The organism is Gottfriedia sp. NPDC058432, assembly GCF_042721555.1.
Lineage (GTDB): Bacteria > Bacillota > Bacilli > Bacillales > Bacillaceae_G > Gottfriedia.
In genome coordinates, this window is sequence record NZ_JBHXLC010000001.1 from 268,943 (window position 1) to 326,613 (window position 57,671).

The following is a 57,671-nucleotide window of genomic DNA, read 5'->3' on the forward strand; positions in this document are numbered from 1 at the left end:
GGAGCAGACGGAGCGACAGGCCCAGCAGGAGCAACAGGTCCAGCAGGAGCAACAGGAGCAGACGGAGCGACAGGCCCAGCAGGAGCAACAGGTCCAGCAGGAGCAACAGGAGCAGACGGAGCGACAGGCCCAGCGGGAGCAACAGGTCCAGCGGGGGCAACAGGAGCAGACGGAGCGACAGGCCCAGCAGGAGCAACAGGTCCAGCAGGAGCAACAGGAGCAGACGGAGCGACAGGCCCAGCAGGAGCAACAGGTCCAGCGGGAGCAACAGGTCCAGCGGGAGCAACAGGAGCAGACGGAGCGACAGGCCCAGCAGGAGCAACAGGTCCAGCGGGAGCAACAGGAGCAGACGGAGCGACAGGCCCAGCAGGAGCAACAGGTCCAGCGGGAGCAACAGGAGCAGTCGGAGCAACAGGAGCAACGGGTCCGAGTGTAACTTCAACTGGATTCTCAGCATTCATTCCAAGTGTAAATACTGCTGCTACAGCTCAATTAACTAACTGGAGTGTTGCTAGTCCACATTTCAGTTCACCAGCTTTTGATCCAACACTTGGTAATTTTACAGTACCTGCTACAGGAAGATATACTTTTGAAGCAACAATTAACTATTCTACAACTGCAACAATAACGGCTGCTATCGGAGCAGGGATCAATCCTTCTTTTGTAATACGTAGAACTGCTCCTACTACTGCTGACTTAATAAGTGGTTTAGTACCAATTTTAGATGTAAATATACTTGCAGTACTGAACTTAAGAGCAATTCTAGGAGATGGAGCTGTCACGATTACAGGTGATTTCGAATTAACTGCAGGAGATGTGATTGGCCTCTTCTATGAAGCAGACGGATTGACAGTTCAGCTTACTTTAGGTGGAAACAATACAGCTGGTATCACTTGGTCAGTTCACCGTATTTCTTAACAATCACTCTTAGAGATTAGTAGTCCAATATTAAGGTGATGACAGTCCTCATTAATTATTCAATAGTAATCTATTCGAATAAATTAATGAGGATTTTTTTATTAAACAATTAACACTGACCAAATATTTCCATCTTGAATATATTAATTATTGCATGGGTTATTTAGATACATGAATTTAAAAGAAATCATACTTGCTAATGCAGTGAGATACTAAGAAGGTGTTTAATGAATGAAAACTAGTATTATTATTTTGACCTATAATCAGCTCGAGGTATCGAAAAAATGCTTTGAAAGTCTTGCGAAGTATACAAATGAAGATGAAGTAGAAATTATTGTTATTGATAATGGTTCGACTGATAGCACAAGAGATTACTTAAAAAATAATCCTTCTTTTATTACAATCTTTAATGAAGTAAATTTGGGGTTTGCTAAAGGGTGTAATCAAGGAATTGAAGTAGCAACAGGTGATAGCTTGTTATTTTTAAATAATGACACAATCGTTACAGAAAATTGGTTAGATTCTATGCTTACCCTTTTATATAGTAATGATAAAATTGGCATGGTTGGACCTGTTAGTAATTATGTAAGTGGATTGCAGCGAATTAATGTTGATTATCAAAATGATCAAGAAATTAATGATTTTTCATTAAAATATTGTGCCAATGTGAAAGGAATGTCTAAGCAAGTATTAAGATTAGTAGGATTTTGTTTATTAGTTAGACGCGAATTAATTGATCGGTTAGTAGGATTTGATGAGAGATTTAAACTAGGTTCATTTGAGGATGATGATATTTGTTTAAGAACTATTTTAGAAGGATATGAATTGCATATTGCATTAGATTCATTTGTTCATCATTATGGCCACATGACATTTAATGGAAATAGTGATATTAACATAAATCACCTATATATTGAAAATAGAATGAAGTATATTGAGAAGTGGGGAAACAATCTAATTGATATTGGTTATCCGAAGACGGAAGTTATTGAAATGTTACCGGGTAACATAAATAATGTATTAGAAATTGGTTGCTTAGCAGGAGCTACAGGTCTAGAAATTAAAAATCTATACAAATGTGAATTATTTGGTACAGAAAGTGATTCAGAGTTATCCTCAATTGCATCACAATTTTATAAGAGGGTTGATACAATCGGTGTTGACGAAGTGCCCCACAGTTATCCTAAGGCGTTTTTTGATTTAATCATAATTGATAATATTGTAAACCATCTTGTAGATCCTTGGAGTTATGTAAAAGAAATCACTAATCTTTTAAAACCATCTGGCTCAATTATTTGTAGAGTTCCAAATGTTTCCCATGGTGAAGTTCTCTTTCAATTACTACAAGGCCAATGGAATTATATACACGCTGGGATATTGAAAAAAGAAAATATTAGATTTTTCACGCCTCAAACAATTAATACGCTATTTCCAACTGACCAATTTGAAATGACCACGAAAAAGAATGAAAATATAAATGTAGATTTAAATATTAAGTTGTTTTTTGAAGAAGTAGTTCACCTAGCTCATAGTTTTGGAATAAATCTTGAACAACTAACTTCAAATCTTGAAATATATAATATGCTCATGTTAATAAGGAAAAAATGATTAAAAGGCAGTTGAGAGATTCTCAGCTGCCTTCGTTATTTAATCGATCTGAAAAGTACTCTCTATTTGAAAGAATACTTGGGTGTGTTGGATAAAATTTATAAGCTAATTCATTGTGCTCATTTGCAAGTCGAAACTCACCTATTCGATCATAGCAAACAGCTAGCTGTAAATGTGGTAGCCAAGTAGTACATGATGGGTTGTGAAGAATCAAACGATTGTTAACCTTATTTAAGGTTGCTTCTTTATACCAATAAATAGCTGAATTGAAATTATTTTTTTCAAAAAATGTATAAGCCAATCTACAACATGTTTCTGGATGAGTATTACCATATTTAAGAGCTCTTAATAGCCAAGTAGTTTCCAAATCTCTTAAATTAAGCTCGTGATAACTATTAGCAATATAATGACAGGCAAGGATATTAAGTTCCTCAAATGGCTGATTTAATCTCAAAAATTTTAAAAAATACTTTATTGATCGATCATGTTGATGATCTGAACTTAACTCTTTTGCATAAAAAAATAAATCCATCGTAGAAAGATTAATGTGATTACTTAACATTTGTTCATATATTTCAATATTTTCTTTAGTATTTTGTGTAAAAGGAAGATCTGTAATAACGAGATTAGTAGAAAATGATTCAGAGATTTGTTCATTATTCGCATCCGGTGAATGACTATTTGAACTTAATCTTTTAAATAATCTACTAATTTTTTGTTTGCTTTTTACATTCCATCCAATCTGATAATCGACAGCTACATTATAAACTTCATTGTCTATTGAGTGTTTTAACTTAGACAATGTTAATCGATCATTTTCTAGTAAAATTTCACTATGGTTTAGTAAAAGTATAAAGTCTTTTGTTGCCAATGATTTTGAAAAATTTAATGCAGCTATTTCATCCACACCATCAAAGACATGTATTTGGTCTGTAAACTGTCTTGCTAGCTCTATCGTTCGATCGTGGGAATTCATATCAACGATGATAATTTCATCAACTATGCTACTAACTGAACTAAGACATCTTTCAATTGTGGCTTCATTATTTTGTACAACCATGCATAAACTGACTGTGATCAAGCTATCACCCTTTCTTTAATTTTGATTTTGTATAAAATGATTGATGTTATATTAATGTTGATTTTATTAAATAGTAGTTTCCAGATCATCTAATTTGGGATTGTATGTCTATTTCTTCTTAAACTAGTTAGTTTATCAATCAAAATAGAGTTTATTAAACAGATAGGATCCAGGCAGGAAAAAAACGTTAGAAGATAGTAAGGGTGAGTTATTGGTCTTTAAAATATGAGCGGAAATATTCTTGGTTGTGTAGAACGGAAGGATTATTCGGAACATAACTAGCAGCTATATCATTATATTTTCTAGCAGTAAGTTGATCGCCTAATCGACTATAGCATAGACATAACTGTAGATTAGGTAACCAAGTGTAACAAGCCTGATTTATAAAAGGACTACTTGTTGGAACATCAACAAGAGTAGCAAGTTTATACCATGAAATAGCGCGTGTAAAATCACCTTGTTGAAGATAGACAAATCCTAAACGACAGCAGTTTTCTCCACGTGGTCCATCATATGAAAAAGATCTTAGACAACTACTAATCGCTTTTTCCAATTCGTTTAGATTAAAATAGCAGTCTGCCATTTTTCCGCACGCTTGAATATTATCCTCGTACCAGCCCTTTCCTTCATCAAGAAATAATTCATACCATTCAATTGCCTTTTCAAACAGCTGATGATCTACGCATTCATTCGCATAATAGTATTTGTCACGAGGACTTAGTTCATTTCCTGAAGAAATCGCATTTTCATAAATCTTTAAATTACGATCAGAAAACTCTTTGTCTTTTTGATGAATAATTGCGGCATCCGATTGAATAATTTCGCCGTAAACCTCCAAATATTCATGAACGAATCCAATCCATTTAAAATTTCTCTCTCGTTTAACGATTCGATTGCGTACAGAACTAAAGCTAGGATTACCATTTTCATCGAAAGCTAGATGATATTTCATCCCGACAGCGTCGACCTTTTTAGTTAATGACTTTTTTAATTTAAGTAATTTTTTTGCATTTTCATCAGTGATAATATCATCTGCATCTAGCCACATAATATAATCCTTCGTTGCTTTAGAAAACGCAAAATTTCTTGCCGCAGAAAAATCATTGATCCAAGTAAAATCATAGATTGAATTTGTAAACTTTTTAGCTATTTCCTTTGTTTTGTCTGTTGAACCAGTATCAATAATGACAATTTCGTCTACTATATTAGATACAGAGGATAAACATCTGGAAAGTACAGCTTCTTCGTTTTTAACAATCATACAAAGGCTTAAAGTTATTGTTTTTTTTTTCATGAATTCCACCTCAATTTCTATGTTATTAAGGTTGTCAACAAATGGTGTCATTCATAAAGTTCAAAAAAAGATTAATGTTGAAATTCTACATTAGATATGATTAAATGGAAAAAATGAATATTGAAAATTTTTAGATGAAGAGAGTAATCTTATTTTGATTCTTGTAGAGAGTTGGGGATGGTGGAAGCCTAACAGAGCGAATAAGATGAAGCGCACTTCGGAGAAGCAGTCTGAATTGATAGTAGGACTTTGCCGGGGAAGACCTCGTTAACAAATTTTAAAGTTGGTTCAATATATTTGAACAATTAGAGTGGTACCGCGGATTATTTAAACCCGTCTCTTATGATAGAGACGGTTTTTTTATATTTTGGAGAGGATTGATCATAATGAATTATGTAAATATGTATAGTGAACAAATTGAAAAAGCTTTAAATGGATCACTAACTTTAACTGAAATTAACTCACTTATCGAAAAACCGAATTATGCAGATCAAGGTGATTTAGCATTTCCTTGTTTCCAATTAGCAAAAGCATTAAAAAAATCTCCAGTAATAATTGCAAAGGAAATAGCAGCACAGATTAACCATGATTTAATTGAAAAAGTAGAAGCAAACGGCCCATACGTAAACTGTTTTTTGAATAAAAAGCTAGTAAGTAAGCAAGTAATTGAATTAGTTCTTGGTCAGGGGAAGGAATATGGTAACCAAGTAATTGGAGAAGACAAAACGGTTGCGATCGATTGTTCCTCTCCAAATATTGCAAAGCCATTTTCGATGGGGCACTTGCGTTCAACAATGATTGGAAATTCAATTGCTAAAATAGCTGAAAAAAATGGGTATAAAGCAATAAAAATTAATCACCTTGGAGACTGGGGAACACAGTTTGGGAAATTAATTGTTGCTTATAAACTTTGGGGTAATCAAGACGAAGTAAAAGAAAATCCAATAAAAGAACTTTTAAAATTATATGTTAAATTTCATGAAGAAGTTGAAAAAGAGCCTCAACTTGAGGAAGAAGCTAGAAGCTGGTTTAAGCAATTAGAGGAAAAAAATGAAGAAGCTTTACACTTATGGAAGTGGTTCCGTGATGAGTCTCTAAAAGAATTCATGTTAGTATACGATTTATTAGGTGTTAACTTTGATAGCTTTAACGGAGAAGCATTTTACAATGATAAAATGGACCGAGTTATTGAACTTCTAGAGCAAAAAAACCTTTTAGTCGAATCTGATGGTGCAGATGTTGTTGAATTAACTGAAAAGGAATTACCACCATGCTTAATTAGAAAATCTGATGGAGCTACGCTATATGCTACAAGAGATCTAGCAGCTGCACTTTATCGTAAAGAAACATATGATTTTGATAAAGCAGTGTATGTTGTAGGTGGAGAACAAGCATTGCATTTTGAGCAAGTATTTACAGTTTTGAACAAAATGGGGTACGAATGGTCTAAAGATATGGTTCACGTACCATTCGGCTTAATCCTACAAAATGGTAAAAAAATGTCTACACGTAAAGGAAAAATTGTTCTTTTAGAAGAGGTAATTGAGGAAGCGATTAGTTTAGCTAGTCAAAATATTGCAGAAAAAAATCCTACATTAAAAAATAAAGAAGAAGTAGCAAAAATGGTTGGAGTCGGTGCAATCATTTTCCAAGATTTAAAAAATGATCGTATGAATAACATCGAATTTTCACTTGAGCAAATGCTAAAATTTGAAGGTGAGACAGGACCATATGTACAATACTCCATTGCGAGAACAAATTCAATATTAGATAAAGCTTCATCACAGGATTTAAATAAACAAGATGGGCTTGATGATTCATATAGTTGGGACATCATAAAACATATACTTGAGTTCCCAAATAAAGTAGCGCGTAGTTTTGAACAATTTGAACCATCTGTCATTGCTAAATATACAATCGATTTGGCACAAAGCTTCAATAAATATTATGGAAATACACATATTCTAACAAATGATGACCAATTAGAAAGTAGATTGGCATTAACTAAAATTGTTTCCATTGTTCTTGAAGAAGGACTAAGATTATTAGGAATTCGTGCTCCAAAAGAGATGTAATAAAAACAGGTATTGAAGAAAATTTATTCTTCAATACCTGGTTTCTTTTTTGATATAATCTGAGCTTAAACACAGTCTTTCCATTTTTTACTACATATAAATAGTTATATCATTCTGTAGGAAGTAATTAACGATTTCATAATCAAAATAACGAAGTCTAAGAAAATAATTAAAAAACCAAAAGATTTATTGAAAATGATTATCATTTCCATTTATAATGAATTTAGGGATATTTAGAGACTAAGGAGATAACGTTCAATGTCAATTTTAGATTTTATAAAAAATAGAAGAACAATAAGAGATACAAAAAAGGTTCCAATTAATATGGAAGAATTAATGGAGCTACTTGAAGCTGCATCTTATGCTCCTTTCCACAGCAAAGAAGAGCCTTGGCAATTTATTATGGTTTCCGAAGAAAAAGAAAAAGAATATTACGCTTCAAAAATTGTAGATAGCTACGAAAGAATGGAATTAACGGAAACATATACAGTAGAGAAAATTAAAAAATCAACGGAATTCTTTAAAACATATATCGTCGACACACCAATGCATTTAATCATAACGACAGACCACTCAGAAAATGAAAAGAAAAATTTAGAAGCGATTGGAGCAACCTGTGCATTTGTTCAAAATTTACAATTAGCAGCTTGGGAAAAAAATATAGGAATGGTATGGCGAACAAATCCTTATATTTTTGATAAACAATTTTATATAGAGATGGGCATTCCTGAAAATCGAAAAATTTTAGGAGCTCTTCATATCGGTTATATAAATACAATGCCAAAAGGAACAAAGAAAAGAAAACATCCAAGTGAATGGACTACTAAGTTAAGTCAAAATATTACACTTTAAAAACGAAGATAGGGCAAAATAAAAAGAGAGTACGAAAATTTTTCGTCTCTCTTTTTTAAATTAATTAAAACACTTTAGTAGTCCAGTTTTCGCCATTCCAAACGTCTGTAACTAATCCTTGATAAAATTCAGGTTCGTGACAAATAATTAAAAGGCTTCCTTTGTACTCTTTTAGTGCTCGTTTAAGTTCTTCTTTAGCATCTACATCTAAATGGTTAGTAGGCTCATCGAGAACAAGTAAGTTTGTTTCTTGATTAATTAATTTACATAAACGAACTTTCGCCTTTTCTCCACCACTTAAAACAGCAACTTTACTTTCAATATGCTTTGTCGTTAGTCCACATTTTGCAAGTGCAGAACGTACTTCATATTGAGTAAATGATGGGAATTCATCCCAAACTTCATCGATACATGTTTTATTATTATCACCTTTTACTTCTTGTTCGAAGTATCCGATGTGAAGGAATTCTCCGCGCTCAACTTCACCAGAAATTGGTTTAATATCGCCAAGTAAACTACGCATTAACGTCGTTTTACCGATACCGTTCGCCCCAACTAAGGCAATTTTTTGTCCACGTTCCATACGAAGATTTAACGGTTTAGATAGTGGTTCGTCGTATCCAATCACTAAATCTTTTGCTTCAAATATTAATTTACCTGAAGTGCGAGCTGGTTTAAAGTGGAATTCTGGTTTTGGCTTTTCACGTGCAAGTTCAATGACATCCATTTTATCAAGTTTCTTTTGGCGAGACATTGCCATGTTACGGGTAGAAACACGAGCTTTATTACGAGCAACGAAATCTTTTAGTTCAGAGATTTCTTGTTGTTGACGTTTATAAGCTGATTCTAATTGTGATTTTTTCATTTCATGAATTCCTTTGAAATTATCATAATCACCAACATAACGATTTAATTCTTGGTTTTCCATGTGGTAAATTAAGTTAATTACACTATTTAAAAACGGAATATCATGCGAAATTAAAATAAATGCATTTTCATACTCTTGTAAATAACGCTTTAACCATTCAATATGCTGCTCATCTAAATAGTTAGTAGGCTCATCGAGTAATAAGATATCTGGTTTTTCTAAAAGAAGCTTTGAAAGAAGAACCTTTGAACGTTGTCCACCAGAAAGTTCTGTTACATCTCGGTCAAGTCCGATATCTTCCAAACCTAAACCACGACCAATTTCTTCAACTTTAGCATCGATAATATAGAAATCATTATTTGTTAAAGTATCTTGAAGAACACCTACATCCTCAAGCATTTTCTCCATTTCTTCTGGAGTTGCATCAGCCATTTTTACATATAAATCATTAATTTCATTTTCCATATCAAACATATATTGGAATGCACTTTTCAATACGTCACGAATTGACATACCTGGCTGTAATACAGCATGCTGATCTAAGTAACCTACACGTACTTTTTTAGACCATTCAACCTTACCTTCATCAGGCTGTAGTTTTCCAGTAACGATATTCATGAAAGTTGATTTACCTTCACCATTTGCACCAATAAGACCGATATGCTCACCTTTTAATAGACGGAACGATACATCATTAAAAATTGCACGATCACCGAATCCATGACTTAAGTTTTTTACAGTTAAAATACTCATTTATCTACACCTTTTCTATTGTTTTCGTTTTATATAATAATGTTCTTTAAAATTGGCTATTCGACTTTTTTTATAGAAAAGCTATAAAAAAGAACGGAATTTAAGCAATCACCATCTAATTATAGTCTGCAATTGGGTATGTGTTCAATGGTAAAATTAAAATAGCAAAAAAGGGAAAAAACGGGAAAACAGGGAATAAGGAGGTAGAAGAATTATAGAAGTAAGAGATATAAGGAGGTAAATTTTTATTGAGAAAAAAATTTTTATTATTAGCCATATTTGTTTTTTTAATTAGTTGTGATCGAGAAGCAACAAGTAAACATTTAACTGCTAGTGGAAGAAATGTTGTTGAATCTTATAAAATGCTTAATTCTGAGAAAAACGTAATCAAAAGAATAGGAGAAAATCCTGACCAAATAGCACTATTTAAATTGAACTTTGGAAATGTTAGTCAGTTGAAAGAGATTAAAGTAAAAGTGAAAGTGTATGAAGATGGAAAACTAATTCAGACAATTTCAGATTCAGGCATGTATATAAGTAAAAATGATATTGGAAAACAATTTTATCTTTCATTTAAACGAAAACTTCAATTAGAAACAGAACGAACTTATGAATGGAATACAACTATTTCACAAAGCGCTAATAACAGTAGTACGATTCAAACGCTATACAAACAGCCTCAAATGACGAATATTTCAACAATTGGAACCATATTTAAGAAACAAGAAATCAAAAAGGATAAGGAAATTATTCTTGGGGCATTTGTAGATGCAGTTGACAGGATGGAAACAGTAGAAGTTTTTCCTGACATTCAAGATAATGAAAGACTATTTAAAAATAAATATGTATACTTATTATGTCTGGTAGTGAAATAGATAAAAAAGTGATAAAGGGATAAAGGGATTAGCTTTTCATTTCCTTCGTATAGATATCCCATACACAGATCCGACAAAAGAGGAGGAATTATATATGTTTGGTAAAGTTGCTGCAGATATGCTTGGTTTAAGTGATGTAGGTAGTGTGATTGAACCGAAAAATTATGACAAAGTTGATTCTGACGATTATGTAATGCATGAAGATAATGAAAAAATTTATTTTTTAATTAAATCAAAATCAGATGAGTATTGCTTTACGAATAAGGCTTTAATTCATTTAGACGGTACAAGTGCAATAAGTAAGAAGCGTACACTTCATCGTTATAATTATCACACTCATAAAATCACACATGTTTTACTTGAAACAGCTGGTACAATTGATTTAGATGTTGAAATTAAGTTCAACATAGGCGGTAGAGAGTTTTCGATTGATGTTCATAAAAAACATATTGAACAAGTAAAGGATTTATACAAAGCATTACTAATGATCGCTGAAATAAGTCATGAAAATGAAAAAGCACTTGACTATGCGAAAGAAAGCATTGAAATTGCTTCTACAACATTAGGCCGCGTAACTTCAAATGAAAATAATTTAGTGAACAGTTTTAAAGAAATTAATGAAGCTGCTTTTGAATGGTTAATGAAATCTAGAGAGCAATACAAAGTTAAAGATTTCGGATCAGTATTTGAGAAGTATATTAATAATTAATTATGTAAAGGGAAGTCTCGTAAGTCTAAGCACTTATGAGACTTTTTTTGTGTCGGTGAAACTTAGATTAGAGAAATGCGAATAAAAGGGTTCATGAGTAAGTGGAAAAGCAGAAAGATGGATTATAGTAACTCATGGGAGATTCATGAGTAAGTAAAAAAGCAAAAAGATGGATTATAGTAACTCATTAGAGGTTCATGAGTAAGTAAAAAAGCAAAAAGATGGATTATAGTAACTCATTAGAGGTTCAAAAGTAAGTGAAAAAGCAAAAAGATGGATTATAGTAACTCATGAGAGGTCCATGAGTAAGTAAAAAAGCAGAAAGATGGATTTTAGTAACTCATGAGAGGTTCATGAGTAAGTAAAAAAGTAGAAAGATTGAATAGAGTAACTCATAAAGGGTTCATGAGGTAGTAAAAAAGCAAAAAGATGAATTGTAGAACCTCATTAAGGGTTCATGCGGTAGTAAAATTTGGGGAGAAATCAAACTAAAAATCAATTATAAACACAAAAAACTCGCAAGGAACCTAATACCTTGCGAGTTTTTTAGGGAAAAGTCCTAATTAATTAAAACTTCTGCTTTTTGACGATTTAAAATAGTAGCATCGGGACATCGTTTTTTTATTTCTCGTAAAAAATTTTTTTCATCTTTAGGAAGTGAAAGTAAGGCAAATCCGTACTTGTTATATTCGATTTTTAAACGTTTGAAGGTCCATGCAGGTGATGAAACTGGATTATTCGAGAAATTAATTGTTCTGATTTCACTATATGGAATGTTAATTGTAATAAATCCAAATTTTGATTTGAATTCAGTTTCGGTTAATTCATGGTATGTGTTGAATAATGCCCAAACTAGAACAATTAATATCGGTAATAAAAAGACAAAGACTACTAAACTTATAATGATTCCCGAGCTATCAGTTTCAATAAAGCTGATGATGGGAACTGAAATAATGATGGGAATTAAGCTCAGAATTAGGACGACTAAAAGAGGATTTTTCTTCACTTTAAATTTCATGGCGACACCTTAATCCTATCCTAAAATTTGATTTAAATGGTGCTTCATATGGTCAATGTAATCAGTAAATAACCAGCTTAGTGTAACAGATTCTTCATTTTGACTATTATATTGTAATTTCCATTGGTCTTCTGAAATGTTTGAGATCACATTCATGAAACGAGAATTTAGAGCAGTCCATAAAGTAAGAATTTCTTCAATTGTATAGCTATTTTGATAATCATTTAATTCAACCCATGAATTTTGTTTATAAAGCTCCAAAACAAGTTCATCATTAGAGGACAATCGATCTATAAATCTTTTATGATTCATAGTCGCAGAATCGCATAGATGTCCAAGGATTTCTTTTTTAGACCATTTAGTAGGACTTGGTTTATAATCTGTATTCGATAAAGCTCTAATGATTTTTGGAACGGATTGGATTAGACTACTAAATTCGTTTATTAAATTATTCATCTAAATATTCCTCCTTCGTTTCTACATGTTATGAATATGTTTAAACATTTTTCTTTATGAGTCTTTAGACAAGCCATAGCTGAATAGGTTATTAGTAGGACAATCTTGGAGGTGGCTTCATGTTAATCTTTTTACTTTATGTCGGATTGTTGGTTGGAGTCTTAGCTGTTTATAAAGATGCCATTAAGCGGGATGTTAGTAATCTTGGGTTTCAAATGATCGGTTATTATGTACTAGCTTCTTTACCATTTAGGTTATTTTGGTTACCGATCCCTTTTGGATTTTTGATTTGTTTATTTTTATTATCTAAACCGATGCTTCGATATAAAAAACAAAAACAAGTTGCTAGCTTATTAGGTTTCATTGTATTTATAGTAGATGCTTTATTCTAAATGAATTTTTCATTTAGAATAAAGCTTTTTTATTTTATTTCTTTGAAATCTTTAATGCCTTTTCGGTATTAGCAAAATGTAATTTCGTTAAACTTCGTAAAGCTTCAAAACCTTTTGATTTAATTAGCTTTGCAGCGGCTTGATCAACTTTTGCCCCAGCACCTTTTGGTAAGGTCATGCCAGCTTTTTCACTTAATTGATCCATTTGTTGTAGGAAAGCATATCGGGCTAAAATAGAAGAAACTGCAACTGAGAGATGCAAACCTTCTGCTTTTGTAGCGAATTGAACTTTATCACGAATAACTTCTTTTGTTCCTTTTAAATATCCGTAGTATAAATTTGGAGGAGTAAATTGATCAATTAAGATTGCATCATATTTTTTATCTTCTAATTTTGCAATAGTATTTCGAATTGCTTGATTATGTAATAGCGCCTTTAGTTTATTCATGTTATATCCTTTTTCTTGCATAGCATTGTATTTCTCATTGTGCAGTACTAAGAGGCTGTAAGTTACGACATGAACAATTTTTTTTGCTATGCTGCATATGGCATCGTCAGTTAGTTCTTTGGAATCTTTTACGCCTAATTCTTTAAGTAATTCGAATTGACTTGGTTCTACAAAGGAAGCTACTACTGTCATCGGCCCAAAGTAATCACCTGTACCAACTTCATCACTACCTATAACTGCAAGACTTGAAAAGTTTTTTGGTAAAGTTGAATTCGTATTTGTAGAGTTTACCTTTTTAGGAGTTTGGCTAGCCGATTTACCTTGCCATTTACTTACTTCGGTATCACAATTTGAGCCTTGAAACATTACTTTACCTGATTTGTATGCAGTGATTGTACAGCCACTAGGTTTAGCCATAAATACTCCACCTTGTGGTACTTTTGATTGAAGGCTGCTTTGGTAGTGTGCTTTCATCTTTATGAGAGTATCTTCAGAAACTGTTAATACAGTGTTTGACATAAATTTCTCCTTTATAAATGGATATTTTCCTATACTTTTGTTTGTATTGAATTTCATGTTATAGTTAAGGTTAGAATGTTTATAGCTGAATGGAGGTATGAAGTTGTCCAATTCTTCATCGAAACAAAAACTAAATGTAACTATTTATGGGCAACATTATGCAATTACTGGTGACGAGTCAACAAATCATATTCGCCATGTTGCCTCAATTGTAGATGATAAAATGAAAGAAATAAATAAAAAAAATCCATTATTAGATACTAATAAATTAGCTGTATTGACAGCAATAAATATTGTAAGTGATTATGTAAAATTAAAAGAAAGAGCTGAGATGCTCGAAAAATTATTAGAAAAACAAACGAAAAGTGAGCAGAAAGAAAATGATTGATTTAATTATACTTATTATTTTTATTTTAGGAATTTTGACAGGTTGGAAAAGAGGATTTGTTAGCAGCCTTGTACGATTACTAGGTTTTTTACTTTCCATATACCTAGCTTATCATTATTATGAGCAGACCGCTACTTCGCTTAAAAAAATATTTCCAATTCATATAAGCGGAGGACAAACCGTTAATGCAGAACAGTTCGTATATGAAATTATAGCTTTTGCTTTGCTATTTATTGGGACAAGGCTAGTTATTTCATTTATTGGTTCGTTATTAAATGGAGTTTTCCAATTACCTGTTTTAAAGCAGATGAACTCTTTCTTAGGTGGTATTTTTGGTTTTATAGAAGTTTATTTATTTGCGGTTTTGGCGCTTTTTATAGCTTTAATTATACCAATTGATACGCTTCATGTTTTATTACATAAATCAAATATCGCGTATTTTATGGTTCAACATACACCATTTATATCAAATCAATTAATGGAATTATGGAACGGATTTTCTAGTTCTGAAATACTTTAACCTGAGTTTAAGTGAAAAAAATTTCTATGTTAAGTAGGTGACTTAAAATGCACAAAAAAGAGTTAATTAAATTGTTAGAACAAATTGCTACTTATTTAGAACTAAAAGGTGAGAATGCTTTTAAAATATCAGCATTTCGTAAAGCGGCAAATGCATTAGAAACTGATGAAAGAAGTCTTGAGCAAATCGACGACTTTACTGCTATAAAAGGGATCGGAAAAGGGACTTCTGCTGTAATTTTAGAATATATCGAAACTGGTAAAAGTACGGTTTTGGAAGAACTACAAGAGTCATTGCCTAAAACTTTACTTCCTTTACTCAGACTACCAGGATTAGGTGGAAAAAAAGTAGCTAAGCTTTATCAATCATTACAAATTGAGAGCATGGAGCAGTTAAAAGAAGCATGCTTAAATGGTAAGTTACAAGGGTTAGCTGGATTCGGTAAAAAGACAGAGAAAAATATTTTAGAATCAATCGAGGAATTTGGTAAGCAGCCTGAACGCTTGCCACTTGCAGATGTATTACCGATTGCTGATAAAATTGAAGCATATTTAGCAAAGATGAAGGATGTTGAAAAGTTTTCAAGAGCAGGAAGCTTACGAAGAGTACGTGAAACTGTTAAAGATTTAGACTTCATCGTTTCATCAAATAAACCTGAAAGTATTAAAGAACAATTACTTTCGATGCCAGAAATCGTTCGAATAATTGCACAAGGGGATACAAAAGTTTCTCTTGTTTTAAAAGGTGTTGAGTATGAGATTTCAGTTGACTTCCGAATTATTCAACCAAAAGAGTTTGCTACAACGCTGCATCATTTTACTGGTTCCAAGGATCATAATGTAGCTATGCGTCAATTGGCTAAAGATCGTGATGAAAAAATTAGTGAGTACGGTGTTGAGAATGTTAATACTGGTGAGGTTTTAACATTTGAAAATGAAGAAGATTTTTATGCTCACTTTAATTTACCTTGTTTTCCTCCTGAAATTAGAGAGGATGGAAAGGAAGTTTCAACTTTTACAAACAATTATCCATTAATTCGTTTAGAAGATATGGTATCTGATTTGCATATGCACTCTACTTGGAGTGATGGTGGCTATTCAATCGAAGAAATGGCAGATGCATGCCGTGCTAAGGGATATAAATATATTGTCATCACAGACCATTCACAATATTTAAAAGTTGCGAACGGTTTAACTCCTGAGCGTCTATGGAAACAAAAAGAAGAAATTCAGCGTGTAAATGAAAAATACACTGATTTTACAATTCTACATGGGGTAGAAATGGATATTTTACCTGATGGTTCGTTAGATTATGAAGATGATGTTTTACGTTCACTTGATTTTGTTATTGCGTCAATTCATTCTAGCTTTAGTCAAGATGAAGAGACAATTATGATGCGTTTAAAAAATGCAATGAGAAATCCTTATGTTAGCATGATTGGGCATCCAACAGGTCGCAAAATAGGTAGAAGAGCTGGGTACAAAGTAAATGCTGAAGAATTAATTTCTGTAGCAAAAGAAACAGGTACAATTTTAGAATTAAATGCAAATCCAAATCGATTAGATTTAAATAAAGAAATGTTAATGATGGCTGCGGAAGCTGGTGTGATGCTATCAATTAATACTGATGCACATAACATTGATATGCTAGAGCATATGACTGTTGGGGTTAGTGCTGCCAAGAAGGCTTGGTTAAAAAGAGAAAATATAGTAAATACATTTGAATTACACGAACTTTTAAGCTTGATTGAAAGGAAACGTAATCGAGTGTAAGGAGGATTACGGGGTATGCAACGTACATTAAGAGTTTTAGAGTACGATAAAATAAAAGAACAATTACTTAAACACGCTTCATCTTCACTAGGTAAGGAACGTATAAAAAACCTTTTACCAAGTACTAGTTATGATGAAGTTGTTGAACTACATGAATCAACTGACGAAGCTGTGAAAGTTATTCGACTACGAGGAAATGTACCTCTTGGTGGTTTATCAGATATAAGAATGCAAGTAAAAAGGGCAGATATTGGTGGGATGCTATCTCCTTCTGAACTAATTGCGATTTCGGGTGTTACATATGCTGGACGTCAAATGATTCGATTTATTGAAGGCTTAATTGAGAGTGAAGTAGAAATTCCATATTTAGAATCATTAAGTGAGCAAATCATTCCTTTATTAGAATTAGATAAAAATATAAAGGCTGCTATTGGTGATAATGGAGAAGTTTTAGATGACGCTAGTGTGACACTTCGAACGATTCGCGGACAAGTTCGAACAGCTGAAGCTCGAATTCGTGAAAAATTAGAGAGTCTAACTAGAGGTACAAATGCACAAAAAATGTTATCAGATTCAATCGTAACGATTCGTAATGATCGTTTCGTTATTCCAGTAAAACAAGAATATCGACATGTTTATGGTGGTATTGTTCATGATCAATCTTCTTCTGGTCAAACATTATTTATTGAGCCACAAGCTGTCGTTACATTAAACAATAGTTTACAAGAAGCAAAAGTTAAAGAAGAACAAGAAATTGAGAAAATTTTAATGGCATTAACAGGCCAAGTAGCTGAGGCTTCAGCGGATTTATTGCAAAATGTTGAAATTTTAGCTGAAATGGATTTCTTATTTGCAAAAGCTAACTATTCGCACTCAATTAAGGCAAGTAAACCAATTTTAAATAACGATCGATATTTTAAATTAAAAAAAGCACGTCATCCACTAATTCCAAGGGATGTAGTAGTAGCTAATGATATTGAATTAGGTAAGGACTTTACTACGATTGTCATTACTGGTCCAAATACAGGTGGTAAGACGGTTACTTTAAAAACGATTGGTATTTGTGTTTTAATGGCACAATCTGGTCTACAAATTCCTGCACTAGACGGTTCAGAAATCTGTGTGTTTGAGCAAATATTCGCTGATATTGGTGATGAGCAATCAATCGAACAGAGCTTAAGTACATTCTCTTCTCATATGGTGAACATTGTAGATATTTTAAAACATGTTAATCATAGTAGTCTTGTATTATTTGATGAATTAGGAGCTGGAACTGACCCTCAGGAAGGTGCAGCTTTAGCAATCTCAATCTTAGATGAAGTAAGTGAATACGGTGCAAGAGTAGTAGCGACAACGCATTATCCTGAATTAAAAGCATATAGTTACAATCGAGAGCACGTTATGAATGCTAGTGTTGAATTTGATGTAGAAACATTAAGTCCGACTTATCGACTATTAATTGGTGTTCCAGGTAGAAGTAATGCATTTGAGATTTCTAGAAGACTAGGACTTTCAAATCGTGTAATTGAAAAAGCAAGAAATCATGTAAGTGAAGAAAGTAATGAAGTTGAAAATATGATTGCATCTTTAGAAACGAGTAGAAAAGGTGCAGAAACAGAATGGAAAGAAGCAGAAGATTTCCGTAAAGAATCCGAGCGTGTTTTCAAAGACTTACAAAAGCAAATGATGGAATTTTATGAGCACCGTGATGAATTATATCGTGGAGCACAAGAAGAAGCGAAAAAGCGTGTCAAGGTAGCGCAACAAGAGGCTGAGGAAATTATTAAAGAGTTGAGAGAGCTAAAAGCTGGCCAATTAGCTTCAATTAAAGATCATGAATTAATAGAGGCAAGAACGCGCTTGGAAGGGGCAATTCCTTATGCTCCTAAGAAAACAATTCCTCAAGCTGCACCAAAGAAACAAAGAAAACTTCGTGAAGGTGACGAAGTAAAAGTAATTAGCTTTAACCAAAAAGGAACACTACTTGATAAAATTAGTGAAGGTGAATGGCAAGTTCAGCTCGGTATTATAAAGATGAAGGTTAAAGAAAAAGATATCGAATATGTAAGTTCACCTAAAGAAGTAAAAGAACGTACTGTTACAGCTGTAAAAGGTAAGGATTTTCATGTTAATCTTGAGCTGGATCTTAGAGGTGAAAGATATGAAGATGCGCTAATACGGGTTGAAAAATATATCGATGATGCATTATTAGCCGGTTATCCTCGAATTAATATCATTCATGGAAAAGGAACTGGCGCACTGAGACAAGGGGTACAGGAATACTTAAAAAAACACAGATCAGTTAAATCCTATCGATATGGAGCAGCCTCCGAGGGCGGAATAGGTGTTACTGTTGTCGATTTAAAATAAGGTAATAGGGGATCTAAGATGGAAAAGTTGGCAAAAATCTTATTTGCGGTTTGTGCAGTATTTTTAATTTGGGGAATTTTGTATGTAACAGTTATTAAATAAAGTAATTGAGGCTAGCATCATTAATGTATTTCTATTAAATTATGTAGACGTTAAAATCTTACATAATAATGAACTTAGAAGACATAACCTGAGTTAGTCTCTTTTTTGTTAGAAAGGTGAATTGGCTTGAAGAAAATCATTTTAGCATTAGTCATCTTTGTTATTGTCTTTGTTGGTTTTAATGGTTTTCAACATAAACACCATAAGAAGATAAATGATGTAAGTAAAGATATTATTGTGCAAAGAGATGTACGTTACACAAATCCTGCCCAGGTTCCACAAACCTTTGATGTATACCGATCTAAAAATTCACATGGTCCATCACCAACGTTGATATTTGTTCATGGTGGTTCTTGGAGATATGGAAGTAAAGCGTTAAATAAGCGTTGGAGTACGGTCTTTAACGAAATTGTAAAAGATGGATATACAGCAATTAGTATAGACTATACACTTTATTCAAAAGAAAATTATTCATATAACTTTCCAGTTCGTGACGTGAAAACGGCAATCGACTTTATTTACAGAAATTCTACTGAGTTAGGGATTGATCGAAATCAAATCGGGATAGCTGGTGCTTCTGCCGGTGGACACTTAGCTTTATTAACTGGTCTTCAGCCAGATATACAAAACAAAATAAAATATATAATTGCTTGGTATCCAATATCAGACTTAACGACCATGAATCAATCCCCTTCTTCAAGGAGTTCAGAAATTGTAGATAAATATATGAATAGTACTGTAGATCAAATGACAGATGAGTATAATCGAATGAGTCCAATTCAATATGTAGAAACGACAAAAGTCCCAATCTTTATCGTACATGGAACTGGAGATAAGCTTGTTCCGTTCAGTCAATCTAAGCGTTTTGCTAAAAAAAATCCAAAAATGGTTACGTTGATTGCACTTAAAAATGGAAACCATGGATTTACAAATCTTTCGGTACAAAAATCTACCAATGATACGATAAACTATTTAAAGGCAAGATTAAAAAAGTAAGGAGTATCAATGAAGCATATTAATAAAATTCAATTTTTAACAAAAGAGCATTGGAATCTATTGTTATTAGCTGATCCATCAAAAGAAATGGTAGATAAATATATTCAAAAGAGTAACATTTATGAAATACTAGACCAAAATTTACTCGTCGGTGTATTAGTATTAATGGAGAATTCAAGTGAAGAGATTGAAATTAAAAATATTGCAATTGATCCGGCCTTCCAAGGACAAGGATTTGGAAAAAATTTAATCCACTATGGAATTAATGAATCTAAAAAACTTGGTTACTCTAAAATTTCGATCTGCACAGGTAACTCAAGTACATATCAACTAGCATTATATAAAAATTGCGGATTTCAAATCAGTACTGTTTATCACAATTTCTTTATTGATCATTATGATGAAGAAATTTGGGAAAATGGCATACAGTGTAAGGATTTAATCAAGCTGGAACAATATTTATAAAAAAAGCTACCTATGAAGATTTAGGTAGCTTTTTGTTTATTCATTATACGGTTTGACATACATTACATAAGTATTACGGTCTTGATCAACTTCATTTGAAGTTTGCTCATAAATTTGATGATTTATAGTTAGATAAGTTGATTGGAGCCATGAAAGTAAATCCAATTCATCTCCGCTCTCATAGAAATGAATTTCATCAAAAGAATCGACATCTCTAATTTCAATGCCTAACGGTCTGTTTAAATGGTAAAAAGGAGTATTTTCCATATCTGATTCAATAACCTCAATTACATATCGATCTTCTTCGATATAAGAGCCTCTATTCTCGTAAACGAAACCATTTAAAATAAAGTAATCGCAATATCTTCTTGTAAAGATTTGGACCTTTGATAAAAATGGAAAATGGTAAATAGGTCGTGTAGATTCTCCATCAAGTAATCGATATTCAAGAACAAAGATGTTGTCTGTATTAAACATTGTTCAAACTCCTTTTAATAATTGTATATACATTAGTATATAACACAGTTTAGGATAGAAATGTATGTATTTATATATTGAATTAGGAGAATACAATGTCAAAAACATCAAAATTAATGAAAAAAGTGAGTATTGCCTTAACAAGTGGTATTGTAATAAGTTCATTAACCGGGTGTGGATCTGAACCAGAGTTTATTGAGACAACTGATAATTCTCAAGATTATTATGAATCAAGTCAACCGGTTTATGATGAGGGGAAGACGACTGAAGATCGTTCAGATGAGACTGATTACACTGATCCTATTTACGAACAAACTGAAAGTGACGAAACAGAGTTTGCGTATACAGATACCGAAATGCCTGATGACGAAAATTGTAGTGATTGGGAATTTGACTATGAAGATAATATTTGGATTTGTGATGATAGTTCAAGCTCATATTACCGAAATTTCTTCTTTTTAGGCTCATTCTTTGCAACAAAAAATATGTTATATAGCAACAATGAATTTAATCAATATAAATCCTCAGGCATTATTAAAGGAACAAATTCCTCGGTTAAAAAAAGTGGTTTTGGTAGTGGCGTTTCTGGGGGATTTGGAGGTTAATTTAAAAGATAACAAGAGTAAGAGGGATAGCTAAAGCTAATTTCTATATACTTTAAGAGAAGGATTAGTTTAGAATAGAATAATTCAATACTCGAAAGGAGATCCCAATGTCAAAAACATCAATATTAATGAAAAAAGTTAGTATCGCATTAACGAGTGGATTAGCAGTAAGTGCATTAGCTGGCTGCGGTTCTCAAAATGCTGACAGACCAGAAAAACCGAAAAATGACGATTGTCGTGATTGGGAGTTTGATGATGACGAAGGTGTTTGGGTTTGTGATGATAGCACTAGTCATTACTACCATAGTTATTATCATGGCGGAATATTTTATCCAACAATAAGGGCACTTCATGGAAGTAGTTCTTATAAGAGCTATAAATCTTCTAGTAAATATGCAGGGCATACTTCGTCTTCAAGTAAAAGTGGTTTTGGAAAAGGTTCATCTGGAGGATTTGGTGGTTAATAATGGATAATGTGAATTTACAGAATCATAGACGAAAACGTAAAGAAGTATATCAAAAACTTCCAGATTTTTGGGCGGATTTACAAGATTCATATTATGCTTTATTAGATTATTATCCATTGACTGAAAGTGAAGTTGATGAAATTCATTCAATAACGGAACAAATTGGGAAAATCTATGATAAGACAGCTCGGTTAATGAGACAGTTACCAGAGGATATTTTTTATATGCTCGGTTATTCAAAAGAAATCGTACCATTTTTACGTCATAAAACGATTGAAAGTGAAGGAATCATCAGAAGAATTGATCTCGTTCGTACAGTAGATGGTTGGAAACATTATGAATGCAATAGTGACACTCCAACTTTTATTATGGAGACCCATCATATCAATGGCTATATTACAGATTATTTTAACTTGAAAAATCCAAATGCTGATAGTGAAATGAAACTTTCTAACGTCATAAATCTTGTTGTCAATAAAAGTATAAAAGGGCTAGATGAACCAATTATTGTTTTTACAGCTCATGGTGATCATGAAGAAGATTGGAAGACAGTTAAATATATCCAATCCCTATACGATGGTAAGAGCCAATTAATATCACTAGAAGATTTACAGATTATCGAAAACGATGGACTTTATACACCTAAAGGGGAAAGAATACACATTCTTTACCGACAAACCTATCCAATTGAACACCTAGAGCTTGATCAATCTTCAGATGGAACAAAAATTGGTCTTGCACTATTAGAACTTGTAAAGAACGGTAAATTGATTATTTTCAATCCATTATCTTCATTCTTACTACAGTCAAAAGCAGTTCAAGCATTAATTTGGAATTTACATATAGAGCAATCAGATGTTTATACTGACGAAGAACATGATGTCATTAGAAAACATTTTCTACCAACATTTTTAGAGCCAGACTTCTTTATTGAGCACAACCTTCCGTATGTTGAGAAACCTGCTTTTGGTCGTGAAGGAGATTCAATTAAGATTATTAACGGGGAAAATCGTCAACAAAGCAAACAAAATAACTATCATGATCAAGTTATGGTATTTCAACAATATTCACCTTTACCTATGAGCAAGGTTATGACACCTGATGGAATGTTAGATTTACATGTATTAATAGGTAGTTTTTTGATTCGAGAAGATTACGGCGCAATTGGTGTACGTGCCGGGAATATTATTACAGGAAACGAAAGTTGTTTTTTACCAGTAGGGATCGTTGAAGAGAAAAATTAATTAGTGAGGGGATGAGAAGATAAATGGATAGTATTGTTAGTACTTTGATGTATTTAGGATCGGGACTTATTCTTTTATTTATTGGATTTTTAGCTTTTACTTTTACCACTAAGATGAGTGAACAAAAATTAATTTTAGAGGATGGTAATATTGCCGTAGCACTGAAATTAGCAGGAAAATTAGTAGGGTTAGCAATTGTTATTATGTCAGCAGCAAAGTATTCGGTTAACTATAGTGACTTCTTTATTTGGAGCTTAGTTGGTATTATAGCTCAAATGGTTACTTATTGGATTGCAGAATTTGTATTATTTCCAAAAATATCGTTTGCTAAGAAGGTTGAAGAAGGAAATATTGCCGTAGCTACTTTATTGTTTACTTTAAGTGTAACAGTTGGGTTATTAATTTCAGGTAGTATTTCATATTAATCAGACTGCCCGCCAGTCGCTCGCTTTCTTCGTTGCTTCTCCTGCCTGCGCGGTGCTCATTACCTTCTAGGGTAACCCCGCTCCTCAAAAGACAAGCGCTTGCAATCAGTCTGAAAATCCGGTTTTTAGAACTTTGTTAACACACTGAAATGAGAATGCTAGAGTGGCATTCTCATTTTTTCCTTTCTGTCTTAAGTATAACTATTTACTATTTTTACCTTTTATTAAAATTCTTTTAAATGTATGCTTAATGTATAGGAATTACATTTAAGTATACTTTTACTTAAACTTCAAAAAGGGGGAAGAGCGTTGACTTTAGAAATAAAACAGCTTTCTAAAAATTTTGGAGATACTATTGCAGTTAACGAATTGTCATTAACTTTGCCTACAGGAAGAGTACTAGGTTTACTAGGTAGAAATGGAGCAGGAAAAACGACCACCATTAAAATGTTATTAGGTCTTCTTACACCTACAAAAGGAGAAATAACTTGGAAAGGGAGCCCATTTAAACCCGATCAAGTTAAGGTAGGCTATTTGCCAGAAGAAAGAGGATTATTTACCAAAAGCAAGGTTGTTGATCAACTTAAATATTTTGGAAAGTTAGAAGGTATGTCTAATAAAGAGGTTGATGTAGCAATAACATATTGGTTAGACCGTCTTGAAATACCACATTATCGAAATAAAAAGGCAGGGGAGCTTTCAAAAGGTAACCAACAAAAAATTCAACTAATTGTAACTTTATTACATAACCCTGAGTTGATTATTTTAGATGAGCCATTTAGTGGACTAGATCCAGTTAATGCGGAGTTAATGGCTTCAATTATTACCGAACAAATCCAGAAAGGGAAAACGGTAATTTTATCAAGCCACCGTATGGATCAAGTGGAAGCTTTTTGCGAGCATGTTTGTATACTTAAGAACGGTAATGTAGTAGCGGAAGGTAGTTTAAGTGGATTAAAAGAAGACTATGGGTATAGAAATTTAATTTTAGAAGATATAGAATCAATTAAACAAATACTAGATTCCAATAATGTAAGTTATGAACAAAAGCAATTAGGAATTTACGTAAAGGTAAAAAGTGATGAGGAAGCTTTTACGATATTAAATCATATTAAGTCAGACTTGGGTTCTATTAGGAAGTTTCAATTATTAGAGCCTACACTAAATGATATCTTTATAGAGAGGGCGAAATAAATGAAGAAGTTTAGTACTGTCTTTTTATTTCATTTACGTGAAGGTCTTTTGGCAAGAGCAACGTTAATTATGAGTGTTATTTTATTTGTATTAGTCGTTGGAATATTTGGCGTACAAAAATATTTTGCTGGTACAGAAAAGAGCAATAAGGATAAAGATAAAATTGTTTTGATAAATAATTCGAATAACTATTCGGTAGATATTGCTAGTTTAAATAAAACGATTAAATCCGCAAAGATCGAGCAAAGCGATGCATCGAAAGAAAAAGATTTAAAAAAACAAGTTGAAGATGGATCAAAAGATGGACTGATTATTCTTTCCGAAAAGAACAATGTCCCGTCAATTCAATATACGTATAAAAAGTTTTCAAATAGTGAAATGTTTTCGGTCGTAAATATGACATTGCAGCAAAATTACTTAAATAAAACTGCCCAAGATTTAAAGCTATCGCCTGAATCTGCAACAAAGTTATTGCAAAAAGTAGAAGTAAATGAAAATGTTCTAAAAAATCCTATGGCTACATTCGGAATTGCTTACTTTTTTGGTTTCTTACTGTATATGTTTCTATTAATTTATGGAAACTCAATTGCAACAGGAATAGTTGCTGAAAAGTCTTCTAGGGTTATGGAAGTATTACTACCAAAAGTTAGTCCGATCGTGACTCTTTATGGAAGAGTCATTGCGGTATTTTTTGTAGCTTGTGCACAATTAGTTGTATTAGGATTAGGATTTCTTTTTGCCAATTTATTAGGCTGGGTTAATACTAGTGCGATATCTTTTTTGGGAATGAAAATAGATTTAGAGGCATTAGATACGACAACAATCATTGCATTTGTAGTTTATTTCTTACTAGGCTATTTGCTTTATGGATTACTTTACGCTGCAATTGGATCAGTCGTTTCAAGAACAGAAGAGCTTCAAATGGTTCTGATGCCAATTACTTTTTTAGTCGTAGCGGCATTCTTTATTAGTATTAATGCATTAGTAAATCCAGGTGGTACATTTGTCCAAATTAGCTCATATATTCCATTCTTTGCTCCGCTTGTAGCATTTTCTAGATTTGTAAGTGGAGAAATGAATTTTATAGAAATTAGCACTAGTATATTAATTTTAATCGTTTCAATTTGGATTTTAACTCGTGTTGCTAGCCGTATTTATGTTAATGGGGTAATGTATTACAGTGATAAGGTAAAGTGGAAAGATGTAGCTAGATTATTAAAAAGACAATAAAAAAATAGATCTCATAGGTCAAATTGCTGACTTTTGAGATCTATTTTTTAGCTGTTTTTATTGTCTAAGTTTCAGTTTTATGATCATTGTCCTCTTGTTCAATTCTACATTTAACATCCTGCTGTAGAACCTCTAACTCTCCAATTACAATCTCCGAAACTCGTTTATATCCTCTTGTTTTATTTGGATGCATACTATCAATTAAATAATATTCACCGTTCATTCTATTCCACCCAACATTAGAGTATAGGTCGATGCATGGCAATGCGTAAAATGCAGCTACATCTTTTACAGCACTAGCATAATCAGATGTTAAATAACCGACTTTATTTTTATCTTCATATTTTCCGTTGTGATATCTAGGTACAGGCGTCATAAGAATAATCCTGCAATTTGGTAACCTTGTTTGTATTTTTTCAATCATTGAACATAAAGCACCGATAAAAGTAGATTCGTCTAAATTGGGTCGTTCATTTGTTGGGAACCCTTTTCCTAAAGGAAGACCTCTACCAAAGTCATTTGTTCCACCCATTATTGTTAAAAGCTGAGTATCAAGTGGAATCGTAGCATTGATCCTTTGACTGTTACACATACTTGATAAAATTTCAGTCGTTCCATTTGGCTGTGGTTGAGGTGGTTGACCTTTGTAATTTCCATTTTTATCAATCCAGGCAATCGACCCATTTTCAGTTATAGTTGTTCCGCCAATCCCTCTATTTACATGAGTCAAGCCTAACCTTTCTGCTACAGCCGGCTGCCATCCGTTAGACGAAGTGATACTATCTCCGTAACTAATCCATTTTTTTGATTTGTAACCGGTTATTTTTTTTCCTTTTTCCATAGTTTTATTTATTAAAAATGAATTGAAAATACGTTTTACATACGATGTTAATCTAACCATAGAAATCACCCTTTTTACATATTTACTTCATAAACATGTAAAGCGTTTTTCTAAAAATGAAATTCCAATGACAGTACAGGATTTTGTAGTATGTAACATTTTATATGTGAAAATTATGACATATTACATTTATTCAAATAAAAATCAACTTAACAAAACTTTAAATCAATTGTAAAAACTGCTTATTAAAAGAAATTTGCACTTCGATAGTTAGTAAAACAACAAAAAAGCCTGTATCTTATAATTCTAGTCTAAGATACAGGCTATACTTTTCGGTGACTAATGGTGCTTATAAATATTTTTATCGGAGCTTTTTTTCATGAAGATCCCTATAATTAGCTGAATGAGACCAATAAGAAATATGATTGGATACAATACCCACATCAACATCCCTGCCCAGCCATCTCCTTTGATAATAGCATACGTAATTCCAATGGCAAATGACAAAAATGGACCAATGGCTACCATATTCGTGATACCCCATATGATATATTTTCGTTTTCTAGATTGCCCTATAGTAAAAACGAAAGCAAGAGATGCGCCAAAAAAGGCGATTAAAATAGCTATAAAAATTGCCAAATCCAGTCACTCCTCACTAAGGTAAAGCAATAAATTTTAATGCAGTTTTAGAATGCTAGTGAAAGTCTAGTTAGTTGACTGATCTTGCGGAATTTTATCAATTAAATTAGTGTATGAATCTTGAATTCTCTTTGTTATTTCTCCACGCTTTCCTAAACCAATAGTGTAGGACTTTTCACCAATTAGAACCGAAGTAACAGGTAGTATGTCAGAAACTGATGCTGTTGTAAAAGCTTCATCTGCATTTAAAAGCTCATCAATTGAGAATGGAATCTCTTTTACTTCGAGTCTTTCTTTTTTGGCAATTTCAAGTACTACTTTTCGGGTAATACCATTTAGAATTAAGTGATTCGCAGGATGAGTGAATAGAGTAGAGTTTTTTACGATAAAGACGTTTGTCGCTGATCCTTCTGTAATGATTCCATCTCTATGCAAAATAGCTTCTTTCGCTCCTTTAGCGTAAGCCTCATTTTTTACTAAAACACTTCCTAATAAGTTTAAACTTTTTATATCACAGCGGAGCCATCGAATATCATTTGTTACATAAGCAGTTATTCCTTTTTCCATTAGCTGTAATGGTCTATGATCTTCTCTTACTGTGTAAGCAATCAGTTGTGGCTTTAAATTAGCTTCGTCTTGATAAATATGATTGCGATTCATTACACCTCTACTAATTTGGATATAAACATATCCATTATCGTAATCGCAAGTATTCATTAAATAAACTAAATCACTTTCAAGTTTTTTGAGGTGCATTTTAAAAGGTATTAATATTTTTTCACAGCTTTCCTTCAATCGAATTAAATGTGCATCGAGTTCAAAGTACGACTTATTGAAAAAGCGAATAACTTCATAAACGCCATCTCCAAATTGATAACCCCGATCTAAAATATTTACATTTGCAGATTTTAAATCGACAATACGGTTGTTTAAAAGAACCTTTGTTTTCATATCATCCCCACTCCCTGTTATCATTTAAGTCTGTTTGACATAAGCCTTGAAATAGTCTGGACTTTAAATTTATGACCTTTGTAATCACTGTTAATTATGATACATTCAATATATCACAAGTTTATTAAATATTTTGTAAAAAGGAGAGAGACAATGAAATTATTAATTTTAGGTGCTAGCGGACTAGTTGGAAAGGCTTTAATAAAAGAATTTTCTCCTGATTATGACGTTTATGGAACGTTTAATCAAACAAAATTAGATTTGAAAAATGATCATCAATTACAATGGGATATTAATAACTCAGAGGAAATTTTGACCTGGATCGATCGTATTTGCCCAGATATAATTGTTTCTTGTTTACGTGGCGATTTTACTGTTCAATTCGAGGCGCATTCTAGAATAGTAGAAAAAATAAAATCAACTTCAACGAAATTTTTATTTTGTTCTACAACAAATGTTTTTGATGGAGAAGTTTCAAAGCATCACGCTGAAAACGATCTTCCCGTTGCAGAATCAGATTATGGACAATTTAAAATAAAATGTGAAAAATTAATTAAGAATGAGCTTGGTGATAACGGGATCGTATTAAGGTTACCAATGGTTTGGGGTAAACAATCACCAAGATTAAATGAATTAAAAGATAAAATAGAAAAGGGTCAAGAAATTGACGCATATGACAATATTTTTTTAAATCATGCCATCGACACAGGTATTGCTAAGCAAGTAAGAAAAATTGTTGAAAATGATTTAAAAGGAATATTTCATCTTGCAACAACCGATATAGACTCACAATATTCATTTATATTAAAACTTATAAAAAGGTTATCAAATGAGGGGAAAGTCAAATCTCTCTCTTTAGAAAACTTTGATGAATACAATTTTGGATTATTGACTAATCGCAGCGATTTGCCACCTAATTTTTACTACGATAGCGATGAAGTAATTGATCAATTAGTTCATTAATTCCCAAAACAAATTTGAAAACCACTATTGATTAAATATTCTTAATATTTTGATTGTATAGCTGAAATTTGTAACATATACTAATTTTAGTATGAACATACTTTTAAAATACTGGTGGTGAATGGTATGGAGGAACCAAGAGTAAAGCCTTGGGTGAGTCAGTATCCAGAGCAAATACCAGCTACATTAGAAGAAGATTTTGATTTATTACCAACATATTTAAAGCAAACAGCTTCAAAATATCCAGCTAAGAAAGCCCTTAATTTCCTTGGGAAATCGATGACCTTTAATGAAATTTATATTCAGTCTTTAAGATTTGCAAATTTTTTAAGGAATGTGGGAATTAAAAAAGGCGATCGAGTAGCAATTATGCTTCCTAATTGCCCTCAAGCAGTGATTGCTTATTATGGGATTCTTTTTGCAGAAGCAATTATCGTCCAAACAAATCCTCTATATACTGAACGCGAGCTTGAATATCAAATGAATGATAGTGGTGCAACAGCTATTATTTGTTTAGATTTATTAATTAATAGAGTGCACAAAGTAAAAAAATCTACTAATCTACAACATATTTTTGTTACTGCGATTAAGGACTATTTACCATTTTTTAAAAGGCTGCTATATCCTTATTCAAAACAGCCAAAGGCACCTGCGATTCCTGAAGATCATTCGATTCATCAATTTAGTTTTATTATGCAAATATCTGCACCTATCGAACAGGATCTTTCAAGTAGCAGTGTAGAAGATGTAGCAATACTTCAATATACTGGAGGAACTACTGGATTTCCTAAAGGTGTAATGCTTACACATAAAAATTTAGCATCAAATACGTTAATGGCAGAAAAATGGTTATATAAAAGCAAGAAGGGCCAAGAAAAGATTTTGACTGTATTACCATTTTTTCATGTATATGGAATGACGACATGTATGAATTTATCAATCATGTGTGCGTATGAAATGATTATTGTTCCAAGATTTGATGCAACTCAAATGCTTAAGGCGATCAATAAATATCGACCTACATTATTTCCAGGTGCACCAACAATGTATATTGCATTATTAAATCATCCTGATTTAAAGAAGAACGATATCTCATGTATTCATGCTTGCCTAAGTGGCTCCGCAGCATTACCTGTTGAAGTTCAAGATCAATTTGAAAAGGTGACAGGTGGAAAATTAGTAGAGGGCTACGGTTTATCAGAAGCTTCTCCAGTTACACATAGTAATTTCCTATGGGATAAGCGAGTAACAGGAAGCATTGGTGTTCCTTGGCCAAGTACAGATGCTAAAATTGTATCTCTAGAAACTGATGAAGAGTTACCTTATCGTGAAATTGGTGAATTAATCGTTTCAGGACCACAAGTAATGAAGGGGTATTGGAATCGTCCAGAGGAAACCGCAACGACGTTAAAAGATGGCTGGTTATATACAGGTGATTTAGGCTATATGGATGAAGAAGGCTTCTTTTATATCGTTGACCGTAAGAAAGATATGATTAATGCAGGAGGATTTAATGTTTACCCTAGAGACATTGAGGAAGTATTATATGAACACGAGGCTATTAAAGAAGCAGTTATAGTCGGTATTCCTGATGCTTATCGAGGAGAAACAGTTAAAGCTTACATTGTATTAAAAGAAGGAAAATCGGTAACTGAGGCTGAACTTGATGATTTTTGTAGAAAATATTTAGCAGCTTATAAAGTACCGAGATTTTATGAGTTTAGGAATGAATTGCCAAAAACAATGATCGGTAAAATATTAAGAAGAACATTACTTGAAGAAGAAAAACAAAAGGAAACGAAACCTGAGAATTCAGATGAAAATTTAATATAATAATATAGGGGGGATGATCATATAAGCATCCCTCTTTATTTTACGAACTGATATAAAAATACTATGTTAAAATAAATTTTAAGATTGATTAAAAAAGAAGTCTGATAAAATTTAAAGAAAGTACAAAGATTAAAAAGAAATTTAAAAGATTTTTTATAAAGAAACTTTATACATAAAAATATTACGGGACAATTGACAATTTTCTGATAAATTTGTATTATGAGAATATGAATGATTATTCATTCACTGTAAGAAGGGGTAAATAACAATGAAAAGAGATAAACCAAAATATAAACAAATAATTGATGCTGCAGTTGTCGTAATTGCTGAAAATGGTTACCATCAGGCGCAGGTTTCTAAGATTGCAAAACAGGCTGGTGTAGCTGACGGGACAATCTATTTGTATTTTAAAAATAAAGAATCCATCTTAATTTCACTGTTTGAAGAGAAGATGGGAAATTTTACTGAAAAAATTCGTGAAAAAATTGAAGGTAAACCGGACGCGATATCGAAATTATTAATGTTGGTAAAAACTCACTTTTATGAAATGTCTAAAGATTCGCATTTAGCAATCGTTATGCAATTGGAAGTAAGACAAACAAATATTGACCTTAGATTAAGAATAAATGAGGTACTGAAAGAGTATCTACATATCATTGATTCAATTTTAAATGAAGGGATCAATAGTGGTTTGTTCGACAAACAATTGGATATTCGTACAGCTAGACAAATGATCTTCGGCACGATTGATGAAGTGATGACCCATTGGGTAATGACAGGTCAAAAACAAGATTTAGAGTCAAAAGCCGATAAAGTTCACCAACTATTAATAAGAGGATGCGGGTACCAAAATTAACGTCCTAGTACATTTTGAAAAATAGGGAGGAATAGTTGTGAGTTTAATTCAATGTAAAATATCCGATGGTATAGCATTATTAACAATTCAAAATCCACCAGCAAATGCAATGTCTTCGGTTGTATTTGCTGATTTAGTTAAGCGTTTAGATGAATTAGAAAGTAACAATGATGTAAGCGTTTTAGTTGTTCATGGAGAAGGTAGATTTTTCTCTGCAGGTGCAGATATTAAAGAATTTACTTCTTTCAAAAATGCTGAAGATGCAGCAGCTGTTGCAAGAAGAGGTCAACTAGTATTTGATCGTGTTGAAAATTATTCTAAACCGATTATCGCAGCAATCCACGGAGCTGCATTAGGTGGCGGACTAGAATTTGCGATGAGCTGTCATATTCGAGTTGTTGCAGAAAACGCAAAACTTGGTTTACCTGAATTAAACTTAGGAATTATTCCTGGTTTTGCTGGAACACAACGATTACCACGTTATGTAGGTAAAGATAAGGCGTTAGTTATGCTTGCGACTTCTGAACCAATTTCTGGTGTTGAAGCTGGTAAAATTGGATTAGCTACAATTGTAGTGCCAGAAGAAACTTTATTAGATGAAGCAAATGCTTTAGCAGCTAAAATTGCTAATAAAAGTATGCAATCAATTCAATATATTCTACAACTACTATCATCTACTAGAACTACTTCATATCATGAAGCGGTGGAAGAAGAGTCTAAATTATTTGGAGAAATTTTTACAACTGAAAATGCAAAAGAGGGTATTTCGGCATTTTTAGAAAAAAGAAAACCAGTGTTTAATAAATAAGTAGTTTAATATTTTAAAAAAATAGATGTAGTTACATTTCCTGGGAGGGTATAACAATGAACATTTATGTACTATTAAAAAGAACATTTGACACTGAAGAAAAAATTACAATTTCAAATGGTGTAATCCAAGAGGATGGCGCTGAATTTATTATAAATCCATACGATGAGTATGCAGTTGAAGAAGCGATTCAAATTCGTGACGCTCATGGTGGCGAAGTAACTGTCATAACAATTGGTAACGAAGATAGTGAAAAAGAACTTCGTACAGCATTAGCTATGGGTGCTGATAAAGCAGTATTAATTAACGTTGAAGATGACGTTACAAATGCTGACCAATATACAACTTCTAGACTGATTGCTAAATACTTAGAAGATAAAGATCCTTCAATTATTTTAGCAGGTAATGTTGCAATTGATGGTGGTACTGGTCAAGTAGGTCCACGCGTTGCTGAATTATTAAATATTCCTTACGTGACAACAATTACTAAAATTGATATTAATGGTACGACAGCTACAATCGAACGTGATGTAGAGGGTGACACAGAAATCATCGAAACATCTTTACCATTATTAATCACTGCACAACAAGGCTTAAATGAACCAAGATATCCATCTTTACCTGGTATTATGAAAGCTAAGAAAAAGCCTTTAGATGAATTAGAATTAGATGATCTAGATTTAGAAGAAGATGAAGTTCAAGCAAAAACGAAAACAATTGAAATTTACCTACCTGCGAAGAAAGAAGCAGGCAAAGTTTTAGCTGGTGAATTAAAAGATCAAGTAAAAGAATTAGTTTCTCTACTACGTTCTGAAGCAAAAGTAATCTAATTTTATTGAATATTAGAACTTAAATAATAGATTAATATCGTAATAGAAAATTTTGGAGGGAAATAACATGTCACGTAAAGTATTAGTATTAGGCGAAGTTCGTGAAGGATCACTACGAAATGTTTCATTTGAGGCAGTAAGTACGGCTAAAACAGTTGCTGAGGGCGGAGAAGTAGTTGCTGTTTTAGTAGGTAAATCAGTTAGTGCATTAGCTACTGAAATGATTCAATACGGTGCAGACCGTGCAATCGTTGTTGAAGATGAAAAATTAGCATCATATACTTCTGATGGATATTCTCAAGCACTTTTAGCAGTTATTGACCAAGAAAAACCAGAAGGTCTAGTATTCGGTCATACAGCTTTAGGTAAGGATTTATCTCCGAAACTTGCTGCTCGTATGCAAAGTGGTCTTATTTCAGATGTTACAGCAATCGAAGTAGCTGGTGGTAATATCGTTTTCACTCGTCCGATTTACTCAGGTAAAGCATTCGAGAAAAAAGTTATGGTTGATCCATTTATTTTTGCGACAATCCGTCCAAATAACATTTCAGCATTAGAAAAAGATGCTACTCGCACTGGTGATGTGGCAACTGTTTCAGTTGAAATTAAAGACTTACGTTCAATCGTAAAAGATGTTGTGCGTAAAGCGAGTGAAGGTGTAGACCTTTCAGAAGCGAAAGTGGTCGTTGCTGGTGGCCGTGGAGTTAAGAGTGAAGAAGGCTTTAATCCATTAAAAGAATTAGCTACAGTATTAGGTGCTGCTGTAGGTGCATCTCGTGGTGCGTGTGATGCTAACTATTGTGACTACTCTTTACAAATTGGTCAAACTGGTAAAGTTGTAACGCCTGATTTATATATTGCATGTGGTATTTCAGGAGCTATTCAACATTTAGCTGGTATGTCAAACTCTAAAGTAATCGTTGCAATTAACAAAGATCCAGAAGCTAATATCTTCAAAGTAGCTGACTATGGAATCGTTGGTGACTTATTCGAAGTATTACCTTTATTAACAGAAGAATTTAAAGCTGTATTAGTTAACTCTTAATATAGAAGTTATAAATGATGCCCACAAGGTTAGTATCTTGTGGGTTTTTTATGTTTTTTCAAGTGGTCGTCATATAAAAAAGAGGGTTCAAAAGTACTTTAACTTTTGATACACCTCCTTTATAGTTCTTCTATTCGTTTACAAGCCATTGTCATTACATCCTAACAATGACTGATCCACCGCCACTTGTTACAACTTGATTTTGCTTTTGTTCAAGTTGTCTAAGTAATTCATTATTTGCTTCGATTGCTTTTACAAGGTTCGTAATTTGATTTTCAAGATTCATGAACATTTGCATAATTGATTGATGATCAGTTTGCACATGACCTTGAATACCGTTTCTCATAGGAAGATGGGGATGATGCGGATGTGAATTCCAAAAAGGATGATGCATACTTTTACCTCCAATTTCTAGACCAATGTACTATATAGTACGTCTATATTATTGTAAGAGTTCGCCTATTTTAGTTGGTTCAGTAATTATTGCTACTTATATCTATATGAGAAGATTATAGTCAAATTTAATTTCGTTTTTATAAACTTTAGTGAAGAAATATTAGAGCATATATATAAGAAAGAAGGAGTTTTTGTTTTTACCTTAGGTGTTCGGATGTATGGGGGACGTTGAACATGAACTAATAGGAGATTCAAGGGAAAGGAACAAATCCTTTTAGAACAAAACAAAAAAAGTAATCCCTCTTAAGGATTACTAAAAATTTATGATATAGCTTTGCCTAGTTTATTTTTTTCGGATAATAAATCGTGGCGTTTTTCAATTTTTCTTTCAATTTTTTCAATTTCTTCTTTGTTTCGTAATAAAGATTGTTTATTCTCATTAACTAATTGATTAAACGATTTACGTAAAGGTTTTCTCATAACTGCCACTCCATTCGTGATAAATTTTTTGAATATTATTATTATATTCAATAATATATTAACATAAAAAAAATACAATAATCGGCTGAAATTTTACAAAATTGTGACAAAAGCGGTGGATGTGTCATTACTCATGAACTTGATGTTTTCATGGAGCAACAATCACTAATTTAACATTTAAATATGAAAATCTGATGAAAAAACTTTTTCATAAACTTCTACTTCAATTCCATCTGCATTCGTTTTATTTTCAACATATTTAAATCCGTGAGTTTTCCAAAAAGATTTTGCTTGTTGGTTAGTAATTAACACGCCTAATCTTAACCGATGAATATTTCTTTTTATAAGTATCTCTTCAAATAAAATAAATGCGTTTGTTCCAAATCCAAATCCATGGTAATCATTATGGATCATTAAAAGACCTAGCCAAGGAAAACCATCTTTAGGATTTAGTGCTAAAAAATCAATTAATCCTATATAAGTATCATCTAATTTAATAAAATAAGTTTCTGTTTGGTGTGAAGAAGAATAATATTCCTTCATTAGTTCTTCTTTTGTTCGCGTTAAACGACCATTCTCCATTAAATTGTAATTTTGATTCGAATTTGTAATTTCTTCAATTACTTCTATTAAGTCAGTTGTAATTCTTTCAAATGTTATCACTTTTTTAGTCCTTTCATTGGTATATCAACTATTTGTTTGGAAATAGTAAGTTTGAGCAAATAAATAGAAAATGCTAATTCTCATATGGTATACTTTCTTTAAAATTATAACAAATTATGTCAATCTACATATTTTACTTATGTAGCTTGCGCAGGTAGGAGGAAAAATAAATGGCAATTGTTAATGCAACAAACGCAACGTTCGCAGAAGAAACAAAAGAAGGTGTAGTATTAGTTGATTTTTGGGCAACTTGGTGTGGTCCTTGTAAAATGATTGCTCCTGTATTAGAAGAATTAGCTTCTGAATATGGAGAAAAAGTTAAAATTGTTAAAGTTGATGTTGATGAAAACCAAGAAACAGCAGCTAAATTTGAAGTTATGAGCATTCCATCATTATTCGTTCTTAAAGACGGAGAAGTAGTTGAAAAAACTTTAGGTTTCAAACCTAAAGAAGCTTTAGAAGAATTAATTACTCCACATATTGGTTAATTATAATTTGTAAGAAATGCACTCATAATATGAGTGCATTTCTTTTTTTTGCATTTTTAACTAAAAAAGTCTTGGCTGAAACAATCTATTTAAAAACCTATTCCTTAAGCCAATGTAAATGTTTTCATTATAATTAGCAATTTTCTCAATTAGAGTAGTGTTAAAAATTTCTAATGTAAATTAGATTGACTATTTTTCTGTCACGTTTTATATTTAATAAGCATTAATATTTAACATACATTAAATATTTATTTTGATTAATTGTTAAAGGAGGTTAACTTTCTTGGGAAACAAAAATGAGTACATTGAACGGATTCAAATCGCACTTCAAAGTGCTATTCATAAAATGCAACCAAAAGTGACAGAAAGTATGAATAGTCATGGTGTAACGGCCACTCAATTTTTTGTTTTGATGTACTTACGAAAAAAAGAAAGCTGTAAAATATCTGAAATAGCAGAGATGATGGGTGTAAAACCAAGTGCGGTATCATTTATGATTGATCGACTTGAACATAATGACTTTGTATATAGAGAACATGATAAAAAGGACCGAAGAGTTGTAAATATTATGTTAACTGAGGAAGGTATAAAAAAATTAGAATCAGTGATAAAAGATCGAAAAGAAATTTTTGAAAGTTTCTTGTTTAACCTTTCTGACGAAGAGTTATTACAATTTGCAAAGATTACTGAAAAGCTTGCAAATGCTGCAGCAGATTTATAGAAATTTTTACAAGATACTTTTTGGTATTAGTAATTATAAAAAGAAAAAAGATATGGTAGAGAAGGGAGAAATATATTTTGACTACAAATACAAATACAGTTGTACAAAAAGATAGCAATCGTAAACTATTGCTAATTGGTCTAATTATTGCAATGTTTTTCTCGGCATTAGATGGCACGATCGTTGGTACTGCAATGCCTAAAATCGTTGGGGACCTTGGTGGTTTAAGTATGATGACTTGGCTTACAACAGCATACTTATTAACTTCAACTACTGTAGTGCCAATCGCAGGTAAATTAGCAGACTTATTAGGTCGTAGAAGTGTTTATATAGCTGGTTTAGTTATATTTATGGCAGCATCAGCATTATGTGGTATTGCCCATAACATGACTGAATTAATTATTTACCGTGGTATTCAAGGTATCGGTGGCGGTGTAATGATGCCGATGGCGATGATAGTAATTGGGGATTTATTTACAGGTAAAGAACGTGCGAAATTCCAAGGGGTTTTCGGTGGTATTTACGGTTTAGCTTCAGTAATCGGTCCACAAATCGGTGGGTGGATTGTTGACTCATTAAACTGGAAATGGGTATTCTACATTAACCTTCCAGTAGGTATTATCGCAACAATTTTTATTGCATTAGGTTTAAAAGGAAGAAAAAATACAGGACCAATCAATTTCGATATCGCTGGTATGGTGACTATGATTGTCGGTGTTGTAAGCTTACTCCTTGCTCTAAGTTTAGGTGGAGTTAAATATGATTGGAATTCTTGGCAAATCATTGGTTTATTTGTATTAGCAGTAGTTGGAATCATTAGCTTCGTTATTGTTGAAAATAAAGCTAAAGAGCCAATTCTACCAATGCATTTATTCAAAAATAGAACTTTCGTAACATTAAACTTAATTGGTTTCTTTATGACAATAGCGATGTTTGGTGCAATTATGTTCGTACCATTCTTCATGCAAGGTATTGTTGGAGTAAGTGCAACACAATCGGGGACAATTATGACTCCAATGATGGTCACAATGATTATTGCAAGTATTATTGGTGGTCAGGTTGTATTTAAAGTCGGTATTAAACCACAAATTATTACGGGAATGTTCGTAATTGCATTAGGTTTATACTTATTAACAACTTTAGATATGAATTCAAGTAAAACAATTGCAACAATCTTTATGGGAGTTATGGGTCTAGGTATTGGTTTAGTAATGCCGACAATTACACTAGCTCTTCAAGAAGTATTCGATAAGAAGGAATTAGGGATTGTAACATCTTCTAGCCAATTCTTCCGTTCAATCGGTGGTACTTTTGGGGCAACTGTTTTAGGTGCTGTAATGAATAGTAAATCAGGAACACTTCTAAACCATGATTTAGTTCCATTTTTAAATAAATTACCAGCTCAAGCTGCACCATTAGTAGACAAATTTAAAGACATGATTAATACAACTCCTCAATCTGTATTTACAATGTTATTTAATGCTGATGCTAAGAAGCTAATTCCAAAGCCAATTTTAGACGGTATGTTACCGATCATTAAAACATCTTTAATGGATTCATTACACCAAGTATTCTTTGTTGGTTTAGGATTCATTATAATTGGTGCAGTCGTAACATTTTTCCTAACACCAATTAAATTAACAAATAAAAAAGCCGGAGATAAAGAAGGTAATGAGCAAGAACAAGTAGAAGTAGAAACTGCGACTTCTTAATTTCTCAAGCTACAATAAAAGTGAAAACCATCCAGAATTATTTGGATGGTTTTTGTTTTGTGTAGTGTGAGGATGTGCGAAAAAAAAAGAGAGGTTTCATATAAAAAGTTTACCTTTTTAGGAACACCCTCTTTATTTTTTAAATAGCCATGGATACTTTTTCTTTTCTTTTTCTCATTTTTCGTTTATTACTCCACAAGATCCAAGATAAAGCTAATCCTGTTCCATTAAGGATAAAAAGACCGATACCACTTATTAGACCAATTATGCCGGTATGTAAGCTTTTCACTGAAAATGCAGACTGCTCAGGTCTTTTTCCAAAATTTTGAAATGGGGTTTGAGTATTGTCCCCACTTTGTTCATTTTGTTGGGTTGTGTTTTGATCGCTATTTTGAGATTGTTGGTTTCCGTTAAATTGTCCACCTGATGGAAACTGACCTTGCATTGAAAATCTTCCTTTTTCTTCGCCACCTTTATTGAAATACAAGATAATACCTGTAGTAGATTCGATTAGTAGGAAAACTGAAACAATCACACCAATCCAAAAATGAACTAATCTTACTTTTTTCATTTTGACATTGCTCCTTTTCTTCTTTTGATGAAATTAAAGTTACAATAGAAAGCTTAATTTTTACTTAATATCATTAAAGTATTTTCAGTTTTTGAATGTGGGGATTATAATATTAGTGTACAATTGCACGAAAGAGGTGAGAGGAAATGGACAATCACTTAAAAGAAAAATTAGCGCTTCTACCAGATCAGCCTGGTTGCTATTTAATGAAAGATATTCAAGGGACGATCATTTACGTAGGAAAAGCTAAAGTATTAAAAAATAGGGTTAGATCTTATTTCACGGGGTCCCATGATGGTAAAACCTACCGATTAGTTCAAGAGATAACTGATTTTGAATATATTGTTACTTCTTCAAATATGGAAGCATTAATTCTTGAGATGAATTTAATTAAGAAATATGATCCGAAATATAACATCATGTTGAAGGATGATAAATCATACCCCTTTATTAAAATAACTGCTGAAAAACATCCTCGCTTATTGATTACGCGAAATGTAAAAAAAGATAAAGGAAAATATTTTGGCCCATTCCCAAATGCTACTGCCGCTAATGAAACAAAAAAATTATTAGATCGTTTATATCCATTACGAAAATGTACTTCAATACCAGATAAAGTTTGTTTATATTATCATATTGGTCAATGTCTTGCGCCTTGCGTAAAAGAAGTAACTGATGATCAAAATCAAGAGATAGTTACTGAAATTGTCCGTTTTCTAAACGGAGGGGAAGACCAAATACGAAAAGAGTTAGAGGCAAAAATGCTTGCGGCATCTGAACAATTAGATTTCGAGCGCGCGAAAGAGTATCGAGACCAAATTGTATCAATTGAAGCCACTATGGAAAAGCAGAAAATGATGAGTAGTGATTTAGTAGATCGAGATGTATTTGGATATGCGGTTGACAAGGGATGGATGTGTGTTCAAGTATTTTTTGTTCGAAGAGGAAAATTAATTGAGCGAGATGTATCATATTTTCCAATTTACGATGAACCAGAGGAAGAGTTCCTATCATTTATTGGGCAATTTTATGAAAAACCACATAATATAAAACCAAAAGAAATTTTTGTACCAGATAAAGTTGATACAGAAATTTTAAAAGATTTATTAAAAATCCCTGTATTCCAACCAAAAAGAGGCCAAAAAAAGGAACTTGTTGTATTAGCAAATAAAAATGCCAAAATTGGACTCGGAGAGAAATTTAAATTAATCGAGCGAGATGAAGAAAGAACAGTTAAAGCAATCGAAAAACTAGGGGATATTTTAAATATTGAAACTCCGTATCGAATTGAAGCATTTGATAATTCAAATATTCAAGGAACAAATCCTGTTTCAGCTATGGTTGTCTTTATAGACGGTAAACCTTCAAAAAAAGATTACCGCAAATATAAAATCAAAACTGTTGTAGGACCCGACGATTATGATTCAATGCGTGAGGTAGTACGTAGAAGATATTCAAGAGCATTAAAAGAGAATTTACCTTTACCGAACTTGATAATTGTGGATGGTGGGAAAGGACATCTAGCTGCTGTTGAAGATGTACTTCAAAATGAATTAGGTTTATTCATCCCAACAGCTGGACTTGTTAAAGATGAGAAGCACCGTACTTCAGAGTTATTAATAGGACAACCACCTCAAATTGTCCAACTTGGTAGACAAAGCCAAGAATTCTTTTTATTACAAAGAATTCAAGACGAAGTACACAGATTTGCGATTGAATTCTATCGTCAACTCCATAGTAAATCAATGGTTCAATCTGCTTTAGATGGCATAGCTGGTGTTGGTGGTACAAGAAAGAAAGCATTGCTTAAACATTTTGGATCAGTCAAAAAAATAAAAGAAGCTTCAGTCGATGAATTAATGGCAGCTAAAATGCCCAAAAATGTGGCAGAAGAGATTTATCAGCATTTCCATAAAGAGTGACAGAGTTACCAAAAATTTTATCTTGACACTATTTTCAAAATAATTTATATTTTAGTTAAAATTAAATGATTTTCTCTCGTAATAGAGGTGCAAAACTTAAGAGTATGCTGTCATAGACGTGTGGCGTTGTGATGGACAGTTGAAAGGAAGTTTTGCCGAAATAAAATGAATCCACAATTCATTTTGTTGGGACTGCATTTAAGAAATGTAGTACTGTCGCATAATAATTATGCGGGGAGCTATTGAAGAGATGTTGATGATTTGTCTATTTTATTTTGTAAATTAGGCGCGTGAACATTGCTTCACGCGCTTTTTTGTATTCTTTTTTAAGTAAACAGGTGAGGATGAGAAAAATGGGAATTATTGTTCAGAAATTCGGTGGTACTTCAGTAGGCTCAATTGAACGAATTCAGCATGTTGCTGAAACAGTAACCAAATCATATAAAGAAGGAAACCAAGTAGTTACAGTTGTATCTGCGATGGGACATCATACAGACGAACTAGTTAGTTTAGCAGCTCAAATTAGTCCACAAAACAGTAAACGTGAATTAGATATGTTACTTACTACAGGGGAACAAGTTTCGATTTCTTTACTAGCAATGGCAATCCAAGCAAAAGGTTTTAAAGCAATTTCACTAACAGGTTGGCAAGCTGGAATTCAAACTGAACCTGTCCATGGTAATGCGCGTATAGATACAATTCATACAGAAAGAATTCAACAATTACTTGATGAAGGATATATCGTAATTGTTGCTGGTTTCCAAGGTTTAAGTGACAACAATGAAATTACGACATTAGGTCGTGGAGGTTCAGATACAACAGCAGTAGCATTGGCTGCGAGCTTAAATGCAGAACGTTGTGATATTTATACGGACGTATTAGGGGTTTATACTACGGATCCAAGAGTTGAACCAAGTGCATCTAAATTAAGCCATGTCTCTTATGATGAAATGTTAGAGCTTGCAGCTTTAGGAGCAGCAGTTTTACATCCAAGAGCAGTAGAATTCGCAAAAAATTATAATTTAATTATTCAAGTTCGTTCAAGTCAACATGATGAAATCGGTACATTTATTGGGGAGGAAACACAAATGGAACAACAATCAGTCGTAAGAGGAATCGCATTCGAATCTAATGTAACAAGGATGACTTTAAATGGTTTAAATAACCATGTTGATTTATTACCTAAAATTTTTACTTTACTAGCAAGTGAAGGTATTGATGTTGATATTATTATCCAAAGTGTAACATCAGATAACTTAGTAAATCTTTCATTCTCGATCAAATCTGAAAATATGATGGAAGCAATAACGCTTCTAGAATCGAAGAAAGAATTTTTAGGATACCGTTCATTTGATTTTGAAAGTGAACTTGCTAAAGTTTCAATTGTAGGTAGTGGAATGGTTTCGAATCCAGGAGTTGCTGCAAAAATGTTTAAATTTTTAGCTGAAAGTGAAATTCCTGTAAAAATGGTAAGTACTTCTGAAATTAAAGTATCAACAGTGGTACCAAAATCAAAATTACAAGAAGCAGTTCATGCTCTTCATAAAGGATATGAATTAGATCGTATTAATGAAGAAGTAGTAGTAGAAAACTAAATATTTTAATAAACCCTTTTAGGCGTACAAATTCTTATATATAGGCTTTGAAATATTGATTTTATCAATATTCATCACGTTCAGAGTTACTGAGCCGTATAGTATTGAGATGGAGCTTAAAAGGGTTTTTTATTCGTTAAGCGAATAAATTATATAAAGATTCTGTAAATTTAAAATAAGTAAGGCGAACGGCTAAATGGTAATTAAAAGAAGGAGGTATTAATAATGAGGCATAGTTTAATTGCCTACGGATATGGAGAAATTGTGCTACAGTTCGTTCTATTAATACTCGCCATTTTGTTTTTTGTTTGTATATGTTTATTCTTGTTAAATTCTATTATTAAAGGAGTTAAAAGAAACAAGAATTTTGAGGTAATTAGAAGGCAGGATCAAAGTAATGAAAAGAAAGAGAAGGGGTAGGAAATGAAAGATAATATCATGTCCTTAACTGAACTATTCTTAAATTAAAGTAAAAATTGAACTTGATCATTTATTTATAAATACTCAATTTATAAACTAGTTGTACCTGTATTTGAACTTATAATTCAATATTTCAAGAAAAAATCATTCAAATGAAAACACCACAAGGGACTTAAACCTTGTGGTGATTTTCATTTTATCTCCTTGTAATAGGATCCTTTAAATCCCATTTTACTTGGAACTTTACTTTGTCGCCTCTTTTGCTTTGCTCTTCATACGTTTCAGCTATAACATCGATTTGCTGTTGAATTTGCATCGCTAGAAATCCAGCTTCTAATTGGTAGGATACGTTCTTTTTTTGTTGATTTCTGTATGTAATTAATTCAGAAGATAGAGTTAAATGAACTTCTTGCTTCTTTTCTTCTTCTACAGTAAGAGTACCCCAACCAGCCTGATCAAAAAATTCTATAATTTCTTCAAAGGTTGCTAAAGGATATTTTCTGGCAATCATTTTACCCGCCCAATATAAAATATCATTTTGCTCTTTTCCTAATAAATCATTCAATAAGTCGTTACGTATTAGCTCATAGCCAAAACCAGAAATATTTCCCGGAATATTTAAATCTTCAATGCCGTTCGTCATGGTCGGATAACTCTCCCTTTCCTAAAAAACATGTTTTTATTATATACAATATTTAATAGTAAAAACAATAATTCGACACTTGTAGATTACAAGGATTACCAATTTAAATGAGAAGTTTTTTCAGTAAAGAAAAATGTACGCGTTTTCTTGACCTGCTATATTATCAGGAGTAAAATGGGTTGTAGATAAATGTCATAAAAATTTCGACTTTTTATGCGTCTTACTTATTTATTCTATTTTTTTAGAATAATAGAAGAGTTAAATTTTCATGTGCACAAACTAAAGGGGGCAGGGGTTTACATGAGCAACAAGAATGGAAGGGAGTTTTTCTTTAGAAAACTTCATTCATTGCTAGGAGTTATTCCGGTTGGAATCTTTTTAACACAGCACTTAGTTGTCAATCATTTTGCGACAAATGGAGCATCATCGTTCAACAAGGCTGCTGAATTTATGGCGAACTTACCATTTCGCTATTTTTTAGAAGTTTTTGTCATTTTCTTACCAATTTTATACCATGCAATTTACGGACTATACATTGCGTTCACAGGAACTAGCAATGTTAAAAATTATGGATACTTACGTAACTGGTTATATTTATTCCAACGTATTTCTGGTGTAATTACTTTAATTTTTATTACTTGGCACGTATGGCAAACACGTATCGCTGCTCAACTAGGAGCAACGGTTGATTATAATATGATGGCTGATATTTTTCATTCAAAATTTATGTTAGTTTTCTATATAGTAGGTGTTATTTCAACAATATTCCACTTTGCTAATGGATTATGGTCTTTCTTCGTATCTTGGGGAATTACTGTAACACCTAGATCACAACGTATTTCAACATATGTTACATTAGGTATTTTCGTTGTATTATCATTCGTTGGATTAACTGCTATCTTTGCATTCATTGATCCACAACTAGCGAATTTGTAAGGAGAGAGAGTCATGAGTGGGAAAATAATTATCGTCGGTGGCGGATTAGCTGGTCTTATGGCAACAATTAAAGCTGCTGAAGCTGGCACAAAAGTAGACTTATTTTCATTAGTTCCCGTAAAACGATCACATTCAGTATGTGCTCAAGGTGGAATTAATGGTGCGGTAAATACAAAAGGTGAAGGTGACTCTCCTTGGGAGCACTTTGATGATACAATTTATGGTGGAGATTTCTTAGCAAACCAACCACCAGTAAAGGCAATGGCAGAAGCAGCACCTGGCATCATTCATATGATGGACCGTATGGGTGTAATGTTCAACCGTACGCCTGAAGGATTATTAGACTTCCGTCGTTTCGGTGGAACGCAACATCACCGTACAGCATTTGCTGGTGCTACGACTGGTCAACAATTATTATACGCATTAGATGAGCAAGTTCGTCGTTACGAATCTGAAGGTCTTGTTCAAAAGTATGAAGGCTGGGAATTTTTAAGAGTTGTTGTTGATGATGAAGGAGTATGTCGTGGTATTGTTGGACAAAACCTAACATCAATGGAAATCGTAAGCTTCCCTGCGGATGCTGTAATTATGGCATCTGGTGGCCCTGGTATTATCTTTGGTAAAACTACAAACTCAATTATCAACACTGGTTCAGCTGCTGCAGCTGTATATCGTCAAGGTGCAGTTTATTCAAATGGTGAATTTATTCAAATCCATCCAACTGCAATTCCTGGAGATGATAAAAACCGTTTAATGAGTGAAAGTGCTCGTGGTGAAGGTGGACGAGTTTGGACGTATAAAGATGGTAAACCATGGTATTTCTTAGAAGAGAAATATCCTGCATATGGAAACCTTGTACCAAGGGATATTGCTACACGTGAGATTTTCTCTGTATGTGTTGACCATAAGCTTGGTATCAATGGTGAAAACATGGTTTATTTAGATCTTTCACACAAAGATCCACATGAACTTGATGTAAAACTTGGTGGAATCATCGAGATCTATGAAAAATTCACAGGTGATGATCCGAAAAAAGTTCCAATGAAGATATTCCCAGCAGTTCACTACTCAATGGGTGGATTATGGGTTGACTATGACCAAATGACTACAATTCCTGGTTTATTTGCTGCTGGTGAGTGTGATTACTCAATGCACGGAGCTAACCGTTTAGGAGCTAACTCATTACTTTCTGCTATTTATGGTGGAATGGTTGCTGGACCAAATGCTGTAAGATACGTAAATGGTTTAGCTAAATCTTCAGATGATGTTTCAAGTTCTGTATTTGAATCAAATGCAAATGAAGAAAAAGAAAAAATGAATCGTATTTATAAAATGGACGGTAAAGAAAATGCATACCTTCTTCATAAAGAGCTTGGAGAGTGGATGACAGACAACGTTACTGTAGTTCGATTTAATGATCGCTTATTAAAAACTGATGAAAAAATTCAAGAGCTTTATGAGCGCTATCAAAACATTAATATTAATGATACAGCTAAATGGAGTAACCAAGGTGCTTCATTTACTCGTCAACTTGAAAACATGCTTCACTTATCACGTGTGATCACATTAGGTGCATATAACCGTAATGAAAGCCGTGGAGCTCACTATAAACCTGAATTCCCAGAACGTAATGACGAGGAATTCTTAAAAACTACAATGGCTAAATTTGATGAGAAATCAAATTCACCATTATTCCATTACGTAGATGTTGATACATCATTAATTCAACCTAGAAAACGTGATTATTCTAAGAAGAAGGAGGACAAAGCAAATGCATAATGGAACAATGACTGCTGAAAAGACAATTACTGTAATCGTTAAACGTCAAGATTCACCAAATACTGCGCCATATGAAGAAACATTTACTGTCCCTTATCGTCCGAATATGAACGTAATCTCGGCGTTAATGGAAATTCGTAAAAATCCAGTTAATTCAAATGGAAAAGAAACGACTGCAATTTCTTGGGATATGAACTGTCTTGAGGAAGTTTGTGGAGCATGTTCTATGGTTATCAATGGTAAACCAAGACAATCATGTTCAGCGCTTATCGACAAATTGGAACAACCAATCCGTCTTGAGCCAATGAGCACATTCCCTGTAGTACGTGACTTACAAGTTGATCGTAGTCGTATGTTCGATTCTTTAAAACGCGTTAAAGCATGGATTCCAATTGATGGAACGCATGACCTAGGTCCTGGACCAAGAATGCCTGAAAGAAAACGTCAATGGGCTTATGAATTATCAAAATGTATGACTTGTGGTGTATGTTTAGAAGCTTGTCCAAACGTTAATAGTAAATCTAACTTTATTGGCCCAGCACCACTTTCACAAGTGCGTTTATTTAATGCTCATCCAACTGGAGAAATGAATAAGGAAGAACGTCTACATGCAATTATGGGAGACGGTGGACTATCAAACTGTGGTAACTCACAAAACTGTGTACAATCTTGTCCAAAAGGTATTCCTTTAACAACTTCAATTGCAGCATTAAACCGCGCAACTACAATCCAATCTTTCAAAGACTTCTTTGGAAGCGACGAAATTTAATAATTATAAAAGCATGTTCCTTAGGGACATGCTTTTTTTAATACTAAATGACATGGTATATAAAAATAAGTGACATGTATTAACTATTGGAAAGCACTTTTACTTTAGCTACATGGAAACATGTGAGTGCACCATTTTTCAATTTGACAAAGGTATTAGAGAGAACAAATTAAGTGGAACTTTATTGATGTTAAAATTCATATTTTGACGATTTATTAATGATTTTAATTAATGTGTTTCAACAATTTAAATAAACAAATTATAGTAAATATTTTTTCAGAAGGTAAAAATTTTAAGTGGAAATTTAGATAAATAATTTTTAATTAATTAGTTTGTATGTTGATGTTCAGATTTTAATTGACTTACAACCTGATTAATAAACTGTTATTTTACGCTAAGTAAAGGTATTAAGATAGCTTTTATCGCACCACTTTTTTTGATGAATAAGTTGATTGGAATGGAGGGGTGCTCGACTCCTATGGGAAATGCGGGAAGGCTGAGACCCCGCAGGAACGAGGAGGCTCAGGTCTCGCCCCATGGAAAGCGAGCATCCTGTAATGGAAATCAACCACACTCTACTCCTTTTACAAAAATTTGGTTATTATTTGACAAGACTATATTTCAACAGCGTGAAAAGCATATTCCTTAGGACATGCTTTTTCTATTTGCATTAAAATAAATATCTTCTAATAAACTCGCATTTCAAATCATATCAATAGTAAAGGCAGCAAAGTGAAGTGTCTTACCCCACTCACTGCTTTCGAACGGAGGTTGATTGGAATGCAACAGTCTGAAGTGACATTTGAAACGAAATGCTATGAAAAAGATTGGGAAATTCTCTTAAAGACAGATCGTTTAGAAAAAATGATTGAATATAATCAATTTCAATTTAAAGAAAAAATTTTATATATTAATAACGTACAAGATGTAAGGGAAGTCAGTCGTCATGCAGACAATCTTATCGCAAGAAATGTTTTATCCTCATATGTAATAGTTGATGATTTTTCAAAAGAAGCCCTTAATTATTTTGATGTTACTAAGGAGAGTTTCAAAGGCGGTTATTACTATTCTATCTCGGAGCTTGTTAGTATTTATCTTTGCAACACAGAGTATTTACTTCATTTTTCAAGCGATTCTATTTTAGAAAAGCCTTTTAATTGGATTGATTTATCACTATTAAAACTTCAAGTAGATGAAAGAATCAAAGTAGCAAATCCAGTATGGAATGGAAATATTTTTGAGGCAAAACAAGAATCAATAGATGAAGATGAAAATTTTTATATTGGTTATGGATTTTCAGATCAATGTTACTTAATCAGGACAAATGATTTTAAAAATAAAATATATAATGAAAAAAATCCTATATCAGAAAGGTACCCAATTTATGGGGGAGAGCTTTTTGAAAAACGTGTTGATGCTTGGATGCGAAACAATCATTTCAAAAGAATCACATTCAAACATGGAAATTATATTCATCAAAATTATTGAATCTACTAGGTTAGGGTAAAGAAAGGGAGAGCAGAAGATAGAAAAGGCTAGTAGAGAAGATATTAGACATTTCTCTAAATGGTACCTTTTACTATTTTATAATCCATTATTTTTCCTTCATCCTGCCTCCTTGAAAACTGAATGAATACTCATTCTTTAATGGAATTAATGATATAATAAAGAAAGTAAGGGGGCAAATTCGATGGGGAAAATGAATTATGTATCTAATTTACAGGAATGGCAATCTGAGTTTTCATTTAAGATTACAATTAAAGTTCGATTTAGTGAAACCGATATGTTTGGACATATGAATAATACAGTTCCATTCGTTTATTTTGAAGAGGCACGTATTGAGTATTTAAAATATTTAGGACTTATGCAAGAATGGACGGCAAATCATAGTGAATTTATTCCAGTTGTCGCTGATTTACAATGTGATTACCTAAGACAAGTATTTTTTAATGAAATACTTGATGTGTACGTAAAAATTGCTAAAGTAGGAAATTCATCGATTGATTTACACTATATGGGAATTAATCCTCAAAATGAAATTTGCTTTACTGGACGAAATTCATTAGTAAATATAAATCGTCATACAGGACGAAGTGAACAATGGAAAAGTGAATGGAAAGAAAAATTATTAAATGAAACAATGAATACAGTAGTTAATGTTTAAAACAAGTAAAATTGTCACATACTGATTGAAGATTGAATAGAATGATCAAACAATTAAATTTATCTTAAGAGTACTTGAAGAATTCAATGACATTCTATATAATACTTTTATACGAATAAGGAAAAGCAAAGATCAAGGACACGAGCGTTCAAGACGATAGTAAGAGAGGAATTCATTTGGTGCGAGAATTCTCTATACGTTGAATGACTTACCACCTTGTAGCTATAGTGGGGAACGTAATTTATTTACAAGTAACTACTATCGGTGTAGACCGTTAAAACGTTGAGATTTTGTATACTTATTTATGTGTACATTAAATTAGGGTGGAACCACGAGCACATTCGTCCCTACGAGTGTGCTCTTTTTTTATTGTCAAAATTAATATGAAAAAGGAGTGAACTTAAATGATTTCAATTAAATTACCAGATGGATCAATTCGCGAGGTGGAACAAAATACAACAGTTGAAGATTTCGCGGGTTCAATCTCCATTAGCTTAAAGAAAAAAGCGCTTGGTGGAAAAATTAATGGAAAGTTAGTGGATTTAAATACACCTATTACTGAAGATTGCGAAGTTCAAATAATTACTCAAGACGATCAAGACGGCTTAGAAATGATGCGTCATAGTTCAGCACATATTTTAGCTCAAGCGGTAAAACGTCTATATAAAGGCGAAAAAGCTGCATTTGGAGTTGGACCAGTAACTGCAGACGGATTCTATTATGATATTGATCTTCCAGTTTCAATTAAAGTAGAAGACCTACCGAAAATTGAAAAAGAAATGGAAAAAATTATTAAAGAAAACTTACCGATTACTCGTTCAGAGGTTAGTCGTGAAGAGGCAATTAAATTCTTCACTGAATTAGAAGATGAGTTTAAACTAGAATTAATTCGTGATTTACCAGAAGATGCAGTTATTTCAATGTATACTCAAGGTGAATTCGTAGACCTTTGCCGTGGACCACATGTTCCTACAACTGGCCGTGTAAAAGCGATTAAATTATTATCTGTTGCTGGTGCATATTGGAGAGGCGATGCGAATAATAAAATGCTTCAACGTGTTTATGGTACTGCTTTCCCAAGTAAGAAGGAATTAGAAGAGCATTTATACTTATTAGAAGAAGCTAAAAAACGTGATCACCGTAAATTAGGTAAAGAGCTTGAGTTATTCATGTTCTCTGAAGAAGCACCTGGTATGCCATTCTTCTTACCAAAAGGTACTATTATCCGTAATGAATTAGAACATTATGAGCGTGGATTACAAACTTCAAAAGATTATAAAGAAGTTCGTACACCATTCATTATGAATCAAAGATTATGGGAGCAATCAGGTCACTGGCATCACTACCATGAAAACATGTACTTTACTGAAGTTGATGAAACAAAATTCGCATTAAAACCGATGAACTGCCCAGGTCATATGTTAGTTTATAAAAATAAATTACATTCATATCGTGATCTACCGGTTCGTATGTGTGAAAATGGTCAAGTTCACCGTCATGAATACTCTGGTGCCTTAAATGGTATGATGCGTGTTCGTACTTTTACTCAAGATGATGCACATATCTTCTGTCGTCCGGACCAAATTGAAGGCGAAATTATTGAAGTAATTAACTTAATTAAAGAAATTTACGGCGTATTCGGATTCACTTACAAAGTAGAATTATCAACTCGTCCAGAAGATTCAATGGGTTCAGAAGAGTTATGGAACTCAGCAGAACAGGCGTTAGAAAATGTTCTAAAATCTGAGAACTTAGACTTTAAATTAAACCCAGGCGATGGCGCATTCTATGGTCCAAAAATCGATTTCCATATTCAAGATGCATTAAAACGTAGTTGGCAATGTGCTACAATTCAATTAGATTTCCAAATGCCTGAGAAATTTGATTTAACTTATGTTAATGAAGATAACCAAAAAGAACGTCCAGTTGTTATCCATCGTGCAATTTATGGTTCAATTGACCGTTTCTTAGGAATCTTAACTGAACATTTTGCTGGAGCATTCCCATTATGGTTAGCACCAGTTCAAGTTGCAGTATTACCAATTTCAAGTGTTCACAATGAATATGCACAAAAACTTGCTGATCAATTAAAAGCTGCAGGAATCCGTGTTGAAGCTGATTTACGTGGCGAAAAAATTGGATATAAAATCCGTGAAGCACAACTTCAAAAATTACCTTATATGTTAGTAGTTGGTGATCAAGAGGTTGAAAATAAAACTGTAGCTATTCGTAAACGTGGCGAAGGTGATATCGGTACTCAACCATTCGAGAGCTTCTTAGAAATGGTCAAACAACAAAAATTAGAAAAAGTTCTATTTTAATTTTAAAAATCCTCTATTTTTATAATAGAGGATTTTTTTATTTGACCGATATAATTAAAAACGATTGTTTTTATTTTCTGGGAAATATGACGAAATTTGCAAAAACATACTTCAAAAAAAAATTTAGTAGGATAATACTCAATAATATCGAACTTATATGAAGGATGTCTTTTTTGTTATTTAGTCTTATTAAAATACATAGTTATGTTAAGAGGTGATGCAGTTGGATAATCAGAATCAAGATCTTCAAAAAAAGGTAGAAAAGCTTGAAGAAGAAGTTAGAGCAATGAAGAAACAAATTGAATTTCTCTTAATTACGAAGGAAACTTCAAACGAGACTAAACAAATAAGCCGAACTAAAGTAAATAATCCTAAACCACAAATAACAGTTAGTAGACAGGTTAAAGTAACAGTCGAAAATGAAAAGGTTGACTATGAAGCACTTATTTTCCAAAAGTGGTTACCTAGATTTTTTATATTTATTTTCATACTTGGAGTAATGTGGGGATTTAAAGCGGCATCAGATTATGGGGTATTAAACAAGTATGCAAAAGTAGGAATTGGATTTATTATCGCCATTGCTTTATTCTGGTACGGAAATCGTCAAATGAAAGCTAAGAGATCAGCACTTGGCCAATCATTAATTGGTGGCGTGTTGCCAGTATTATTTTTAACTACGTTTGCTATGCATCATTTATATCTCATGGTTGGATCAACGATTGCATTTGTCCTTTTAATTATTTGGGTATGTATTGGTTTTTATTCTATGAATAGATACAAGTCAGAAGTAATTGGATTAATAAGTATAATAGGAGCCGTTTTTGTACCATTCCTAGTTAAAAGTGATTCGCCAAACTATTTATTTTTCTCTATCTATGAAACAGTGATTTATTTATGCTTTATGTTTTATGCAACATTTAAGAAATACAAATTCATCTATCTTTCGTCTGCAATATTATTGCATTTATCTTATTTAATAGTTGCTTTAGTTAATTTTAATACGAATGGAATTGAATATTTCGCACTAAGTATTCTCGTTCAGCATATTAGTTTGCTAGCTAAATTGATTAAATCTAAGTTTGCTATTAAAAAGCAAGTATTAATTCTTCACACTAGTTTTATTTTAACAATCGGTTGGATCTTTAGTGCATTTGAAGATCTGAATAGAACAATGATTTTAATCTTTTTATGTGTAGGATACTTATTCCTGACTTTTTATTATAAAAAGAAATCGGATTTTTTCTTTGGATTTTCGACTAATTTTATATTGGCCATTTCATTCCTATGTTTGGATAGTGTTTCAGAAAACTTACTATGTACAGTATTAATAATTCAAGCAGTATCATCTTATTTATTTTATTTAAAATTTCGAGATCTGCCGAAATTAATTATAGCTGCTCTTACATTTATTCCTGTAGGGATATCGATTTTATCAGTTGGAATAGATTCATTTTGGTCTTTTGAAACATTGAATTGGTTGGTGCTAATTGTAGCGCTAGTTACGATTGGAATTTTGGCTTATAAAAATGGAGATGAAAAGCAATTTATCTTATTAAGCAGTTCTTTATTAATAACGGTTATATTGATTGCTTTTATAACACAAATTGTTCAAATAATTGCGGTAGATCAGTCTGACAATATGATTCGATTATTAATTAATATAAGTTGGATCTTGCTTTCGATTTTAGCTATGATACTTGGTAACATTAAGAAGTTTAAAGTTTGGACATATACTGGGATAGGTTTATTATTACTGACACTCGGAAAACTTGTATTAATAGATTTACCAAATATTACATTAATGGTTAGAGCTGGTTTATTTATACTGCTTGGCTTGATTGGTTTAGTAATTTCTAGAATATTTTTTAAGGGAAGTAGTAGTCAAAAAATCGAAAAAATTTAGTATACAGGAGTCAGTTAATGCTAATCACTGAAACTAAAAACTTATTATTAATGACTTTTACAGCAGATGCCATGGTTTCTGTTTTAAGTGGAAATAAAGAGTTAGAATTTGAAAATCAATTTTATACATTCGCTAATGGATGGCCAATTCTTGTATATAAAAATCTTTTCCCTTATAAAATCTCTCGTTTTCAAACTCATCCAACTGAGGAAAAATATGAAGGAATAATTATTCATAAAAAAGATCGAGTAATTATTGGGGACATGGGATTTAAAGGTGGTCCTGATGAAACTGGAATTATGGAAATAAGTTATAGTATCGCACCTAGATATCAAGGTAAAGGATATGCAACTGAAATGGGTAGGGCTTTTTGTGAGTGGGGAATGAAGCAAAAGCATGTTACAAGAATAACTGCAATTTGTTCCATTTATAATCACGCCTCTATTAGAGTTTTAGAGAAAATTGGAATGATAAAAGTAAAAGAAGAAATTGAAAAATATTATTGGATGTTAGATAAAAAATAAATTAGTGATTTTCACTTATTAGAATGATTAATTTTTCTAGAAGAAGGTGGGCTTATTCTTACAACAAGAAATACATCTATCATCTTTATGGTCATAACTAAACGTGAATTTGGTCGATTCGTTTTGTACGATCTTATGATAAGCAGCTTAGTATATGGCTCTCTAAAAAAATACTACTCAAGTGACCTAATCGCAATTTTTGGTAGCTTTACAATACCGACAGTTTTAAAAAGAGTGGCTGTATTATTAGAACGGAAATAAAAAGAAGCACTAAATTGAGCATTCTTTCTCAGCTTGTTGAAATATAAAAAGGCTTATAGGGAAAAAATATTAATTAGAACATTATTGATGTTAAAATTCATTTTTTGGATGATCTATCTATTAATGGTTTTAAATTTTAATATGGTTGAGCAATTTTATGATTCAAATAACACTAGTAATGGTTTTTGAAGTTAAAAATATTATGAGCTAATTTTTAGAAGAACAATTTCAATTGATTAGTTTATTAAATAATGTTCGATATTAATTGACCTACAAACTGATTAATAAACAACTGATAGGATACTCTAAGTAAATGCTATTTGAATAGGTTTTAATGGAGACTTTTTTTGATGAATAAGTTGATTGGAACGGAGGGTTGCTCGACTCCTATGGGAAATGCGGGAAGGCTGAGACCCCACAGGAACGAACGTGACGAGGAGGCTCAGGTCTCGCCCCATGGAAAGCGAGCATCCTGTAGTGGAAATCAACATCATTCTACTTCTTTTACGAAAATTTGGTAATTTAAGTAACAAAGTTGTTTTTCAACAGCGTAAAAAAAGGATGCTCATTGAGCATCCTTTCTAAATATTAACCTTGTTGTACTGGACTTTTAGGTTCTGTGTCTAAACTCATTGCTGGTCCGAAGAATTCATAATGAATTTGTGTATCTTTAATACCTAATTCTTTTAAACTAGTAATAATTGCTTTTAAAAACGGTACTGGTCCACATACGTAATAATCTGCATTGTCTGATTTAATATTGTTATTTAACCATTCGGCATCAATATAGCCTTGCTTTTTAAAGTTATTGTTTTGAAGATCTTCCTCAGAAGGATTCTCATAAACAAATGATAAATTGTAATTTGTTAATTGCTCTTTTAATTGGTTTAATTCATTTTCAAATGCTTGTAATTTACCGTTTCTTGAAGCACTAATGAAGTTAACTCGACGTTGTGGTTGATTACTTGCAATTGACTTAGCCATACTGATCAATGGTGTAATTCCAACACCACCACTTAAGAAAACAACATCTGAATCAATTTCAGTATTTAAAGTAAATTCACCTGCTGGGGCAGTAATTTCTAACGTATCACCAACATTTACTTGATTGTGTAGATAGTTTGAGAATTTACCTAGAGGTTGGTTTTCTTCAGCTTCTCTTTTTACTGAAATTCTAAAGTGATTTTTACCTGGTGCCTCAGATAAACTATATTGTCTGTTAGATAGATATTCTTCACCAGGAATTTGTGAACGAACAGTAATATATTGACCTGGTAAGAAAGTAGGCACTGAAGAATCATCTTTAGGAACTAAGTAGAATGATGTTATTACATCGCTTTCTTCAACTTTTTCGATGACTTTAAATTCTTTAAATTCAGACCATCCGCCTTCTTGAGATGAAGCTGCTTCATACATTTCTTTTTCGATATCGATAAATACTTGAGCAATAATTCCATATGCTTCAGCCCAAGCACCTAGTATTTCATCAGTTGCAGCATCACCAAGTACTTCTTTAATTGCCCCTAGTAGATGTTGCCCTACGATTGGATAGTGTTCTGCTTTAACTTGAAGACTGCGGTGCTTTTGCGCAATTTGTTTTACAACCGGAATAATTGTTGCTAGTTTATCAATGTTTTGTGCTGCAGCTAAAACAGTATTTGCAAGAGCCGTTTGTTGTCTACCTTTTTGTTGATTTGTATGATTGAATACATTTAATAATTCAGGATGATTAGTAAATAAATTTTTATAGAATACTTTAGTGATCTCTGTACCCTTTACTTCTAAGACCGGAACTGTTGACTTAATAATATCAATTGTTTTTTGAGATAGCATGAAAAATCCCCCTAATCACGTTTCAAAGTAGTATTGTAAATACATCTTTATCTTAGACCTAGAAATTATTTAAAGCAATATGTAAAATACTTCTTTTGTGATTTTTTTCGCAAAAATACATAAAAGTTTAAAAAATGTTCACAATTATGCTATGATTAAATTTAAATAAAACAGTGAGGACAAGTTATGCGTTTAACAACTTATTCGGATTACTCTCTTCGTGTACTAATATTTCTAAGCTCTGAGCCACGTGAAAAATTAGTTAATATTAAAGACATCGCTGAAGCTTATGGTATTTCTAAAAACCATTTAATGAAAATAATTTATAATTTAGGAAAGATGGGCTATATCGAAACGATACGTGGTAGAAACGGTGGAATCCGTTTAGCTAAATTGCCTACAGAAATAAATATTGGTGAAATAATTCGTAAAACTGAAGAAGACTTTAATATTGTAGAATGTTTTGAGCACGGCAATACTTGTGTAATCACACCAGTTTGCTCTTTAAAACATATATTTAATAAAGCGTTGGATCAATTTTTACAAGTTTTAGATCAATATACATTGGATGATATTGTAAAGAACAATGCCATGCTAAAAGATTATTTTTCCATTAATACAAAGGAATAATATAACATTGAAGAGCGCACGCAATTAAAAAACACAAAAACCAACAAAGGATT

At 32.6% G+C, this 57,671-nt stretch carries 54 protein-coding genes, 1 pseudogene, 1 riboswitch and 1 other annotated feature; of the genes and pseudogenes, 39 read left to right on the top strand and 16 right to left on the bottom strand.

Annotated elements, in window-relative coordinates; genetic code table 11:
* Together ACFWM3_RS01410 and ACFWM3_RS01415 are read left to right on the top strand one after the other, a co-directional pair.
* Positions 1-918 (top strand): annotated as a pseudogene (locus tag ACFWM3_RS01410) (collagen-like protein); the annotation flags it as partial.
* Between the two features lie 231 nt (positions 919-1,149).
* Positions 1,150-2,526: a glycosyltransferase gene (locus ACFWM3_RS01415; RefSeq protein WP_390309809.1), complete on the top strand. Its 1,377-nt coding sequence runs from the start codon at positions 1,150-1,152 to the stop codon at positions 2,524-2,526.
* Between the two features lie 22 nt (positions 2,527-2,548).
* Here the strand turns inward: ACFWM3_RS01415 and ACFWM3_RS01420 are convergent, their stop codons facing one another.
* Both ACFWM3_RS01420 and ACFWM3_RS01425 read right to left on the bottom strand, forming a co-directional pair.
* On the bottom strand, positions 2,549-3,607 hold the full coding sequence (locus ACFWM3_RS01420) for a tetratricopeptide repeat-containing glycosyltransferase (protein WP_390309811.1): 1,059 nt from the start codon (positions 3,605-3,607) through the stop codon (positions 2,549-2,551).
* A gap of 208 nt (positions 3,608-3,815) precedes the next feature.
* Positions 3,816-4,901: a tetratricopeptide repeat-containing glycosyltransferase family 2 protein gene (locus ACFWM3_RS01425; protein WP_390309813.1), complete on the bottom strand. Its 1,086-nt coding sequence runs from the start codon at positions 4,899-4,901 to the stop codon at positions 3,816-3,818.
* Between the two features lie 122 nt (positions 4,902-5,023).
* Positions 5,024-5,245: a binding site (T-box leader), on the top strand.
* A gap of 42 nt (positions 5,246-5,287) precedes the next feature.
* Between ACFWM3_RS01425 and argS the strand changes: the two genes are divergently transcribed.
* Together argS and ACFWM3_RS01435 are read left to right on the top strand one after the other, a co-directional pair.
* The gene (gene argS, locus ACFWM3_RS01430; RefSeq protein ID WP_390309814.1) at positions 5,288-6,976 is read left to right on the top strand and encodes an arginine--tRNA ligase; all 1,689 of its coding nucleotides are present in this window, start codon (positions 5,288-5,290) and stop codon (positions 6,974-6,976) included.
* 258 nt (positions 6,977-7,234) lie between these two features.
* On the top strand, positions 7,235-7,828 hold the full coding sequence (locus tag ACFWM3_RS01435) for a nitroreductase family protein (RefSeq protein WP_390309816.1): 594 nt from the start codon (positions 7,235-7,237) through the stop codon (positions 7,826-7,828).
* A 64-nt stretch (positions 7,829-7,892) separates the two neighbouring features.
* Here ACFWM3_RS01435 and ACFWM3_RS01440 read toward each other — a convergent pair whose 3' ends face one another.
* Positions 7,893-9,449: an ABC-F family ATP-binding cassette domain-containing protein gene (locus ACFWM3_RS01440; protein WP_056472320.1), complete on the bottom strand. Its 1,557-nt coding sequence runs from the start codon at positions 9,447-9,449 to the stop codon at positions 7,893-7,895.
* A gap of 248 nt (positions 9,450-9,697) precedes the next feature.
* Between ACFWM3_RS01440 and ACFWM3_RS01445 the strand changes: the two genes are divergently transcribed.
* Complete coding sequence (locus ACFWM3_RS01445) at positions 9,698-10,324, top strand: hypothetical protein (protein WP_390309818.1); 627 nt, start codon at positions 9,698-9,700, stop codon at positions 10,322-10,324.
* Between the two features lie 94 nt (positions 10,325-10,418).
* A complete protein-coding gene (locus ACFWM3_RS01450; protein WP_056472324.1) occupies positions 10,419-11,033 on the top strand; it encodes a PH domain-containing protein in 615 nt (204 codons plus the stop codon).
* Between the two features lie 559 nt (positions 11,034-11,592).
* Here ACFWM3_RS01450 and ACFWM3_RS01455 read toward each other — a convergent pair.
* Both ACFWM3_RS01455 and ACFWM3_RS01460 read right to left on the bottom strand, forming a co-directional pair.
* A complete protein-coding gene (locus ACFWM3_RS01455) occupies positions 11,593-12,051 on the bottom strand; it encodes a PH domain-containing protein (RefSeq protein WP_390309820.1) in 459 nt (152 codons plus the stop codon).
* 15 nt (positions 12,052-12,066) lie between these two features.
* Positions 12,067-12,507, bottom strand: coding sequence for a DinB family protein (locus tag ACFWM3_RS01460; protein WP_056472327.1), 441 nt, complete (start codon positions 12,505-12,507; stop codon positions 12,067-12,069).
* Between the two features lie 119 nt (positions 12,508-12,626).
* Between ACFWM3_RS01460 and ACFWM3_RS01465 the strand changes: the two genes are divergently transcribed.
* Positions 12,627-12,899, top strand: a complete 273-nt coding sequence (locus ACFWM3_RS01465; protein WP_056472328.1) for a hypothetical protein — start codon at positions 12,627-12,629, stop codon at positions 12,897-12,899.
* 34 nt (positions 12,900-12,933) lie between these two features.
* Here ACFWM3_RS01465 and rnhC read toward each other — a convergent pair whose 3' ends face one another.
* Entirely contained in the window at positions 12,934-13,866 is a 933-nt protein-coding gene (gene rnhC / locus ACFWM3_RS01470; protein WP_390309822.1) for a ribonuclease HIII, read from the bottom strand.
* A gap of 97 nt (positions 13,867-13,963) precedes the next feature.
* On the opposite strand from rnhC, the gene zapA reads away from it, so the two are divergent.
* From zapA to ACFWM3_RS01500, 6 genes are all read left to right on the top strand, one after another.
* Positions 13,964-14,254 (top strand): cell division protein ZapA, encoded by a 291-nt coding sequence (gene zapA / locus ACFWM3_RS01475; protein ID WP_390309824.1) that lies wholly within the window; start codon positions 13,964-13,966, stop codon positions 14,252-14,254.
* Positions 14,247-14,774 (top strand): CvpA family protein, encoded by a 528-nt coding sequence (locus ACFWM3_RS01480; protein WP_056472335.1) that lies wholly within the window; start codon positions 14,247-14,249, stop codon positions 14,772-14,774. The genes zapA and ACFWM3_RS01480 overlap by 8 nt, the downstream gene beginning before the upstream one ends.
* 47 nt (positions 14,775-14,821) lie before the next feature.
* The gene (gene polX, locus ACFWM3_RS01485) at positions 14,822-16,546 is read left to right on the top strand and encodes a DNA polymerase/3'-5' exonuclease PolX (protein ID WP_390309826.1); all 1,725 of its coding nucleotides are present in this window, start codon (positions 14,822-14,824) and stop codon (positions 16,544-16,546) included.
* Between the two features lie 15 nt (positions 16,547-16,561).
* Positions 16,562-18,916 (top strand): endonuclease MutS2, encoded by a 2,355-nt coding sequence (locus tag ACFWM3_RS01490; RefSeq protein ID WP_390309827.1) that lies wholly within the window; start codon positions 16,562-16,564, stop codon positions 18,914-18,916.
* 228 nt (positions 18,917-19,144) lie between these two features.
* Positions 19,145-20,014: an alpha/beta hydrolase gene (locus tag ACFWM3_RS01495; protein WP_056472344.1), complete on the top strand. Its 870-nt coding sequence runs from the start codon at positions 19,145-19,147 to the stop codon at positions 20,012-20,014.
* A gap of 9 nt (positions 20,015-20,023) precedes the next feature.
* Positions 20,024-20,479 (top strand): GNAT family N-acetyltransferase, encoded by a 456-nt coding sequence (locus ACFWM3_RS01500; RefSeq protein ID WP_390309829.1) that lies wholly within the window; start codon positions 20,024-20,026, stop codon positions 20,477-20,479.
* A 36-nt stretch (positions 20,480-20,515) separates the two neighbouring features.
* Here ACFWM3_RS01500 and ACFWM3_RS01505 read toward each other — a convergent pair whose 3' ends face one another.
* Positions 20,516-20,956 carry a hypothetical protein gene (locus tag ACFWM3_RS01505; RefSeq protein ID WP_056472349.1) on the bottom strand — a complete coding sequence of 147 codons (441 nt, stop codon included), beginning with the start codon at positions 20,954-20,956 and terminating at the stop codon, positions 20,516-20,518.
* A 95-nt stretch (positions 20,957-21,051) separates the two neighbouring features.
* On the opposite strand from ACFWM3_RS01505, the gene ACFWM3_RS01510 reads away from it, so the two are divergent.
* The 6 genes from ACFWM3_RS01510 to ACFWM3_RS01535 all read left to right on the top strand — a co-directional run bounded on the left by ACFWM3_RS01510 (position 21,052) and on the right by ACFWM3_RS01535 (position 26,121).
* Positions 21,052-21,561, top strand: a complete 510-nt coding sequence (locus ACFWM3_RS01510; RefSeq protein WP_390309831.1) for a hypothetical protein — start codon at positions 21,052-21,054, stop codon at positions 21,559-21,561.
* A 107-nt stretch (positions 21,562-21,668) separates the two neighbouring features.
* Complete coding sequence (locus ACFWM3_RS01515) at positions 21,669-22,025, top strand: hypothetical protein (RefSeq protein ID WP_390309832.1); 357 nt, start codon at positions 21,669-21,671, stop codon at positions 22,023-22,025.
* A gap of 2 nt (positions 22,026-22,027) precedes the next feature.
* Positions 22,028-23,272, top strand: coding sequence for a glutathionylspermidine synthase family protein (locus ACFWM3_RS01520; RefSeq protein ID WP_390309834.1), 1,245 nt, complete (start codon positions 22,028-22,030; stop codon positions 23,270-23,272).
* A 23-nt stretch (positions 23,273-23,295) separates the two neighbouring features.
* On the top strand, positions 23,296-23,697 hold the full coding sequence (locus ACFWM3_RS01525) for a DUF350 domain-containing protein (protein ID WP_390309835.1): 402 nt from the start codon (positions 23,296-23,298) through the stop codon (positions 23,695-23,697).
* 309 nt (positions 23,698-24,006) lie between these two features.
* Positions 24,007-24,891: an ABC transporter ATP-binding protein gene (locus ACFWM3_RS01530; RefSeq protein WP_056472357.1), complete on the top strand. Its 885-nt coding sequence runs from the start codon at positions 24,007-24,009 to the stop codon at positions 24,889-24,891.
* Positions 24,892-26,121 (top strand): ABC transporter permease, encoded by a 1,230-nt coding sequence (locus ACFWM3_RS01535; protein WP_390309836.1) that lies wholly within the window; start codon positions 24,892-24,894, stop codon positions 26,119-26,121. It abuts the gene before it with no gap.
* Positions 26,122-26,185: 64 nt separating this feature from the next.
* Here the strand turns inward: ACFWM3_RS01535 and ACFWM3_RS01540 are convergent, their stop codons facing one another.
* From ACFWM3_RS01540 to dat, 3 genes are all read right to left on the bottom strand, one after another.
* On the bottom strand, positions 26,186-27,022 hold the full coding sequence (locus ACFWM3_RS01540; RefSeq protein WP_390309838.1) for an SGNH/GDSL hydrolase family protein: 837 nt from the start codon (positions 27,020-27,022) through the stop codon (positions 26,186-26,188).
* A 279-nt stretch (positions 27,023-27,301) separates the two neighbouring features.
* Positions 27,302-27,601 carry a hypothetical protein gene (locus tag ACFWM3_RS01545; protein WP_056472363.1) on the bottom strand — a complete coding sequence of 100 codons (300 nt, stop codon included), beginning with the start codon at positions 27,599-27,601 and terminating at the stop codon, positions 27,302-27,304.
* A 66-nt stretch (positions 27,602-27,667) separates the two neighbouring features.
* Entirely contained in the window at positions 27,668-28,552 is an 885-nt protein-coding gene (gene dat / locus ACFWM3_RS01550; protein ID WP_390309840.1) for a D-amino-acid transaminase, read from the bottom strand.
* Positions 28,553-28,705: 153 nt separating this feature from the next.
* Here dat and ACFWM3_RS01555 point away from each other — a divergent pair, with 153 nt between their 5' ends.
* The 6 genes from ACFWM3_RS01555 (at position 28,706) to ACFWM3_RS01580 (ending at position 34,887) form a co-directional block, all read left to right on the top strand.
* Positions 28,706-29,515 carry a sugar nucleotide-binding protein gene (locus tag ACFWM3_RS01555; protein WP_390309842.1) on the top strand — a complete coding sequence of 270 codons (810 nt, stop codon included), beginning with the start codon at positions 28,706-28,708 and terminating at the stop codon, positions 29,513-29,515.
* A 126-nt stretch (positions 29,516-29,641) separates the two neighbouring features.
* Positions 29,642-31,348 carry an AMP-binding protein gene (locus tag ACFWM3_RS01560; protein ID WP_390309844.1) on the top strand — a complete coding sequence of 569 codons (1,707 nt, stop codon included), beginning with the start codon at positions 29,642-29,644 and terminating at the stop codon, positions 31,346-31,348.
* Positions 31,349-31,616: 268 nt separating this feature from the next.
* A complete protein-coding gene (locus tag ACFWM3_RS01565; protein WP_056472373.1) occupies positions 31,617-32,204 on the top strand; it encodes a fatty acid metabolism transcriptional regulator FadR in 588 nt (195 codons plus the stop codon).
* Positions 32,205-32,241: 37 nt separating this feature from the next.
* Positions 32,242-33,012 (top strand): enoyl-CoA hydratase, encoded by a 771-nt coding sequence (locus tag ACFWM3_RS01570; protein WP_390309846.1) that lies wholly within the window; start codon positions 32,242-32,244, stop codon positions 33,010-33,012.
* A 56-nt stretch (positions 33,013-33,068) separates the two neighbouring features.
* Complete coding sequence (locus tag ACFWM3_RS01575; protein ID WP_056472378.1) at positions 33,069-33,842, top strand: electron transfer flavoprotein subunit beta/FixA family protein; 774 nt, start codon at positions 33,069-33,071, stop codon at positions 33,840-33,842.
* Positions 33,843-33,909: 67 nt separating this feature from the next.
* The gene (locus ACFWM3_RS01580) at positions 33,910-34,887 is read left to right on the top strand and encodes an electron transfer flavoprotein subunit alpha/FixB family protein (protein ID WP_056472382.1); all 978 of its coding nucleotides are present in this window, start codon (positions 33,910-33,912) and stop codon (positions 34,885-34,887) included.
* A 154-nt stretch (positions 34,888-35,041) separates the two neighbouring features.
* Here ACFWM3_RS01580 and ACFWM3_RS01585 read toward each other — a convergent pair whose 3' ends face one another.
* The 3 genes from ACFWM3_RS01585 to ACFWM3_RS01595 form a co-directional block, all read right to left on the bottom strand.
* On the bottom strand, positions 35,042-35,281 hold the full coding sequence (locus ACFWM3_RS01585; protein ID WP_056472385.1) for a hypothetical protein: 240 nt from the start codon (positions 35,279-35,281) through the stop codon (positions 35,042-35,044).
* Positions 35,282-35,604: 323 nt separating this feature from the next.
* Positions 35,605-35,763 (bottom strand): FbpB family small basic protein, encoded by a 159-nt coding sequence (locus ACFWM3_RS01590; protein WP_082459507.1) that lies wholly within the window; start codon positions 35,761-35,763, stop codon positions 35,605-35,607.
* 177 nt (positions 35,764-35,940) lie between these two features.
* Positions 35,941-36,426, bottom strand: a complete 486-nt coding sequence (locus ACFWM3_RS01595) for a GNAT family N-acetyltransferase (RefSeq protein ID WP_056472388.1) — start codon at positions 36,424-36,426, stop codon at positions 35,941-35,943.
* Between the two features lie 170 nt (positions 36,427-36,596).
* Between ACFWM3_RS01595 and trxA the strand changes: the two genes are divergently transcribed.
* The 3 genes from trxA (at position 36,597) to ACFWM3_RS01610 (ending at position 39,347) form a co-directional block, all read left to right on the top strand.
* On the top strand, positions 36,597-36,914 hold the full coding sequence (gene trxA, locus ACFWM3_RS01600) for a thioredoxin (protein ID WP_056472391.1): 318 nt from the start codon (positions 36,597-36,599) through the stop codon (positions 36,912-36,914).
* Positions 36,915-37,197: 283 nt separating this feature from the next.
* Positions 37,198-37,635 (top strand): MarR family winged helix-turn-helix transcriptional regulator, encoded by a 438-nt coding sequence (locus ACFWM3_RS01605; protein ID WP_056472394.1) that lies wholly within the window; start codon positions 37,198-37,200, stop codon positions 37,633-37,635.
* Between the two features lie 77 nt (positions 37,636-37,712).
* Complete coding sequence (locus tag ACFWM3_RS01610; protein ID WP_286131710.1) at positions 37,713-39,347, top strand: MDR family MFS transporter; 1,635 nt, start codon at positions 37,713-37,715, stop codon at positions 39,345-39,347.
* Between the two features lie 139 nt (positions 39,348-39,486).
* Here the strand turns inward: ACFWM3_RS01610 and ACFWM3_RS01615 are convergent, their stop codons facing one another.
* On the bottom strand, positions 39,487-39,918 hold the full coding sequence (locus tag ACFWM3_RS01615) for a hypothetical protein (protein ID WP_390309850.1): 432 nt from the start codon (positions 39,916-39,918) through the stop codon (positions 39,487-39,489).
* A gap of 146 nt (positions 39,919-40,064) precedes the next feature.
* On the opposite strand from ACFWM3_RS01615, the gene uvrC reads away from it, so the two are divergent.
* On the top strand, positions 40,065-41,840 hold the full coding sequence (gene uvrC / locus ACFWM3_RS01620; protein ID WP_056472406.1) for an excinuclease ABC subunit UvrC: 1,776 nt from the start codon (positions 40,065-40,067) through the stop codon (positions 41,838-41,840).
* Positions 41,841-41,914: 74 nt separating this feature from the next.
* A riboswitch (Lysine riboswitch) is annotated at positions 41,915-42,090 on the top strand.
* Positions 42,091-42,193: 103 nt separating this feature from the next.
* Positions 42,194-43,435 (top strand): aspartate kinase, encoded by a 1,242-nt coding sequence (locus ACFWM3_RS01625; protein WP_056472410.1) that lies wholly within the window; start codon positions 42,194-42,196, stop codon positions 43,433-43,435.
* A 616-nt stretch (positions 43,436-44,051) separates the two neighbouring features.
* Here ACFWM3_RS01625 and ACFWM3_RS01630 read toward each other — a convergent pair.
* Positions 44,052-44,498, bottom strand: a complete 447-nt coding sequence (locus ACFWM3_RS01630) for a YslB family protein (protein ID WP_056472416.1) — start codon at positions 44,496-44,498, stop codon at positions 44,052-44,054.
* Between the two features lie 300 nt (positions 44,499-44,798).
* On the opposite strand from ACFWM3_RS01630, the gene ACFWM3_RS01635 reads away from it, so the two are divergent.
* From ACFWM3_RS01635 to ACFWM3_RS01670, 8 genes are all read left to right on the top strand, one after another.
* On the top strand, positions 44,799-45,434 hold the full coding sequence (locus ACFWM3_RS01635) for a succinate dehydrogenase cytochrome b558 subunit (protein ID WP_056472418.1): 636 nt from the start codon (positions 44,799-44,801) through the stop codon (positions 45,432-45,434).
* 12 nt (positions 45,435-45,446) lie between these two features.
* Positions 45,447-47,213, top strand: a complete 1,767-nt coding sequence (gene sdhA, locus ACFWM3_RS01640; protein ID WP_390309852.1) for a succinate dehydrogenase flavoprotein subunit — start codon at positions 45,447-45,449, stop codon at positions 47,211-47,213.
* A gap of 7 nt (positions 47,214-47,220) precedes the next feature.
* Positions 47,221-47,982: a succinate dehydrogenase iron-sulfur subunit gene (sdhB, locus tag ACFWM3_RS01645; protein ID WP_056473098.1), complete on the top strand. Its 762-nt coding sequence runs from the start codon at positions 47,221-47,223 to the stop codon at positions 47,980-47,982.
* 780 nt (positions 47,983-48,762) lie between these two features.
* On the top strand, positions 48,763-49,470 hold the full coding sequence (locus ACFWM3_RS01650; protein WP_390309853.1) for a hypothetical protein: 708 nt from the start codon (positions 48,763-48,765) through the stop codon (positions 49,468-49,470).
* A gap of 202 nt (positions 49,471-49,672) precedes the next feature.
* Positions 49,673-50,146 carry an acyl-CoA thioesterase gene (locus tag ACFWM3_RS01655; protein WP_056472426.1) on the top strand — a complete coding sequence of 158 codons (474 nt, stop codon included), beginning with the start codon at positions 49,673-49,675 and terminating at the stop codon, positions 50,144-50,146.
* Between the two features lie 404 nt (positions 50,147-50,550).
* On the top strand, positions 50,551-52,467 hold the full coding sequence (gene thrS, locus ACFWM3_RS01660; RefSeq protein ID WP_056472431.1) for a threonine--tRNA ligase: 1,917 nt from the start codon (positions 50,551-50,553) through the stop codon (positions 52,465-52,467).
* A 223-nt stretch (positions 52,468-52,690) separates the two neighbouring features.
* Positions 52,691-54,370: a DUF2339 domain-containing protein gene (locus ACFWM3_RS01665; RefSeq protein WP_390309854.1), complete on the top strand. Its 1,680-nt coding sequence runs from the start codon at positions 52,691-52,693 to the stop codon at positions 54,368-54,370.
* 17 nt (positions 54,371-54,387) lie between these two features.
* Positions 54,388-54,894: a GNAT family N-acetyltransferase gene (locus ACFWM3_RS01670; RefSeq protein ID WP_390309855.1), complete on the top strand. Its 507-nt coding sequence runs from the start codon at positions 54,388-54,390 to the stop codon at positions 54,892-54,894.
* 849 nt (positions 54,895-55,743) lie between these two features.
* Here ACFWM3_RS01670 and hmpA read toward each other — a convergent pair.
* Complete coding sequence (hmpA, locus tag ACFWM3_RS01675; RefSeq protein WP_390309857.1) at positions 55,744-56,988, bottom strand: NO-inducible flavohemoprotein; 1,245 nt, start codon at positions 56,986-56,988, stop codon at positions 55,744-55,746.
* Between the two features lie 186 nt (positions 56,989-57,174).
* Between hmpA and ACFWM3_RS01680 the strand changes: the two genes are divergently transcribed.
* Positions 57,175-57,618: an RrF2 family transcriptional regulator gene (locus ACFWM3_RS01680; RefSeq protein ID WP_056472442.1), complete on the top strand. Its 444-nt coding sequence runs from the start codon at positions 57,175-57,177 to the stop codon at positions 57,616-57,618.
* The last annotated feature ends 53 nt before the right edge of the window (positions 57,619-57,671 follow it).

Coding starts and splice junctions, on each gene's coding strand:
- ACFWM3_RS01655 (WP_056472426.1), top strand. CDS start 49,673: ATGGGGAAAATGAATTATGTATCTAATTTACAGGAATGGCAATCTGAG.
- ACFWM3_RS01500 (WP_390309829.1), top strand. CDS start 20,024: ATGAAGCATATTAATAAAATTCAATTTTTAACAAAAGAGCATTGGAAT.
- ACFWM3_RS01515 (WP_390309832.1), top strand. CDS start 21,669: ATGTCAAAAACATCAATATTAATGAAAAAAGTTAGTATCGCATTAACG.
- ACFWM3_RS01580 (WP_056472382.1), top strand. CDS start 33,910: ATGTCACGTAAAGTATTAGTATTAGGCGAAGTTCGTGAAGGATCACTA.
- dat (WP_390309840.1), bottom strand. CDS start 28,552: ATGAAAACAAAGGTTCTTTTAAACAACCGTATTGTCGATTTAAAATCT.
- ACFWM3_RS01575 (WP_056472378.1), top strand. CDS start 33,069: ATGAACATTTATGTACTATTAAAAAGAACATTTGACACTGAAGAAAAA.
- ACFWM3_RS01525 (WP_390309835.1), top strand. CDS start 23,296: ATGGATAGTATTGTTAGTACTTTGATGTATTTAGGATCGGGACTTATT.
- uvrC (WP_056472406.1), top strand. CDS start 40,065: ATGGACAATCACTTAAAAGAAAAATTAGCGCTTCTACCAGATCAGCCT.
- ACFWM3_RS01585 (WP_056472385.1), bottom strand. CDS start 35,281: ATGCATCATCCTTTTTGGAATTCACATCCGCATCATCCCCATCTTCCT.
- sdhA (WP_390309852.1), top strand. CDS start 45,447: ATGAGTGGGAAAATAATTATCGTCGGTGGCGGATTAGCTGGTCTTATG.
- ACFWM3_RS01630 (WP_056472416.1), bottom strand. CDS start 44,498: ATGACGAACGGCATTGAAGATTTAAATATTCCGGGAAATATTTCTGGT.
- ACFWM3_RS01490 (WP_390309827.1), top strand. CDS start 16,562: ATGCAACGTACATTAAGAGTTTTAGAGTACGATAAAATAAAAGAACAA.
- ACFWM3_RS01615 (WP_390309850.1), bottom strand. CDS start 39,918: ATGAAAAAAGTAAGATTAGTTCATTTTTGGATTGGTGTGATTGTTTCA.
- ACFWM3_RS01440 (WP_056472320.1), bottom strand. CDS start 9,449: ATGAGTATTTTAACTGTAAAAAACTTAAGTCATGGATTCGGTGATCGT.
- sdhB (WP_056473098.1), top strand. CDS start 47,221: ATGACTGCTGAAAAGACAATTACTGTAATCGTTAAACGTCAAGATTCA.
- ACFWM3_RS01480 (WP_056472335.1), top strand. CDS start 14,247: ATGATTGATTTAATTATACTTATTATTTTTATTTTAGGAATTTTGACA.
- ACFWM3_RS01540 (WP_390309838.1), bottom strand. CDS start 27,022: ATGGTTAGATTAACATCGTATGTAAAACGTATTTTCAATTCATTTTTA.
- ACFWM3_RS01425 (WP_390309813.1), bottom strand. CDS start 4,901: ATGAAAAAAAAAACAATAACTTTAAGCCTTTGTATGATTGTTAAAAAC.
- rnhC (WP_390309822.1), bottom strand. CDS start 13,866: ATGTCAAACACTGTATTAACAGTTTCTGAAGATACTCTCATAAAGATG.
- ACFWM3_RS01450 (WP_056472324.1), top strand. CDS start 10,419: ATGTTTGGTAAAGTTGCTGCAGATATGCTTGGTTTAAGTGATGTAGGT.
- ACFWM3_RS01565 (WP_056472373.1), top strand. CDS start 31,617: ATGAAAAGAGATAAACCAAAATATAAACAAATAATTGATGCTGCAGTT.
- thrS (WP_056472431.1), top strand. CDS start 50,551: ATGATTTCAATTAAATTACCAGATGGATCAATTCGCGAGGTGGAACAA.
- ACFWM3_RS01535 (WP_390309836.1), top strand. CDS start 24,892: ATGAAGAAGTTTAGTACTGTCTTTTTATTTCATTTACGTGAAGGTCTT.
- ACFWM3_RS01505 (WP_056472349.1), bottom strand. CDS start 20,956: ATGTTTAATACAGACAACATCTTTGTTCTTGAATATCGATTACTTGAT.
- ACFWM3_RS01625 (WP_056472410.1), top strand. CDS start 42,194: ATGGGAATTATTGTTCAGAAATTCGGTGGTACTTCAGTAGGCTCAATT.
- ACFWM3_RS01520 (WP_390309834.1), top strand. CDS start 22,028: ATGGATAATGTGAATTTACAGAATCATAGACGAAAACGTAAAGAAGTA.
- ACFWM3_RS01635 (WP_056472418.1), top strand. CDS start 44,799: ATGAGCAACAAGAATGGAAGGGAGTTTTTCTTTAGAAAACTTCATTCA.
- ACFWM3_RS01560 (WP_390309844.1), top strand. CDS start 29,642: ATGGAGGAACCAAGAGTAAAGCCTTGGGTGAGTCAGTATCCAGAGCAA.
- ACFWM3_RS01555 (WP_390309842.1), top strand. CDS start 28,706: ATGAAATTATTAATTTTAGGTGCTAGCGGACTAGTTGGAAAGGCTTTA.
- ACFWM3_RS01415 (WP_390309809.1), top strand. CDS start 1,150: ATGAAAACTAGTATTATTATTTTGACCTATAATCAGCTCGAGGTATCG.
- ACFWM3_RS01460 (WP_056472327.1), bottom strand. CDS start 12,507: ATGAATAATTTAATAAACGAATTTAGTAGTCTAATCCAATCCGTTCCA.
- polX (WP_390309826.1), top strand. CDS start 14,822: ATGCACAAAAAAGAGTTAATTAAATTGTTAGAACAAATTGCTACTTAT.
- ACFWM3_RS01680 (WP_056472442.1), top strand. CDS start 57,175: ATGCGTTTAACAACTTATTCGGATTACTCTCTTCGTGTACTAATATTT.
- ACFWM3_RS01510 (WP_390309831.1), top strand. CDS start 21,052: ATGTCAAAAACATCAAAATTAATGAAAAAAGTGAGTATTGCCTTAACA.
- ACFWM3_RS01465 (WP_056472328.1), top strand. CDS start 12,627: ATGTTAATCTTTTTACTTTATGTCGGATTGTTGGTTGGAGTCTTAGCT.
- hmpA (WP_390309857.1), bottom strand. CDS start 56,988: ATGCTATCTCAAAAAACAATTGATATTATTAAGTCAACAGTTCCGGTC.
- ACFWM3_RS01435 (WP_390309816.1), top strand. CDS start 7,235: ATGTCAATTTTAGATTTTATAAAAAATAGAAGAACAATAAGAGATACA.
- zapA (WP_390309824.1), top strand. CDS start 13,964: ATGAAGTTGTCCAATTCTTCATCGAAACAAAAACTAAATGTAACTATT.
- ACFWM3_RS01455 (WP_390309820.1), bottom strand. CDS start 12,051: ATGAAATTTAAAGTGAAGAAAAATCCTCTTTTAGTCGTCCTAATTCTG.
- ACFWM3_RS01670 (WP_390309855.1), top strand. CDS start 54,388: ATGCTAATCACTGAAACTAAAAACTTATTATTAATGACTTTTACAGCA.
- ACFWM3_RS01590 (WP_082459507.1), bottom strand. CDS start 35,763: ATGAGAAAACCTTTACGTAAATCGTTTAATCAATTAGTTAATGAGAAT.
- trxA (WP_056472391.1), top strand. CDS start 36,597: ATGGCAATTGTTAATGCAACAAACGCAACGTTCGCAGAAGAAACAAAA.
- ACFWM3_RS01650 (WP_390309853.1), top strand. CDS start 48,763: ATGCAACAGTCTGAAGTGACATTTGAAACGAAATGCTATGAAAAAGAT.
- argS (WP_390309814.1), top strand. CDS start 5,288: ATGAATTATGTAAATATGTATAGTGAACAAATTGAAAAAGCTTTAAAT.